Raw genomic sequence first — 57671 nt, forward strand, 5'->3', positions numbered from 1 at the left:
CCTGCCAGGCTGCCAGCAGCTCCGCCAGCCGCAGCGGCTCTTCGGCCGTGTACCACGCGAAGTCCGACCGGCTTCGCTGCTCCCGGTGGAGCGCGATCCGGTCCTTCATTTCCTGGTCAAATGCCTGCGCCGTCGCCACATACACCGCCCTGTCCGCATTTGCCATGATCCATCGTTCCGCGAAGGAGCTCTTTCCGCTCCTTGCGCCGCCCGTTACGAGAATGCTCATGGCTGTTCAGGCGCTCCGCTGCCGGAAATGCCGGCGCTTTCGAACGTGGCCATTTCGCTGACGATCCGGCAGGCCGCATCGATCAACGTCAGGCCAAGCACCCCGCCTGTTCCTTCTCCGATGCGCATATCGAGGTCGAGGCCCGGACGCAGATCCAGCGCCTGCAGCAGCAGCCGGTGACCCTGTTCATGGGAAGCATGGGATGCCACCATGAATGCGGCCGATTCCGGCGAAATTGCCCGGGCGAGCAGAGCCGCCGCGCTGGAAATGAAGCCGTCGATGATGACCGGGCAGCGATTGGCCGCGGCTCCCAGGATCACCCCCGTCAGGCCGCCGATCTCCAGACCCCCGACTTTCGCAAGCACGTCGATGGGATCCGCCGCATCCGGCGCATTTAATTCCAGGGCTTTCTCGATGACGGAAATTTTATGCTTAAGCCGTTCATCATCCAGGCCCGTGCCCCTCCCGGCTGCTTCCCGCGGCTCCGTGCGGGTCATCGCGCACATGACGGCCGCGCTGGCGGTCGTATTGCCGATCCCCATTTCGCCCGTTACAAAAATGCTTACGCCCCGCTTGACCGCCTCCTCCACGACCCGGATTCCGGACTCGATGGAGAGCTCCGCCTCGGCGCGCGTCATCGCCGGTCCCTTGGCCATATTGGCCGTGCCGAACCGGACCTTGCGGAAAGAAGCTGTGGATGCGAAATATCGTTGTTCACGCCGATGTCCACGCACACCACTTCGGCTCCGGCCTGTCTGGCCAGCACGTTAACGGCAGCCCCGCCGGACAGGAAGTTGAAGATCATCTGCGAGGTCACCTCCTGCGGGAAAGCACTGACGCCTTCCTCGCAGACGCCGTGGTCCGCAGCCATCACGATCACTTCCTTTTTCGGAAACGACGGCTTGATCTGTCCGGTGATTCCCGCCAGCTGCACGGCAAGCGATTCAAGCTTCCCCAGAGCGCCGGGTGGAACCGTCAGATTGCCGATATGAGCCGCTTCCGCGCGGGATGCCTCCATATCAAGCCCGGTAATTTGTCCGACATATTGCTCTAAAAATGAGTTCATGACTTTCCCTCCCCAGATATGCACAACTTCTATGTACCACTCTATTGTACAACCTTTTATGCCTTCCTGGATAACAGTACCTGCGGCACGCCGCTATCCGGATGTTTGACCACGACGGGCTCCACCTCATAAACGAACCGGATGCGCTCCGCCGTCAGCATGTCCTCCGGCGTGCCCATGCCAACTGAACTCCCGTCCCGCAGGACGAGCAGCTTGTCGCAGTACTGGGCTGCCAGATTCAAATCGTGAAGGACGGCGATGACCGTGATGCCGGTTTCTTTTCGCCACGCAGCTACCAGCTCCATAAACTGCTGCTGATAGCGTATATCGAGAAAGGTGGTCGGTTCATCCAGAAGCAGAATCTGCGGCTCCTGTGCCATGACCTGTCCCAGCGCCACCCGCTGCCGCTGCCCGCCGCTCAGTTCATCGAGCGGGCGATCGGCCAGTTCATGCAGCTCCAGCTTATCCATAACGTCTTCGATCAGCGCGTCCACATCTTCCTTTACATCGCGTCCCAGCCAGTCCAGGTAAGGGTAACGCCCCATTTCAAGCACTTCCCTGACCGGGTAGTGAATAGGCGCAATCCCTTCCTGCTGAAGAACCGCCATCATCTGCGAGAGAGGCTTGCGGCCGTATTCGGCGACGTCTCGGCCCGCGATGCGGATCGAACCGGTACTCACCGGCTCTACACCGGACAGGAGGCGCATCAAAGTCGACTTGCCGCTTCCGTTCGGACCGATCACGCCCCACCATTCACCCTCCTTGACCTTCCAGTCCAGACGGTTCAAGGCGGTGATCCCGCCAAATTCCTTGCCTGCACTTCTGACCTCAATCAAGAGATTCTCCCCCCTCGCTGCTTCTTGCTGCGGTACAGCAGATAACCAAAGAATGGCGCGCCGACGAATGCCGTCACCACGCCCAGCGGAATTTCCGTCGGAGCAAGGACGGACCGGGCGAGTGTATCCGCCCATACCATGAATATGCCGCCGCCGATCGCGGAGAGCGGAACGATGTACCGGTAATCGGGACCTGCGATCAATCGGATCACGTGCGGGATAACCAGCCCGACGAAGCCGATCACACCGGCCATGGACACGGCCGCGGCCGTCAGCAGGGTGCTCACCAGAAGCACCGTAATCTTGAGCCGCTCCACATGCACGCCCAGATGTGCCGCCTGCCGTTCCCCGAGGGACAGCAGGTTAAGCGAGCGCGCCCGGCTCCAGATCAGCACGAACCCGACCGCAAAATACGGCAAAAGGATGGCCGTATACGACCATCCACGCAGGCTTAAGCTGCCCATTGTCCAGTATAAAATTTCATTCACCGTCTGCTTCGACATCGCCGTCAGAAAGGACACGATCGCCCCCAGGAACGACTGCATCACGACGCCAGAGAGAATCAGGCTGTTCGTCGGGATTTTCCCCCTTTCCCGGGCCAGGGCCATGACACCCCACAGGGTCACCGAACCTGTGACAAAGGCCAGCGCCGGCAGCGTCCATGCGCCGAGCAGCGAATACTGCAATCCGGAATAGATCAGGATCGAGGCTCCGACCGCCGAGCCCGAGGATACCCCGAGCGTAAACGGATCGGCAAGCGGATTGCGCAGCACACCCTGAAATCCGGAGCCTGCCACCGCGAGCGACGAGCCGACCAGCATGCCCAGCAGGACGCGGGGCAGACGTACTTTGATAATGATTTGCTCATAGGACGGATTCCAGTTCGGGGTAATGGCATCCCCGATCCACGGCAGCCTGTGAAGCACGATCAAGGCGATATCCTTGACCGGCAGTGCGACCGAACCGATCCCCAGACAGATCAGCAGGGTCAGCACCAGCAGCACGATACCGATCCCTCCGTAACCTGCCAGCTTTTTGTTCATTATTTAAACAGGTCCGGATAGATGGCTTTCGCCACTTCTTGAAGCCCTTGCGTGACGCGCGGACCCGGCCGGCTCAATAGATTGTCGTCCAGGCCGATGACGGCCCCGTTCTTCACGGCCGTTATCTGGTCCCAGCCGCTGCGGCCTTTGATGATGTCACCCAGGCCTTTTTTGGTTTTGTCGTCAATGACGCTTTTGGCGTACAGAATGACGTCCGGATTGTCCTTGATGATCTTCTCCTCGCTGATTTCGCTCCAGCCCTGCGTATCGCCCGCCACGTTAACCCCACCGGCCAGGGTGATCAGCTCATCCATAAATTCGCCTTTACCTACCGTCCAGCCCGGAGAAAACTCGATGTACACCTTTTTCTTTTGATCTCCGCTCAAGGCTTTGACGGCTTCCACGACCTTGTTCTGTTCCTCTTTCATCTGGTCTACGACCTTTTTGGCTTCCGCCTGATGGTCCGTTATCTGTCCGTACGTTTCGATGTTCTTGATGACGTCGTCCACGGTTTTCGGATCGGTTTTGAAAATCGGAATGCTGAGCTCGCGCAGCTTCTTCACCGCGTCCTCGCTCATCGAAATGCCCGTGAAGACCACGTCCGGCTGCGCCGCGATCATCGCTTCCTCGTTCGGCTTCATGATGCCGCCCATCTTGGGCTTGGTTTTCGCGCTTTCGGGGTAGTCGTCATAATCCGACACGCCTACGATCTCGTCATTCAATCCGATCGCGAACAGCGCTTCGGTCTCCGCAGGAGATACCGACACGATATGCTTCGGCGCCTCGTTGAACGTAAAGGATTGTCCGGTCGCATCCTGGAGCGTTAACGGGTACGCCGTCTTCAAACTGTCCGCAGCAGGCTGCGTGGCTTCCTGTTTGGCAGGCTCGGTCTGCGGCGCCGCCGCATTGTCTTTTGTCTCGTTGTTGTTGCCGCATGCCGCCAGGGACAATGCGAGCAGCAGCGCGGCAATTCCGGTGGACCATCTTTTCATTGGCGATTTCAAATTCATGTTCTCGTTTCTCTCCTCTTTTTGGCTCATTTTCTTTGACGCAAAAGAGGCCTGGCGACTTCGCTATCCATGAATGCTGCTTGACGGAAGACATCACTTGGAAAAGCATGCGGGCTTACGTCCCGTAACTCTGCGGAACTGTCTTGTGCCGATGTTTTTCCAACAAAAAACCCTGATTCTTAAAATAAGAACCAGGGATTACGTCTGTTCGGACTTGTAGCGGCGTAATGCCGCGGTCAGGCCGGCGCCGAAAGCTTATGCGCACCAAATGGCTGCATGCTTAAGACGCTAGATCGTAATCCTTTCCTCGAAGGACCGTCATTATTCTCATGAGGCAGGTCTCCTGACTTACAGGCTTGGCAGTATCACCCCGGCCTTCCCATCCCTCCTCAAGGAGAAACAGTGGCATATCGGGACATACCTGTTTTACAGTGGCGGGACCGTGCCGGATTTGCACCGGCTTCCCTTTTCACCCGGAATCGACATACGGCAGCAGCCGTATCCGGGACCTCATCAGTTATCATTATTCACTTATTGTCCAGGCAATGCATCTCTAGTTTCTGATTATAGGTGAAATGCTTCCGCCTTACAATGACATCTTTCACGAAAAAAAATGACGATTCGCTATAGGCACCTCATGATGAGCAGGTAAGAGCACCTCGTGATGAGCAGGTAAGAGCACTTCGTAACGTCTTACTTGATCCGTAGCTCACAGCCGGTCCATCGCCCGTGACGCCGCTCCAGGGACAGCACCAGCAGACTTCCCGGCTCCGCGCTCACATCCCAAAAGGCCGTTCCAGGCATGAGGCGGGATACAATCTGCCGGATAACGCCGCCATGGGCCACCACGAGCACAGAACTTGAATTAGACGCATCGTCCGCAAGCTCATTGTCTGCCGGCGGCAGCACGGTGTGCAGGACCGCCGTGATTCTTCTTTCAAAGGCCTCCCATGACTCGCCCATGGGCGGTGTCACCTGACGCGGATCATCCAGCCACTGCCGGTACGAAGGAATATCCTTGAGCTCGTCATAGGTGCGGCCTTCCCAAGCGCCAAAATCCATTTCCCGCAGGGCGCTGTCATACACGGCACTTGCCGAAAGATCCGGTCGCACCGCATCCAGGCTTTCGCGGCACCGTGTCAGATCGCTGCAGTACACGCGGCTGATCGGCCAGCCTTGAAGCTTGACCCCTGCGGAATCCAGCTCGCTTACCCCTTTCGGACTCAGGGGGACGTCGGTATGCCCGAGATAACGCCTCTGCTCGTTCCACAGCGTCGATCCGTGCCTCATCAGCACGAGCTCCATTCGTTTTATATCCATAACGTGCCTCCGAAGCCCCATATGGCAAGAAGCGCAAGGATGACGAACATCGCCGAGACCGTGAACAACAGCCGGTTCGTGAGCCGGATATCCCGGGCTTCCATCGGCCTGTTCGCGTCACCCATATAAGCCCTGAACGACGATACGCCATGGTACACGTTCGTGCCGCCGAGCCGGATGCCCAGCGCACCGGCCGTTGCGGACTCCGGAAAACCGCTGTTCGGGCTCGGATGCTTTCTCGCATCGCGCCTCACCATGCGGATGGCGCTGCGGTAATCCAGGCCCAGCATCAGGGCGGACAGCGTCAGCAAGACCGCCGTCAGCCTCGCCGGAATCCAGTTGGCGATGTCATCGAGACGGGCCGACGCCCAGCCCAGATGAATGTATTTATCGTTCTTGTAGCCGACCATGGAGTCGAGCGTATTCACCGCCCGGTACGCCATCGCGAGCGGCGCCCCTCCGATCAGCGCGTACAGCAGCGGGGAAATAACCGCATCCACGATATTCTCGGCGACGGTTTCCACCGTCCCGCGCACGATTTCCGGCTCGTCCAGATGCGAGGTTTCGCGTCCGACAATCATGCCGAGACTGCTGCGGGCCGCGGCCAAATCCCCTTGCTTCAAGTGCCGGTATACTTCCAAGCCTGCATCCTTCAATCCCTTGACGGCGATCGTCGTGGCGATCAGCAGGGCCTCCGCGGCCCAGGCGAGCCAAGGGTGAATCCATCCGAGCAGCATGAGCAATAGCCATGTCAGAACGAATGAGCCGCCTGCGACCAGAACCGGCAGCAGGATGCCCGCCCTTTTCAAGCTTTCCGGCCGGAAGCGGCGGCGTATCCAGGCTTCCAGTCTCTTGATCGCCTTGCCCATCCCGATGACCGGATGCGGAATCCAGCGCGGATCACCGATCAGCAGGTCCAGGATAAACGCTGCCGCCAGGATGAACATTGCCGTCAGCTGCGCTCCGCCCATGCTGCTTGCAGTCCCTCCTTCACCGCTCCATATACGGTTCGTCCGATCATGGCGCCGAGATGGGTTGCCGTTCCTGCGTATTGATGCTCCACCGAATAGGATCCGCTTTGGCTGACGCCCAGCATGATCGCATCCGAGGTCGTACCCGTGGCCAAGAGGCCGTTCTCTGCATCGCGCACGTTCAGATCGGCGAGAGCCGCTGCCTTGGCTTCCACGGCCGTCATCAAGGCATTGATCATCGCGGCCTGCGTCAGCTTCGCATCGATCAACAGCATGATGTTAACCGTGCCCGGTGTGAAGGCCGGATATGTCGTCCGGTCCGATCCGGCTCTGGCGGCATTGGAGGTTCCGGAGGTCACGCAGCAGAAAACCGCCGCCTCCGCGTTCTTCTCCTCCATGACCGAGGCATGCCGCAGCTGCACCGCGGTCAGCAGCCCGGCGGTCGTATCGATCGGGTATCTCCATTCCCGCAGCCATTCGATGACATCACGCTCAGGATCCGAGCAGTCGTACAAGCGGTCCACGTAAATGTTGGCCATTCTCCGCAACCGGGTGATTCCTCCGCCATGAACGGCGCTCCCCATCGCTTCGACCATCGCCGGAAGCTGCAGCAGCAGGTGCCGTTCCCCTTGCTTGAGTACAAGACCGGGCCATACCTCCGATGCATATTCCGCCTGTTGTCCGTTCAAAAATGGTGTTGCCACTTTATTTTCCCCCTTTAATCTTCAGACCTGTAATCCTTCGCTTTAAATCTTTATGTATCTATAAAATGAACGAAAGTTTAACCCTGCTTCTCCTTGATTTCATACGGAATACAGGAGCAGTGCATTCCCTTTCTTTAGTTCAATTTATATGGATTACAGGGTTTATCTTTGTCATGAGCGCTCATGCACCCAGCACGTCCTCCATCACCTGCAGCAGCCGTTCATTGGCCTCCCGCGCTTTGACCGCGACCCGGATATAAGCTTCACCAAGGCCGGGATACATCGCGCAGCTGCGGATCAGCACGCCCCTGCGTCCCATTTCGGTCTGCATCTGCTCAGCCGTCCACGGAGCCGGAAGGCCGGCCAGCACGAAATTCGCTTCTCCGTCGGTTACCTCACAGCCCAGCCTTCGCAGGCCGGAAGCAAGCAGTCCCCTCTGCTCCGCAATCAATTCCATCGTGCCACGCTCATAGCTTTCGCCGCTTGCGAGGCACGCTTCCCCAGCCAGAAGAGCCAGTCCATTCACGCTCCATGTCACCTGCTTGCCGATCATCGCCTGAATCAGATCCGAATGTGCAGCCGCGAATCCAAGCCGCAGGCCCGGGATGGCGTAGAACTTCGTCATGGAACGCACCAGAATCGTACGCGGGTACCTCTCAAGCTCAGGGAGGAGCGTCTGTCTTTGTTCATGAGGGATAAAATCGATGAAAGCTTCATCCACCACCAGAAAAGTTCCGCTCCGCTCCGCTTCTTCCGCGAGCAGACGCAGCAAGCCCAGCTCGTACTGCACGCCGTTCGGGTTGTTCGGCTGCCCGATAAACAGCAGGTCCACCGTCTTCATGAGTCCGATGATTCCCTCCGCTTGCCCTCTCCAGCCGTTCCCCCGCGTCCCGAATACGGACCGTACCTGCGCGCCGAACTGCTCCGACAGCTGCCTGTATTCGGAGAAGCAGGGCTCCACGACCCCGACTGTCCGGGGCGCTAGCGCCAGCAATATTAATGCCATGCATTCCGCCGCTCCGTTGCCGATGCACAGCTGATTGGGCTGCAGGCCCAGTCTTTCGCCGAGCAGCGCCTTAAGCGTGCGGTGTCCCGGATCGGGATATCGAATGATGGAGGGTAACGCCTGCGCGATCTGCTCCATCACGCCCGCAGGCGGCCCCAGCGGATTGATGTTGGCGCTGAAATCCAGAAACCCGCTCCGGCCGTAAGCCTCGGCCGCACTCTCCAAATCCCCGCCATGACCATACCTTTCAAGCATCCGTGCCATTCCTCCTGTCCTTCGTCCTGAATGAATCCATTATGGCGCCAATTTTTCGGCTCCGTCAATGCAAATTCTTTTTTGTTTCTTGCAATCGATTGGTTTACAATATGATAGGATGTAAGAAGGAAACCCAAGCAAATACACTATTAAACAGGCCTTTAAACGGAGGAATCAAGCCATGCTGTTTATCGATAATCAAGGCATTACGGACCCGGCCATCAACCTGGCCATCGAGGAATTCACGCTGAAACACCTGCCGATGGAGGAAGACAGCTACCTGCTGTTTTACATCAACCGCCCGTCGATCATCATCGGCAAGCATCAGAACACCATTGAAGAGATTAACCAGGAATACGTCAAGGATCACAACATACAAATCGTGCGCCGTCTTTCCGGCGGCGGAGCGGTCTACCACGACCTCGGCAACCTCAATTTCAGCTTCATAACGAAGGATGACGGCCAGTCGTTCCATAACTTCCTGAAGTTTACCCAGCCGGTCATCGACGCGCTGCGCAGCATGGGCGTGAATGCCGAGCTGAGCGGACGCAATGACCTGCAGGTCGGCGAGCAAAAAATCTCCGGAAACGCCCAGTTCGCAACCCGGGGCCGGATGTTCAGCCATGGCACGCTCATGTTCAACCTCAATCTGGACGACGTGCAGGCTTCGCTGAATGCCAATCCCGAAAAATTCAAATCCAAGAGCACCAAGTCCGTCCGCAGCCGCGTGGCGAACATCAGCGATCTGATGGATGGCAGCATGACGATCGAGGAGTTCCGCTCCGAGCTGCTTCGCGCCATTTTCAACATGGATCCGAAGGATGTGCCTCAGTATCATCTGACCGAAGCCGATTGGGAGAAGATCCACCAAATCTCCAAGGAGCGCTACCAGAACTGGGAATGGAACTACGGCCAATCGCCGGAATCCAATGTGAAGCATACCAAGCGTTTCGCTGTCGGCATCATCGATATCCGCATGGATATCAAGGATGCGCGCATTCAGGATATCAAAATCTACGGCGACTTCTTCGGCGTGGGCGACGTAACGGACATCGAGGACAAGCTGCGAGGCAAGCGGTATGTGGAGTCCGAGGTTCGCGACGCTTTGGCGGACGTGGACATCAAGCATTACTTCGGCAACATCGAGATGGACGATTTTATCGGGCTGGTATTTTTGGAGGAGTAGAACCTTCGAATATTGCCTGCTTCAAATACCGCTGTACCCGAGAGGCCATGCGAGCATGGACCTCTCTTTTTTGCATCCAGCCATCCATTTTTAACAAAAAATGTTCAATCCGCTGTAACCTATCCCTTCCTCCTGCCGTCTAAACGTTAATGACATTTTGAACAGAGGAGCCCTATCATGAAACGAAACGCATACGTGTCCGTCCTGCTTGTCCTGATGCTGTCGCTTGCCGCATGCGGAAGCGGAAGCGGAGACAAATCTTCAGCAGATCAGCCAGCGAATACCACCAAAACAGATACAACATCAAACGAAAAATCTTCAGATAACAACGATACGAAGCTAGTCGAAGACCCTAAGGAAGCATCCGAAAACAGCGCCAAAGCTGAAGAAAAGGACGGCCCCGCAAACCCGGTCGATCCCATGGATTTGTCCCAGTATTACAGCAGCGATAAGCCTGTTGAAAAGGAAAACGATAAGAGCCACATCTTGTGGAAGCAAGGCAGCGTGACGCTCAAAGCTTCCCTCGGCAAGCCGACCGAACAGGAAAGACCGGAGACGTCCCAAGTGGTCACCTCCTTGACGGTGGATCAGAAGGAACGTCAGATCGAGGTGAAGCTCGATCCGAGACCGTACAACGTCTCCAAGGCTGCGCTTTCCGCTGATGAGTCGTATCTCGCCTTAAGCGCCGAATACCACGAGACCAGCACGCTCGTCATTGTCGATTTACAAGACGGAACGTATTCCACTCTGAATCAGCAGCTCGAAAAAAACGGCAAAGACAGACTCGAAATTCTTCCCACCTTCTCCTGGTCGCCTCAAGGCCACGTGCTGGCGTTCAGTTATGGGCTCATTTCCGAGCTCTCCTGGGGACTTTATGATGCGGATCAGGCGAAGCTCACCTTTCTGCCCCCGGCGGAGGGCGTTTCCAGCTTGATCAGTACCTCCTATGTCATGTGGAGCAAGGATAGCCAATCCGTCAGCTATGTCGGCGAGAATCCTTCGGATCAGATGAAGCTTTATCGATACGGCATCGCGGATGCTTCCACGATAAAAGTCAAGGATCTGACGCGCGAGGAGTTCGACAAGTTCCAGAAGTTCAGCAGCTACATTCTAAACACACCCTGACATTGAACCGCAAGAAACCGCCGGCTGCCTGCTGCAGGCCCATCGGCGGTTTCTTTATATGTATCCTGAGTCATGCATGCCGGACAGCAAAAAAGCCGCCTTGCGGCAGCTTCGGGAATACGGGCTTATTTATATTTTTTCCAGTCCATGCCGCTGTTTTCGAGCAGGTATTCGAAGTCGTTGTCGCGCCGTTTTTGTTCGGCTTTGCGCTCTTCCTCCGCCTTTTTCAGCTGCGCTTCCTTCTTCTGCTGCTCCTCTACCTTCAGCTGCTCCGACTGCTGCTTCAGCTTGTTCAGAACATCGCTGCTCAGGAGATCCTTCAGGGTTGCCGGCTTGTCTGCCGCCTGCGGCTTCACGGCCGTGTCCTGTTTTCTTTTCTTGGCCATATGATCAACTCCGTTTCCCCCACATTATAACAGGTTTGGCGCCGTGCGTCAGGTGTCTTGGCAGCATATTTCCTTGTCCGCTCCCCGGATATGCGATACAATTTGGTCACTTGCTCAGATGAAAGGAATGACCTCTTTGAACCGCTCACGTATCGCCGATCTCAGCCTGCTTATCGTCGCCATGATGTGGGGATGCACCTTCCTGATCGTACAGCACGCCGTGAGAGTCCTGCCTCCGCTCGCCTTTAACGGCATACGCTTCATCGGTGCGGCCCTGTTGCTCGCTTTGATCATCACGATTTTTTACCGCGGACAGTGGCGGACCATCAACCGCCGGATGCTGCTGCACTCCTGCCTGCTGGGCCTTTTTTTGTTTATGGGCTATGCCTTTCAAACGGTGGGCCTGCTGTACACCACAACCTCGAATGCGGGATTTATTACAGGGCTTTCCGTGGTGCTCGTGCCTTTTTTGGCCTTGATTCTGCTGAAGCATCCGATTTCCCGGTTCACCTGGCTCAGCGCCCTGCTGGCGGCATGCGGCCTGTACCTGCTCGCCTTCGCAGGCTCCGCGCTCATGTTGAACAAAGGTGATTTTCTCGTCTTCCTGTGCGCGATCGCTTTTGCCCTGCATATCGCTTATACCGGTATTTTCGCGCCTCAATATGCCGCCCTTCCGCTGGCTGCGCTGCAAATGGCCGTGGTCGGCATCCTCAGCTTCATAGCTTCAATGCTATTTGAGGATATGGGGCCAATGGCGCAAACGCTGGAACGGCTGTCCCAGCCGGAGGTGCTGTGGGCGCTGCTCGTGTCCATCGGTCCGACGAGCGCTTTCGCGTTCTGGATCCAAACCGTCTGCCAAAAATATACGAGCCCGTCGCGGGTAGCGGTCATATTCGCCATGGAGCCGGTTTTTGCCGCGCTGACCGGCATGTGGTTCGGCGGCGAGAAGCTGGGTATGGCGGCTGGCCTCGGCTGCGTGTGCATTTTTGCCGGCATGATCCTGGCTGAATTGAAATCCGCGCCTCGTGAGGTACAATAGAAAAGACCGTATTGAAGATAAATTGAATTAAAGAAGAAAGGCACTTCGCCTGTTTTCCGGATAAAATTAAGGAGAAGCAGGGGCAAGCTTTAGTTCATTTTATATAGACCAGAGACAAGGGAGAGACAACAATGTACAAACTGATTGCCATCGATATTGACGATACGCTGATTAACGACAACAAGGAAGTGACCCCTGCGACGCAGCAGGCTTTGGAACAGGCGGTAGCCAAAGATGTCGTGGTAACGCTGGCCACCGGACGCGCCTATGCATCCGCCCAGGCCATTGCCCGCCAGACCGGTCTGAACGTGCCGATCATTACGTACCAGGGGGCCTTGATCAAGAACCTCATGGACGAAAAAGTGCTGTATGAGCGTTATGTGCCGCAAGATGCCGCACGGAAGCTCTTCGAATACTGCATCCAGCATGATCTGCATCTGCAGGTCTACATCGATGACAAGCTGTATGCACGCGAGGAGAACCAAAAGCTGATCGATTACGCCAATCTGAACCGGACCCCTTATTATATCGAGCCGGATTTCGAGAAGCTGATTGCGCAGAAAACGCCGAAGATGCTCATCATCGACGATCCGGATTATCTGGACACGCTGATTCCGGTTTTCCGCGAGCTGCTCGGCAGCGAGGTGCACATTACCAAGTCCAAGCCCCATTTCCTGGAGATCATGCACCATGAAGGCACCAAGGGCGATGCTTTGACCTTCCTGGCTAACCATTTTGACGTCGCTATGTCTGACACAATGGCGATCGGCGACTCCTGGAACGACCACGAAATGCTGGAGGCCGCGGGACTCGGCGTCGCCATGGGCAATGCCATTCCGGCACTGAAGGATATCGCGGGGTATGTTACGCTGAGCAACAATGAAGACGGCGTCAAGGCAGCCATCGAGAAGTTTGTGCTGAACGCCTGAAGAACGGTTCCTGTAAAAGAATGAGCATGAGCCAAAAAAGCCGTGGAACGCAGGCATATGCCTGTTTCCCGGCTTTTTTCTCATGGAGCTGCCATGCAGCCGCTTTAGCCCAAGTCTACCTTCATCCCGGTACGCGCCAGCGATACATTCGGCGACAGCACGTAATCCGCATCGATGTCGACATTATGGGACATATGCGTATAGATCGCTTTGGCCGGTCTCACCTCGGCAAGGAGCTCCGCCGCTTCCTGCATGTCATACACCGAGCGCGAGGAATACGGGGCTGTTTCATGGTAAAAGCTGGTGCCGAGCACCAGCAGATCCAGACCATGCAGCGGCTTCTTCTCCTCTTCGTTCAGACCGATCGAATCGGAGCAGTATACCCAGCGGAAACCACCCTTCTCGAGGCGGTAAGCGTAGGAGTAGCCGTTGGCGCCATGGCACACTTTCCAGCCGCGGATTGTCCAGCCTTCCAGCTCGATTCCCTCATCCACCGCCACCGTCTTCATATGCCTTGCAAGCCATGGAAATTGCTTCAGGATCGCGTCGATGACCTCCTGCGGAGCATACAACTCGCCCTTTCGCCCGAGCCAGCGGCAGGCATCCGCCCATTCCGGCAGTCCGCCGATATGATCGAAGTGCGCATGCGTGACAAGGATCTTCTCGGCAAAACGCAGCCCCTGCATCTCCATCTGGCTGCGCCAATCCGGCCCGCAATCGATCAGAAACCCGCCGTCCTTCCCTTCCACCATGGCCAAAGAGCGCATACGGCGGTTGCTTCCGGCTGCTCTCGCTTCCATGCAAACATTACACTCGCAATAGACACGGGGAACGCCCATCGCATCGCCGGTTCCCAAAAATGTTAGAATATCTATGATGCTCCCTCCTCAGGATGTGCCCTCAATTTGCTTCGACATAACCATATTCGTTAATGAAATCCCTTTTCGCGTAACTTGCTGCTTTGTCACGACGGAGAATCCCCGCCGCTCGAAGAAAGGCCTAGCCGTCAAGCTCGCCTCGGTTCGAAGCATGCTGATGCCAAGACGGCGGGCATCTTCTTCCAGCTTACGGAGCAGAGCGGAAGCAGCGCCTTGTCCCTGGTACGCATGATGCACAAACAGCCGGTCGATATATCCATCGGGAGTCATATCCGTGAATCCCGTTATAACGCCTTCTTCCTGCGCGACGTATGCATACCGATCCTGGAAGGAGACGCGCCACGCTGCTCTCCGCTCGGCTTGATCCTCGGGGTCCGCCCAAGCGTGCAGCTGCTCCGGGGAGTAATCACGCCGGTTTACGGCATGCACCGTTCCATAGAACAGATCGACGATTTCATCCGTATCCGTCACCTGCCATTTTCGGATCAACACGATCAAATCCCCCTTATTTTCTAATCCTGCTACGATGTATTGTATCATGCAGCGAATTCGCATGCTTGCTTCCTGCAATCCGCCAGCACAAAAACAGGACCTGTCCGTCTAGGACAAATCCTGTTTTCGTAGTAGAGTCAACAGCAGGCTATTATTTAACTGGCACCTTAATTACCTTCCAGCTGCCAAGCACCTGTAGGATGCACCTGCACCTGAATCGGCAGCCTGCTCACAGCCCGGCCAGCACCTGATACCATATCCCTTTCTTGGAATACAGCGTTTGACGAACCTGATCCCAGCCGCCCAAATAGGTAATATCGAATTGTCCCGACGGGACCTTGAAGCGGTCCGCAGTCGCCTGAAGCACCTCTTCATTGACCGGGCGGAATCCATAGTCGGCAAAGATCGTCTGCGCCTCCGTACCCCGGAGGTAATCGACGAAGCCTTGGGCCACCTTGCGCGTCCCATGGGCATCGGCATATTGGTCGACGACCGCAGCCGGATTCTCAATCTTGATGGTGTAATCGGGAATGACCACATCATACTTCTTGCCCTGCTTGATCCGGGCCAGCAGTTCATTTTCGTAGGTTACCACCACGTCCCCCACGCCATATTCAAAAGCCGCCATCGAGGCCCTCCCGCTTTTGTCCAGCGACTCGACGTTCTGATGAACCTTTCCCAGGAATGCTTTGGCGTAAGCCGGATCCTTCGCCCCATGCTCCTCGGACAGCTTCAAGCCCGCGCCGTATATCGCGTTGATGTCCCACTGCGCACCACCGGACGTCTGCGGGTTCGGATACAGCACCTTCACGCCCGGCCGGGTCAAATCGGCAAAATCGCGAATACCCAGCGGATTGCCCTCACGGGTGCCAAGCACGACGATGGAGCGCGTGACCATCCCTTGATCCGGCGTATCCCGCCACTGCTTGCTGACGAGGCCGGCCTTGACCAGCTTGTCGACATCGCCCTCCATCGCAAGCAGCGTCACGTCCGCCTCAAAGCCGCCGATGATCGCCCGGGCCTGGGTGCCGGACGCTTCATAGGACTCCTCGAATTTGACCGTTTGCCCGGTTTTGGCCTTCCATTCCTGCTGAAACTTCGGCAGGAGTTCCGCGAGCGCGTCTTTGGCGATGCTGTAGGCTCCGATGACGAGCGTGATCTCCTTGCCGTTCGCTGCGGCAGCAGCCGCCTCTTCCGCGGGCTCCTGACTGCATCCGGACAAGATGCCTGTAAGCAGCAGAAGGAAGCTGGCCATACTTACTATATTCACCCTCAACCGGCTTAAGGATCGTTTCATATGCGCTTCCTCCTTAATTGGACGAGCAGGAGGCCGTTCCCGTTTTACACAAGCGTTGTGCAAATAGCCCGCTCCGTGTACGGATCGTTCTTCCGATCGCTGTTGTCTCCAAATTTTTTTATTTGTATTATTAATCTGTAAAAATTCGGAGACAAAGGCGAACGCTCACACTTCTTCAGAACGATTCCGTCCCCTCCGCTACAATTGAGCTATGAATGATAACTTCGAGCATAGAGGTTAATCAGCCTTGCTAGCATTAAAGCGAAAGCTCCTAACAACTCATTCCATCTAACGCCATTCAGTAAGCATTGCCTATATAATCACCGGCATCGGATCGACCTTCAGCCGGTTCTCCTCCATCCAGCTTCGCTCGTCGTTGAACAGATACGCACGGTGCACCAATACACGCACCGGCTGCCCCGGCGTCAGCGCCGGCTTCTCCAGCGAGCGGTAGGTCATCAGCTTATGGGTGCCGACCGCAACCTCCACCATCCATTCGCTGCCGCGGAAATGCAGGCGGTGCACGGTCCCCTCCTCCGTGGCGGAGAGCATCCGGAATTCATGCGCATCTCCCACCTCGATATACTCCGGACGGATCAGCGCCCGTGTCTGCTGCCCCGCTCCCTCATCTTCAAAGCCCTTCAGCTCGGACACGTCCTCAATGATCGTGGATTCGCCGATAAACGAGGCCACGAACGGCGTCTTCGGCTCTTTGTAGATATCCCAAGGCGTGCCCTTCTGCTCGAGACGCCCCTGATTCATGATCATGATCTCGTCGGCGACCTCAATCGCCTCGTCCTGGTCGTGCGTCACGAAGATCGACGTGATGCCCACGCGTTCGATCAGCTCGCGCAGCCAGGAACGCAGCTCCTGCCTGATTTTGGCGTCGATGGCCGCGAACGGCTCATCCAGCAGCAGCAGCTGCGGCTCCGGGGCAAGCGCCCGGGCGAAAGCGACGCGCTGCCGCTGGCCGCCGGACAGCTGATGCGGATAACGCTTCTCGAAGCCCGCGAGTCCGGTCAGCTCCACCAGCTCCATGACGCGTTCCTTCATGGCCGGCTTCGCGACCTTCTTCACCTTCAGCCCGAAGGCGATATTATCGTACACGGTCATATGCTTGAACAGCGCATAGTTCTGAAACACGAAGCCGATCCCGCGCTCCTGCGGCAGCAGGTGGTTAACCAGCTCCCCATGGAAGCGGATCTCGCCGGCGTCAGGCTGTTCAAGCCCTGCCAGCATGCGCAGGACAGAGGTTTTGCCTCCGCCGCTCGGGCCCAGCAGCCCGATCAAGTGGCCTTTCGCGATCTCGAAGCCGACATCCTTGACCGCATGGAAATCGCCAAAATGCTTGTTTAACCCGCGAACCTCAATATGCATGATCAGTGCACTCCTCTTCTTTTTTTCGCCCATTCCATCATCAGCATGAGTCCGACCGAGAACGCCGCGAGCACCAGAGCCGCGCCGTTCGCCGAGGTAACGTTGAAGTTCTCGACATCCTGGTAAATCAGCGTCGTCGCCGTCTGGGTGCGGTTAATAATGTTGCCGGATACGACGAGCACCGCTCCGAACTCACCGAGCGCCCGGGCAATCGTCAGCACGACGCCATAAACGACCGCCCAGCGTATCGAAGGCCAGGTCACCTTCCAAAAGGTCGTCCAGCTGTGCGCTCCAAGCGTGGAAGCCGCCTCCTCCTGCTGCGTGCCGATCTCCTGCAGGACAGGCATGACTTCACGCACCATGAGCGGAAAGGTCACGAATAGCGTCGCAATGACCATCCCCGGGAACGCATATACGATTTTGAAGCCGATATGATCGAAAAACGTGCCTGCAGCGCTGCCCGGACCAAGCAGCAGAACAATCATGAGCCCGCCGATCACCGGCGACACTGCATATGGCAGATCGACGATGCTGTTCAGCAAACGCCGAAGTCCACGGCTCATCCACGTGCCCCGCACCAGATACACGGCCGTCATCATCCCGAGCAGCGTGTTCAGCAGCGTCACCGTGACGACGACGAGCGCCGTCATCATAAAGGCATGAACCGCCTCCGGACGGCTTAGTGCCGCCCCTAGCTCGCCAAGACCACCGCTGAATGCGGCCAGCGTCATTTTGCCGAGCGGAATGATCAGGAGCACGGTGAATACGAGATAGGTTAGCGTTATCCAAAGCTTGTTCATTGGCTTTTCCCCCGTGTCTGCACCCAGTTCACGACCCACAGAATCGCAAAGGACAACGTCAGCAGCAGAACCGATACCGCCGCTGCTCCCGCCGTATTATCGCTTTCGACCTCGCCGTAAATATAGACGGAAGCGACCAACGTCCGGCCTGGGATATTACCGGCTACCAGGACGACCGCTCCAAATTCCGCAAGCGCCCTGGAGAAGGCCAGCATCCCGCCGCTTACGATGCCAGGCAGCATGGAAGGAAGCACCACCCGCAAGAAGACCTTGAGGCCCGAAGCACCCAGCGTTCTCGCAGCCTCCTCCTCCGATGGATCGATTTCCTCCAGCAGCGGCTGGACGGCGCGAATGACGAACGGGAAGGTGACGAAGACCATCGCGATGATAATCGCAGGGGAATGGAACACAATCTCAAAGCCCAGTGCCCCGGCCGCTCGGCCGACCCAACTTGCGGGCCCCAGCAGCAGCAGAATCATCAGCCCCCCGACGGCGGTAGGCAGCGCGAACGGCAAATCCACCAAACTGTTCAGCAGCGATCTTCCCGGGAAACGGCAGCGCACAAGCACCCAGCCGATCATCGTTCCGATCAGCATGTTGATGACCGCGGCGGTAAGCGCCAGCCGAAGAGTCAGCAGCACCGCTTTCCATGCGAGCGGATCGGTAATGCTGCCTGCGAACAAGCGCCAGCCTTCCGAAAAGGAATGATAGTAGACCCCCAGCAAGGGGAGAATGACCAGCAGCAGAAAATAGAGAAGCAGGGTGCTGCGGAATCCCCATGTCCAGCCTTTATGTCGAAGAATGGTATTCATACGGTTCTCCCCCGTCCGAGCATTCGGCCGCATGCAAATCCGGCATTGCCAAATGAAAATTTTACTTATAAAATGAAATAAATAAATTCCTATTAGTATACTTGGTTTTCACTTAAGAGTTACTTTACCAAAAACTGTCTGACGCCGTCAATACGGAATTTGGAATGACTATGAACTAAGTTGAGAATTCGAAGGCATGTTTTTTTGCGCGGCAAAACCATTCCATACGGGGTATACATATAACAGCGGGTATTTTTTAAAAATAACGTTATCAGGCTATAAGATAAGCGAGAGGAGATTTCAGCATGCTGCACACATTGGAGCTGGCCACGACCGGCCGGGACGAAATAAGGGATATCACACGGGAGATCATTTCGATTGTCCATAAAAGCGGAGTCAAGGAAGGCACGGTTCTGATTTACTGTCCTCATACGACCGCCGGCATTGCCATTAACGAGAACGCCGATCCGGACGTCAAAAGGGATGTATTGATGCGGCTGGATGAGGTCTATCCATGGAAGCATCCCAAATACCGGCATGCGGAAGGGAATACCGCTTCCCATTTGAAATCCATCACCTGCGGGCCATCCCAAACGGTCATCATCACCGAAGGCGAGCTTCTGCTCGGACGCTGGCAGGGCATTTATTTCTGCGAGTTTGACGGTCCACGCCGCAGGCAGTACCATGTCAAAATCATGAAGGGATAAGCCCGGCTGCACCTCATCCGGGAACAACAAAACAGGCGTTGGGGCTCAGGCATACCTGCCCATCCCCTTCACCTTCCATCTCGGCATGCTGTGACGCAATACCGATGCAGTGCTATAAAGCATCTGTCTAACATGAAAAAGCTACCGCAGACATTCGCAGCATATTTTCACATGCGTCACGGCTGCCGGTTTAATGTCCTCAAACGTGACCCGGTCCTGTATGTAATAGGATATGAAGCCATGCAAAGATAAAAACAGCGTAAGCGGAAGATTCCGGCAGAATTCCTCACCGTGCGTTTCTTCATTCATATAACGGCGCACGATGGATGCAAACAATTCAAGGCAGCGCCCCTGCTCCGTACGGCAGTAAGACAACAGCTCCTCGTCCCGGATCATGAACATGATCTCATACTGGTACGGATGGTCCAAGCCGAATCGAATAAACTCGATCATCAGCTGCTCCACCTTGGTTAGATCCTGCATAGGCGAAGATTTGATGACCTTTTTGAGCTGCAGCGCAAGATTGTTGAAATCCTCCACGACAATGGCATAAAACAGCTCTGCTTTTTCCTTAAAGTGATAATACAAGGAACCGTGACTGTAACCTAAATGCTGACCGATACTGCGCATGGAGATAGCCCTGTAGCCCTTTGTGACGAACAAATGCCTGGCTGCTTCAAGAATCCTCTCCCTGGATAACTCCTGTTCCACTGCTCTTCTTGCCATAGACCTTATTCCCCTTCAATAAAATAAAGCTGCTCACCCTCCGTAATCAGGGACTGTCCCTGAGTCAGATCCACCATCCACGACATGAACTCCTGAGATTCCGAATCGAGCGGCAGGCATTCCAGCGTTACCTTATCGGTAAAGCTCGTTTCCCCCATGCGTACTTCCCGGTTTCGGAGCTCGTTCTCAACCTTGCCTAACCATGTATAATCTAATTCTACAAAAATTTGCCGATGAAGTACACGGGAAATCGCTTCCCCGGCTTCAATTGCCGCCACGGCGCCATCTGTATAGGCACGAATCAGCCCTCCGGCGCCCAGCATGATGCCGCCAAAATACCGCGTGACGACAATGGCCACATTTTTCAGCCCCTGATTCTTCATGACTTCGAGGATCGGTTTACCCGCGGTTCCGCTTGGCTCCCCGTCATCGGACTGCTTCTGGATCTCGTCCCGCTCGCCGATCATGTATGCAAAGCAGTTGTGCGTGGCGTTCCAGTGTTTTTTACGGATTTCCTCGATAAAAGCGTTTGCATCATCCTCCGTTTCCACCGGCATGATGTGGCCGATAAAACGGGATTTTTTGATTACGATTTCCTTCTCCCCGCTCTTTCGAACGGTACGATAACGTTCTATCATCCTTTAACCCTTCCCCTGATTGGAAAGAAAGCAGTCCCCCATATGGTCCGAAGACCGGTGAACTGCTTCCTTCTGTTTGATGTCTATTCTTAAGATGTGGTGAGTTATTCAGAAAGTCTGGCTTCCAGATCAGCCTTTTCTTTTTCATAGCCCGGTTTGCCCAGCAAAGCGAACATATTTTTCTTGTAAGCTTCAACGCCCGGCTGATCGAATGGATTCACGCCCGACAGATAACCGCTGATGCCGCAAGCTTTTTCAAAGAAATAAACCAAGTATCCGAAAGAATATGGCGTCAGATCCGGCACGGTAACGATCAGGTTCGGAACCTGTCCGTCGGTATGCGCCAGCATCGTGCCTTGGAAAGCCTTCTTATTGACGAAATCCATCGTTTTGCCGGCCAGGAAGTTCAGTCCGTCAAGATCGTCCGGATCGCTTTCAATTGTAATCTCCTCGGAAACCTTGTCCACTTGAATGACGGTTTCGAAAATATTCCGGCTGCCTTCCTGGATAAATTGACCCATGGAGTGCAGATCGGTGGAGAAATCAACGGAAGCCGGATAGATGCCTTTGTAATCCTTGCCTTCGCTTTCGCCGAAGAGCTGCTTCCACCATTCCGACACGTAGTGCAGGGAAGGCTCGTAGTTGACCAGAATCTCAATCGCTTTACCTTTGCGGTACAGGGCGTTACGAACGGCCGCATATTGGTAAGCCTGGTTCTCGGCCACGTTCGGGCTGCTGAATTCCTTGGATGCATCGGCTGCGCCCTTCATCATCTCTTCGATGTTGATGCCAGCTGCTGCGATTGGCAGAAGGCCTACGGCTGTCAACACGGAATAGCGTCCGCCAACATCGTCCGGAATGACGAAGGATTCATAGCCTTCCTCGGTTGCAAGCTTCTTGAGGGCGCCTTTTTCTTTGTCCGTTGTTGCGTAGATGCGTTTCTTCGCTTCTTCTTTGCCGTATTTCTTCTCCAGGGCTGCGCGGAAAATGCGGAACGCGATCGCAGGCTCCGTGGTGGTACCGGATTTGGAGATAACGTTCACAGAGAAATCCTTGCCTTCCACGAGATCAAGCAGATGCGTAATGTACGTCGAGCTGATGTTGTTGCCGGCAAAATAAACTTCAGGCGTTTTACGCTTGTCCTTCGGCAGATAGTTATAGAAGGAATGCGACAGGGCTTCAATAGCCGCACGCGCGCCAAGGTAGGAACCGCCGATTCCGATGACGATCAGTACTTCCGAGTCGCTTTGGATTTTGCTTGCCGCTTTTTGAATCCGCGCGAACTCTTCTTTATCGTAAGCCGTTGGCAGGTCGATCCATCCGAGATAGTCGGAGCCTGCGCCGGTCTTGTTATGCAGCTGCTCATGAGCCAGCTTGATCGGCTCGGCAAAATAATCCACTTCATGTTGGTTGATGAATTCAAGGGCTTTACTGTAATCAAATTTTAATGGGTTTGACATCTGTGTTACCTCCTGGTTTCATCTCTACTCTACGGCTTCCATAAAAACAGCTTTAGAATAGGATACTTTAATTTCCTGCGACTAGCAAGCATGCGACATCATTGAAAAAGACGCCAATTCCATGTCTCGTGCTTACCCGCAAGGCGCACCTTCAAGCACATGGCAGAAAATCGTCTACCAGCATGCATTTCCATTTCCCAACCGGTTATACTTTCTGATATCTTAAAATAGACAAAGGTATTTATTTATGTCCCGGATTCGCGCAACCTCTGATTCCGAAGAGCTCCTGCGTGATCCTCAACTATCATAAGAAAAGGTGATCACATGAAAAAGATAGGTTTTATCGGACTGGGAACCATGGGAGCGCCGATGGCTTCCATACTGCTAAGTAAAGGATACGACGTGACCGTCTACAACCGCACGGCTGCCAAATGCGAGCCCCTCGTTGCCGCCGGAGCCGCATCCGCCGCCACGCCGCGCGAAGCCGCTGCCGGCCGCGACGTTGTCATCACGATGGTCAGCAATGACGATTCCATCCGCGAAGTGTACCACGGCGCGGACGGCATCCTGAACTCGCTCGACAAAGGCATGATCGTCATCGACTCCAGCACCATTTCCCCGGGACTCGTCAAAGAGCTTGCGGCTTCCATTCGCGAGAAAGGAGCCGAATTCCTCGACGCGCCGGTAACCGGAAGCAAGCCTGCGGCTGAAGACGGTACGCTCGTATTTATGGTCGGAGGCGAGGCTTCCGTACTGGAAAACGCCGCCGACCTGTTGGACGCGATGGGCAAAAAGGTTATCCATATGGGACCTAGCGGCAGCGGTTCGGTCGCCAAGCTGGCCCATAACACGATGGTCGGCATCAACAATCTCGCCTTGGCCGAAGGCTTTGCCATTGCCACCAAATCCGGCATTCCGGCCGACAGCTTCCTGGAGCTCGTACAACTCGGTTCGGCAGGCAGCAAGGCCGCCGAGCTCAAGGGCCGCAAAATCATTGAAGCGGATTTCAGCAACCAGTTTTCGCTTGCGCTGATGCTCAAGGACCTGAAGCTTGCGGCTTCCATGACGGATAGCGCTGGCATCCCGACGCCAATGCTCGACCTGACCAAGAACCTTTTTCAGGCTGGTCAAACGGAAGGCTATGGCGAAGAGGATCTATCGGCCGTCGTCAAATGCTATGAAGCCTGGATCGGGCAAACGATCGGCGGCAAGCCGCTGCAATAAGGTTTGCGTGCAGCCCATGAACGAATCATGCCTGCACGAATGGAAGAGAAGAAGGGTAAGATTGCCGATCAGGCAGTCTTACCCTTTTTCATGTATCCTTTTGTTCGCAAATCCCGCCAAGCAGACCCAGAACCTCACGGTTCCTCGGCCTCCTCGCGGATGCACGTTATTCCGCCGGATAGGAGCAGCAGTAATCCGTTACGCTGAACACTTCCAGAGCAAATTTGGAACGGGCAGGCACATGGAATGTAGCCGCTCCGTTAATCTCCTGCCAGGAATCTTCTCCCGGCAAAAGCACTTTAAGCTGACCCGAAAGAATCTCCATGATTTCCGGACCGTCCGTACCGAATTCATAAGTGCCTGGAAGCATGATGCCAAGCGTTACCTTGCTTCCGTCTTCCTGGATGACGGTCCGGCTGGTGACCTGACCGTCATAATAAATATTGGCTGCTTTCACAATGGTTGCATTCTTCAGTTGCGACATGAATACTCACTGCTCCTCATCTTATGGAACTTGATCTATGCAGGGGACAACGTTCTTACAGAAGCGCTTTGACGCGGCTGACAACGTTCTCCACCGTAAATCCGTATTCTTTGATCACGGTGTCGCCAGGAGCGGATGCACCGAAAGTCGTGATGCCGAGAATGTCGCCTTGATCGCCGACATAACGTTCCCAGCCAAAGGTTTGAGCCATTTCAATCGCAAGACGGGCTTTCACGTCAGGCAGAATGACGGAATCCTTGTAAGCCTGGTCTTGTTTTTCGAACAGATCCCAGCTTGGCATGCTGACAACCCGTACTTCGATGCCTTGTTTCGCAAGCTCTTCCTGTGCTTTGACAGCCAGTTGAACCTCGGAGCCCGTAGCGATAATTTGCGCAACCGGTTTGCCGTTCTTCGCATCGGCTACCACGTATGCACCACGCTTGATGCCTTCTCTTGCACCGTCAACCGTTCCGGCCAGGATTGGCAGGTTTTGACGCGTAAGGACGAGGGCAACAGGGTTCTCCTTGTTCTCTACCGCATAAGCCCATGCAGCGGAAGTTTCGTTACCGTCCGCCGGACGAATCACCGTCAGGCCCGGAATGATGCGGAGGGAAGCCAGTTGTTCGATCGGCTCATGCGTTGGACCGTCTTCGCCGACAGCAATACTGTCATGCGTAAGCACGTAAGTCACAGGCAGCTTCATGATGGAAGCCAGACGTACAGCCGGACGCAGGTAGTCGGTGAATACGAAGAACGTACCGCCGAATACTTTCACGCCGCCGTGCAGCATCATGCCGTTCATCGCTGCAGCCATGCCGAACTCGCGTACGCCGAAGTAAATGTTGCGGCCTTCGCGGCTTTGCGGGGTGAAGTTGGACAAGCCGTTCAGGTGAGTCATGGTGGAGCTTTCAAGGTCGGCAGATCCGCCCATCAGCTGCGGCACATTGTTCACAAGTCCGTTCAATGCCTTACCGGAAGCCACGCGTGTGGAAACGGCTTTATCTTCAACCGCATATTTCGGCAGATCGGCATCCCAACCCTCTTGAAGGTCGCCAGCAATCGCTCTGTCAAACTGGGCTGCAAGTTCGGGATATGCTTTTTTGTAAGCTTCGTACTGCTCGTTCCATTCCTTGTTCGCTTTCACGCCGTGTTCCTTCACTTTCGCGAAGTGCTCACGAACTTCAGCCGGTACATGGAAGTCTTCTTCGTAAACCCAGTTGTAGAAATCTTTGGTCAGCTTGGCTTCGTCGGAACCGAGCGGGGAACCGTGCGTACCGCCGTGGCCGCCTTTGCCTTGTTTGTTCGGGCTGCCGTAACCGATAATCGTTTTGACTTCGATCAGGGTTGGTTTTTCGGTTTCCTTCTGTGCCTCAGCAATCGCTTTTTCGATGGCAGGAAGATCGTTGCCGTCTTCTACGCGCAGCACTTGCCAACCGTAAGCTTCAAAGCGCTTCTGAACATTCTCGGAGAAGGAAAGGTTCAGTTCGCCGTCCAGGGAAATATCGTTGGAATCATAAAGGGTGATCAGTTTGCCAAGCTTCAAATGGCCTGCGAGGGAAGCCGCTTCGGAAGAGATGCCTTCCATCAGGTCGCCGTCGCCGCAAATCGCGTAGGTATAGTGATCCACCACTTTGAATTGGTCTTTGTTGTAGGTTGCAGCCAGCTGCGTTTCAGCCATAGCCATACCCACAGCCATCGCGATCCCTTGACCCAGAGGTCCGGTCGTTGCGTCAACGCCTGCGGTATGTCCGAATTCAGGGTGACCCGGAGTCAAGCTTCCCCATTGACGGAACTGTTTCAGCTCTTCCATTGGCAGATCATAGCCACTCAGGTGCAGCAAGCTGTACAACAGCATGGAGCCGTGTCCTGCGGACAGCACAAAACGGTCGCGGTTGATCCAAGTCGGATTCTCCGGATTGTGGTTCATCGTTTTGGCGAACAATTGATAGCCCATTGGCGCGGAACCCATCGGCATGCCCGGATGTCCGGAATTTGCCTTTTCGATGGCGTCGATCGCCAAAGTACGGATGGTGGTGATCGAAAGATTCTCGATGGTCGAGTTTTCTTTTTTGTCGATCGCTTGATTCTTGTCAGTCATGTTTATCCTCCTCAGTCACTCTGGGAAATTTAAAAAGCGGCAGCGATGCTGCTTCATAATCCTGGTCAAATCCACTACAATGAAATCAAAAAGAAAGCATCAAAAGCCTTCTCCCGCTTGCGGATTATGAAGAAGCTCCGCTTGAATGTTTCATTTTGACTTATTGTAACACTTGGCAGTCTTCTTTTCCATATCCTTTATCACGATTCCCTGCTGCGGCGGTCATTATGCGGCAGGATTTGACAAAATCCGGAGCGATCAAAAATCGTAATCTGCCGCCATTTAAAGCGGTCACATGCCGGACCGGACAGACATGGCTTGTCTACATAATTTGTCACAACTTTTTGCAGTACGAAAACCATCATCGGGAGGTGACGCTGGGTGGACAACCGTTTCAAAAGACTCGCTTCCTCGCCCGCGTTCTGGATCAGGGGGCTGTTCTGCGGTCTGATCAGCGGCGTAGGACTCGGCCTTTTTCTTAAAATCATCGAGCAAGCTTCCGGCCATCTCGTGTACCGGCTTTTGCTGAATGTCGACTTTGTTAGCTTTTTGCCGCCGAGGCTCCCGGAATGGATCGAATTCGCTCTGCACCTGATGGTCGCTCTCGCCATCGGCCTTGTCTATGCCTTTTGGAACAGCATCCTCGCTTACCCCCGGCCACTGCTCACCGCCACCGCGCTTGGCCTGCTGTCATCGCTCCTGTTCTTCCCGCTGGCCTCCCTATCTGATCGGGTGCCAGTGCCGGGCGACATGCAAGCTTTCGGCTGGTGGTTCGCTGGTCATCTGCTCTTCGGCATCCTGCTGTACGCTTCCAATCGAACAATGCAGCTGGTACCCTTCGCGAACGGTTCCGATAAAGCATAATCCTTTATCATTAACCGTAATGGAAAGAAAACATGCAGCGAAGCTGAAATGAAATCAAATTCTTTGAAATGAAATTCTAGGGATATGAATAAAGCAAGACCCGCGGTCACCTCAGGATCGCGGGTCTTGCTTTATAAAGGTATGAGTGCTCAGGCCTTGAGGCCAAGTGTGAAATTGCTCCTGGTTTAACATATCAAGCGCTTAGCAGAATTATCTCCATGAAGAGGATTTTTGATCTCCATTCCAGAAAACGAGCTGTTGGTAGTTGAGTTAGCTGTACTGCTCTAAGGTTAACCAAGTCTCATGCTGCCTGAGCATGTCGACTAAACCGTGTAAGATATACCCCGTTGATGTGCAGCGCATATGGGGCCAAACGGGCAAGATCAAGCGATGATCTTGCCTCTTGGCGCCGCTAGCGCGTATTGCGCTTGCGGGCGGCCAGCAGGCGGTCCATCGAAGCGGACCGCTGCTCCTCCTGCGGCGGGTTCGCATCCGCCGCCGCTTTCTTGCCCGGCCCGTCCGCAGGGGGCCGGGCCGGCGGTGCCGCGCGCGGCGGCTCGGGGCCCGCCGCGGGGCGGCCCGAAGCCGGACGCTTCGCTCCGGCTTCTTCCGCGGCACCGGCGCGTGCCTGCGGCTGCGCCGGTGCGGGCGGCGGCTGCGTTGCGCTGCCGCCGTAGAAGGCCGCCGCGCGTTCCTTGCGCGCGGCGAGCCTGCCGAGGCCGGCGTCCGGGGCCTGTGCCCCGCCGGCCGGCTGCGGCCGCCTGCGGAGCAGGGCGGCCAGGCGTGCGCCGATGCGGCCCCATGGGAGGGCCAGGCGGCGCACCGCGATGTCCGCGACCCACAGCATCAGGGCCGCGGCAAGCAGCGCGTAGCTGAGATCATGCAGCTCGCGGCTTGGACGAGGAGCAGCCGCAAACAGCTGCTCCGGCTTCTCCCAGGACAGGATACGCCCGCCGGTCATCTCGGCGAGTCTTCCCAGCTCCTGCTTCGCATCCCCGGTTTCGATCCGGTATTCCGGCGAATAAGGGACGATCAAACCGCTTGGCATCGCCACGCTCTTGCCCTCGCTGTCCTGGAGCGACATCAGGAAGGAGCCCGGCTGATCCACCGTGATTTCGCCGCTGTACCTTCCGGGTGATTCCTGAACCAGATCGACGGTGCTCGGCTTGAGTTCATCCCCCGTCACCACCGCCTGCAGCTGCTCCGGACCGCTTCCGGATGCGGCATTCACTTCCAAATGGACTTTATTGCCCTCTACCTGTGTCTTGACGTCGTAAGGCGAAGCGGCAAACTGCGGAAAGGTCCACTTCACCATTTGCGTCAGCACGTTCGAGAACGCCGGCCAGGACACCCAGTCCTTGGACCATTTCCCCATCATATCGCTCGTCCAGGCTACCGTGCGTCCCGAGCCGTACTGCCAGCGGGCCAGCAGCGGATCCGGTTCCGGACTCGTCAAGACCGTTTGAGCCGCCGGCTTGGCGGTCGTCCCCACGTAACCATAAATTTGCGGAACCCCGTTTTCAAACAATTTCCCCCAGTCCCCTGCATCCTGCAGAGCCGGCACGAAAGGCTTGTCCACGATATACGATTTGGATATCATGGCCGCCTCGCGGCTGAAAATCGCGGGAATGGACGATTCATCCTGCGCCATATAGAATCTGCCTTTGGCGCCGTCGGCAAGACTCTGCAGCAGGTTAACGTCGGAGTCCGTGCCCACCGCAACCGTGGACATCGTCATTTTCTCGTCCACCATCTGTGCAAGCAAATCCCCATACCCATCATTCCCCGCAGACTGGCCGTCCGTCATCAGAATGATATGCTTGCGCTGCGCCTGAACCTTCTTCAATTCCTCCACCGCCGAAGCGGCTGCCGGATAAATATCCGTTCCGCCATCGGCTTGGATGGACTGAATCTGCCCGATGACTTCATTCTTTTTGTTGTCCAGCTTCATCGGCGGAACAACCCACCAATTGCTCGAGTCAAAAGCAAGGACCCCTACGGTATCCTTCGGACGCAGCATCTCGACGGTACGGATGGCTGCTTCCTTGGCCATCTCCATCTTGTCGCCGGACATGCTGCCCGAACGGTCGATGACCAGAATCAGGCCAAGGGAAGGAATTTGCCGCTTGCCCTCCAGTTCCATCGATACCGGCAGGGCGCGTTCGATCGGCGTTTTAAAATATCCGCCCATGCCGAAGCTGTCCTCGCCTCCCACCATCATGAAGCCGATGCCATAGCTTTTTACGGCCTGCTCAATCATTTCCATACGCCGCTCGCCAACCTGGTCGCCGGACACGTTGTTGAAAATAATCGAGTCATACGCCGCATACTTCGCCATCTCGCTGGGCAGCAGCGCCGGGCTTGGCATGACATCATACTGAACAAGGCCTGAAGACAGCGCTGCGGTGAGGTTCGAGGACGTGTCTTTTTTGCCTTCCACGATCAAGACCTTCGGCGGGCCGTCGACCCGGGTAAACGCATACCCTGCGTTATTGGCCGACTGCAGGTCGCCGTCCATGAACACTTCCGCCCGATAGCGGTGAAGTCCGGTCATTTTCGCGAGCGCTTTAACGGCATACCTGTTTTCCCCTACCGTAACATCCACCTTTTGCCTGCCGATTTCACGGCTGTCTTCGTAGAGTCTCAGCTCGCCTTGGCCTTTATACGTGCTGCGGATCAGGACTTCGATCGAAAAAGCCTCGGCTTGATATAGCTTCTGAGGCACGCTCACTTCTTCTACCGACACATCCTTCATCTCTCGCGAAGGCGACTCCAGCACATCGACGGGTATGCCCTGATTTTTCAGCATCCGGCCGGCTGCCAGCATGCTGCCGACGTTTTCCTTGCCATCGCTGATCAGCACGATCCGGGAATCCGAGCGTCCATCAAGAAGATTACCCGCCAGCAGGAGCCCCGTCTCCAAATTGCTGAAGTCCGGATTCTGTGCCGCATTCAGGCGCAAATTCTGCGGCAGTTGATTCAGCAGCTTCTGTTCGTAAGCAGCCTGTAGCGAAGTGGATATGACACCCAGGGTATCATTTTCCTTCTTTCCGTCTGCCGAATTCAGCATCCACGCCTCCGCCTGTCCTTCCTGCGGCATGCTCGCAGACCGGTCCACGACATATACGACCTTTTTCTGCTGAAGAACGGTGTACGATTCCAGTCCTGATATGGCCAGGACCAGCAGCAACAGGACAACGGAGCGGAGTATGACGGCTCCCAGCTTGCGCCCGCCGGTCAGGCGGAAATCGGTTTTATAGGCAAAAAACATGATAGCGGCTAAAGGTACGAGCAGGAGCAGCAGCCAGGGGTGATTAAATTGAACGCCCACGCTGATACACCCCCCATTCCGCTAAAATAATAAGCAGGACCAATCCGGCAAGCAGCGTCGTCAGAGGTATCTTAGCCTTGCTGTTGGCCTCTTTCTCCGCTCCCGTCTCCCCGGCCGTTCCTGCTGCCGGTTCCTGGGTGCCGGTATTCTTCCCAATCGCCGCCAGGTTATCGTTGGTTTGTCCCTGCGCTGCTTCGTACGGGTCGGCAGCAGATTCGGCGAGATACTCCAGCTTCTCCCCTTTGCCGTTCACTTGTTCAAACGCATACAAGCCCGGAACAGGTGGAACCTGCTGCAAAGCATAAATTCCTTTGTCCCCGCTTTCGGCATCCATCCCCTGTACAGCGGCTTTCTTGGCCATGCCGTCCTTCGCGATCCAGCGTGCCGATACGGTATCTGCGGCGACGGGAATTTCAATCCGGGTCCCCGCCGTAAATCTGCCGAGGCTTTTCCCTCCGCTCCCCGTCAGCCATGAAACCGCCTCGTGTACGACGATCGGGAATTCCGATGATAACGGAAAATCCGTTTCCTGCAGATCAAACAAGAAGGACAGCCGCGGCTCCCCGTTATCGCTTCCTGCGATCACCGCAGGATGCTGGTCGATACTGACGATCGGCGTGGCCCAATCGGGAAGCTTGCTGTTGATGACGCTGCCGATATAAACCCCATTGTAGCTGGCATACTGGTTAACGGGATGACTGGCGAGCTTGGGCTGGGCGCCGTTCACGGCTACTTTGTTTCCGCTCCCGCCAAGCGTCCAGACCGGCGTGCGTTCAAGCAGCTTCTTCCAATCGCCTTGGGATGCAAAGCTCGGTGCGACTCCGTCGATCACGATCAGATCCGGCTTCGGATCAGGAACGGCTTGTTCGCCTGACGTGCCGGGAGACGTTTGTTCGCCTGATGGAGATTCTTCAGGCAGCGTCATTTTAACGACTTCCGCACCCGTGAGCTGGAGTCCCTTCTCAAGAAACCGGTTGCCTTGGGTCATCAATAAAATCCGCGGAGTATCCGCCTGTGCTGAAAAGGCGTACGCCTCGTTATCCGCCGCATAATCGTCAGCGCCTTCGATTTCCGCTTTGTACACCTCAGCCCCCGGCATAGCTTGAAAAGTGACTGTTGCCGATGCGTTTGGTTTAATCATTGTCGATGCTGTCTTAAGCAGCTTTCCGTCACCGTATACGCTCAGTTCGGCAGATTTCACCGCCGCACCGTGATTTTTCACGACCGCGACAGCCGTGGTTCCACCCGTCTCATCCTTTACGCCAAATTGCTGCAGCGAGAGGTTGGAGCCCCCTTTTGTTTCTATCGCCTTTACGCTCACCGGGGCTTGGAACGGAATGGACGACGGGTCGCCTTTCCACTGGCCATCCGTGAACACAACGACCTCGGCATCCTTTTCATCCCGCGTCAGAGCGGAGGCAAGCGATAGCGTCTCATCGTATGCTGCCTTACCGAAATAGGCCCGCAGCGAATCAATCGCCTGAACGGTGCGGCTGCGGTCTTTTTCCCGGGAAATGATCACATCCGGTTCCGCATTCATGCTGAGCAAGGTAATTTCGCTTCCTTTCGCGCTCCGGTCTATATAATCTTTCATCTCCTGTTTCATCTGCTCGAGCCTATCCCGGTCAAGCTGACCCGATGAGCCGCTTACCGTGGAGCTCATGCTTCCCGATGTATCCGCGACAAGCACGACATGCTCCTTCCCTCCGCTTGATGCAAAGTAGAAGGGTTTCATGAGCGCAAGCACAAGGAGAGCAGCGGCAAGCAGCTGGAGCCAAAGGAGGAGCCTGTTTTGCAGCTTCTGCCACGGACGGTTGGCCTCCAGGTTCTTCAGGACTCTCTGCCACAGCAAATGGCTCGGTACCTTGGTATCGAGAAAGTTGCGTTTGAGCAAATACATCGCAACAATTGCCGGTATGCTAAGTCCGAACCATAGCCCGAGCCATGAACCGATTCCCAATCGACTCCCTCCCTTCCCTAACGAATTCCATCGAATCAGGCACGAACAAGACCCGATGCGGCCAACACGCCGAACACGGCCTCCTGCAGCGTCATGTCGCTGGAAAGCGTAACATATGAAATGCCGCGTTCAGACGCTATTTTCCGAAGCTCATTCTGGTAATGAGACAATTCCTCGCGATACCTTTGCAGCACGCGGCCGGTGATTGCGACTTCCTTGCCGGTATTCCGTTCGCTGTCTACAAGCCGAAGATCGCCGCTCAGCTCCGGATCCACTTCTTCCGGCGACAGCACCTGCACAAGCACGACTTCCTGCCCGGCGCTTGCCAAGCGGGAGAGGACGCTTTCGAACGACGACTCGCTCTCGTCCAGCCACAAATCGGAGAAGATCCAGGTCATGCCGCTCAAACGAGGCACAGCGCCAGGCTCGCCAAGTGCCGATGATAAGCTTCCATCCGCCCCTGCGGGCATTTCCTGCAAAAACCGGAATAACCTCATGGCGGATCCGCGGCCCCGAAGCACTGGCAATCTGCCGTTTATCCGGTTGCTGTAGCAGTAAGCACCGACCCGCTCATAGGAACACAGTGCGATATAACCGATACTCGCAGCCAACCTTTTGGCGAACAGCAGCTTATTTTCCCCCTGGCTGCCATCGGCCGATGATCCGCCAAAGTCCATGGAGGCCGAGCAGTCGATATAAAGGCTGACCATCAGTTCCTGCTCATCCATGAACTGCCGCACAAAGGGTTTCCCTGTCCGCGAGTACACGCCCCAGTCAAAGCGGCGAATATCGTCTCCGGGCGCATATGGACGGTAATCGGCGAACTCGAGCGAAGACCCGAGCCTGCTCGAACGACGCTTGCCCTGCAGGGTTCCCGCGACCCGTTTGCCTGAACCGAGCGACAGCCGCTCAAGTCTCGCCATCCAATCCGGCGGCAGCAGCGGATCTGTAATCATGACCTTGCCCCAAGCGCCTGCAGCATTTCCTTAATGACCTCGTCTGTCGTTACGCCCATGGCCTGCCCTTCGAAATTCAGGAAGATCCGGTGGCGCAGCGCCGGAACGGCCACGGCGTTAATGTCGCTTTGAGCCAAATGCATTCGGCCCTGGCACACCGCCCGTACCTTGCCCGCCGAAATGATGGATTGTATGCCCCGCGGTCCGGAGCCGAAACGCACGTATTTTTTGACGCCTTCCGGTGCGGATGCTTCTTCCGGATGCGACATCATCAGCAGCCTTGCCGCATAATCGAGCACCTCATCCGCGACCAGTACTTCCCTCGCCCCATGCTGAATAGCCAACAGCTCTTCGGCTCCTGCCTGTTTCATGATCGCAGGCACATGGTTGGAGGTCGTTCTCTTCACGATCTCCTTGAGCTCATCCGCACTCGGATATGGAACCAGGATTTTAAGGAGAAACCGGTCGAGCTGCGCCTCCGGCAGCGGATAGGTCCCTTCGTTCTCAAGCGGATTTTGCGTTGCCAATACGAAGAAGGGGCTGGGCAGCCGGTGCGTCTCATTGCCGACCGTCACCGTTTTTTCCTGCATGGCTTCCAGAAGCGCGCTCTGGGTCTTGGGCGTAGCGCGGTTGATCTCATCCGCCAGTACGATGCTGCTGAACAAGGGTCCGCTCTGGAACGTCATTCCCGTCTCGCCCTGTTTACCGAAGGACATGATCTGCGTTCCCGTAATGTCGCTCGGCATCAAGTCCGGCGTAAACTGAATACGCGAAAAGGACAGGTCAAGCGTGTCCGCGATCGTGCGGACAAGCATTGTTTTCCCAAGTCCCGGAATGCCCTCCAGCAGCGCGTGGCCGCCGGCGAAAATGCACCAAAGCATCTGTTCGACGACCTCCTGCTGGCCGACGATGATTTCACCGATCTGGCCGCGCACGCGCGATATCGTTTCTTTCCAGGCTTCAGGTTGGATTAAGGTTTCCTGCATAAGTTGATGGACCTCCTGCTTCCCCAAAATGAAATGATGGTGCATCCGTTTTCCGGCGGCTACTGTACGAAGCGCCTGCCGCCCGAAGACTCCTCACGGATTCGGATTGATTCCCGTAAAATAATTCTCGACAAGGCTCTGCATCTGCTGCGGCAGCTCCTGCCGTCCCAGCGATTTTTTGGCCTCTGCCGCGTATTCTTTGTATACTTCCTCGTATGGACGGCTGGCTCCGTCTACAGCCGGAGAAACCCCGCCCTTCTGGATCGTGCCGCCCTGGCCTTTGAGCGGTCCTTTGTCGTTCTGCTTATCGCCGCTGCCCGCAAATTTACGCGGGGTCGTGACTAGATCGCGGCCTCCGGCTCCCAGACCGGCACCCGAGCCCCCGGCTCCCGAACCGCCTGAACCGCGCCCGCTGCCGGTACCACTGCCGCTGCCATTGCCCGAACCGCTGCCATTACCATTATTATTTCCACTGCCATTACCATTTCCACTGCCATTACTACTGCCCGCGCCGGAACCATTGCCCTCGGTTCCACGGGTTCCGGACGTTGCCGAATCACGATCCTGCGGATCGGCTTCACCTGCATCCTCAGCCATGGCGAGTGCTTCCGCGCTGCCGCCGCTGCTCCATTCATCGGATACCTGCATGCCAGCGGCGGTCATTTGCGAAGCCAGCCCAAGTCCTTGCGAGGCGAGCTTCGAGCTCATCGCGGAGGCCGCCGCCGATTGGCTGGAAGCCGCCGCCTTGGCAGCCAGCGCTTTGGCAAGAGCCTCCTCCAGCTCGCTCAGCGCCTTGTCTTTCTCTTTATCATTTGAATTCTCGGCCAGCGCCTTCTCCGTCTTTTTCAAGGCATCCTTCAGCGCCTGGGTTTCTGGATTCTTAGCCGCCTCTTCTGCCAGCTTACTCAGCGCTTCTCGCAGCTGCTGCTTCTGCTCCGGAGTCAGCTGCTTCACCTGCTGCTTGAACGTTTCCATCGACTTTTTCAGGTCATCTGATTTTCCGCTTTCCAGACTTTTGCCGAGCGATGCCATATTCGGAGCGTTCTGCATCTTTTTGCCGATATCCTTTACATTTTGAACGGCTGCGTCCTGCTTGGCTGCTGTTTTTTCCATTTCCTTCATCGTCTTTTCAAGCTCAGCAAGCGCCTTTTCCGGATCCTTCTGCGCAGCCAGCTTTTTTTGGAGCGCTGATAGCGAGTCCTCCAGCGGCTTCTTCACGGCCGGCTCCAGCTTCTGACTCTGTAACTGCTCTACAAGCTGCTCCGTCTTCTTCTGCTGTTCCTGAACCCACTCCTTCTGGCGTGCGGCTTCGGCGAGTGTGGCGTCCACCTTGTTCGGCAGAAGGGACAGCACGCCAGCGGCTATGAAAAGAATACAGGCAGCAATCGCTATTCCCTTATAGCTCGGGGAAGGAATCCTGCTTTTGAGCTGAGCCGTAAAGCTGTTCCCATAGGCTTCAGCCTGTGTGCGCTGCCACCGGACTGCCGCACCTTCCTGATCGGCGAAGGCGAGGGCCGTTACCATCATGTCGCTTCGCTCGGCTCCCCCCGTAGCCGCATCCATCGCCTGCGCAGCCTCATGCTCCTTGACGCGGTACAGCATCCCCCAGATTGCCCCCGCCAATATTCCCGTTAGCATAGCGGCTATCGCCATGGAGCGATAGGACGGAATAGGCCAGAACCGGGCAGCGAGCAGCAGCAGAACGGCACCGCCGAGTCCTGCGGCGAAGCCGTACAGGGTGTAGCGGATTAACCGGAACCGCTGAAGCCTTAAGCGGGCTTTGCCAATCGCGTGGCGGATAGCGTCCATAAGCTCCCTCCTTTTGATTCACAAACTATTTTTACGTTTCAGCAAAAAATCCTGTCTAAGAGTGATCGCCTGCGCCGGCTTCAACGGTCGATACCGGACGTTCCTGATCTTTCGGTTTGCGTCTTGCGACCGGCCGAATCCGGCGGATGCTGATCCACAGAGCGGCGATGATGACCACGCTGTACACCAGAACGAATTCCAGCCAGAGCTGGATCGGAGCATTCGAATTCAGGTTGCCGTTCCGCAGCAGGAAGGCTTGTTTCGAAAAGCCTGGTTCAAACAAACTAAGCAGCGCGCCCGCCGGGTTCAATCCGAGGATATAACCGACCCACGAATAGGTCGCCGCGGTGGACGTCGGAGGTGAATAGTAGCTGCGCTGAACGATGCTCATGGCGAATAAATACAGCAATCCGGTTAACAGGAAAATGCATAATCCAACCCCGTATGTCACGATGACCGACACCATCGTCCGCTTGAAGAGCGTCGAGAACATCACGCCGAGCGCCCCGAGCAGCAGCATCACAAACAGGTAGAATACAAAGATAAAGATCATCTGCTTGAGCGATATGCCCCCATACAGAAACACGATGCTGTAAATCGGCATGGTCGCCACAATGATCAGCGTCATAAAGCTTAGTGAAGAGAACAGCTTGCTCAAAATAATGGTCGAGGAACTTTGCTGCGTCGTGAGCAGCATACTGAGCGTCTGCTTTTCCCTCTCGCCGCTGATCACGCCCGCCGTCAATGCCGGCGCCATGAATGCAATCAGAATGAGCTGCGCGAAGCTGAGCACATAGAACATCAAGCGTCCCGCACTGGAATTGAAGGGCTGATTCCCGTCATTGCCCAGATACAACGTAATATAAATGAATCCGAGCGCGACCAGTCCGAGCACCAGAATGTAGGCAAGAAGGGATATCGCCGAGCGCGGGGTGCGCATTCGCAGGCGGAATTCCTTGTCCAGCACCGGGTTTATCCATTTGCGGCTCCAGTTCATACGGCAGGCCCTCCTTTGGTGATTTCGAGGAATACATCCTCCAGATTGGTTTGCGCTTCGTGGAAGGAAATGACGGCATAACCCCACGAAATGATGTTTTGAAGAAGCTGTACCTGCTCCGGATCCCCGCCGCCAAAATGCACATGGATGCCCGTATTGTCGGAAAGCACGGCCGAGACCATCGCCTCATCCTGCAGGCGGGCAGCCAGCTCCTCATCGCGATCCATCACTCGGATATGGAGCACCTTTTTGACGCGGAGCTTGGCCTGGATGTCCGAGACCCTGCCCTGAGCCACCATCTCTCCATGCTCGATGACGCCGATTTCATCCACCATCTCTGCCAGCTCCGGCAAAATATGCGAGGAAATGATGATCGTCTTGCCCATCTGCTTCAGCTCTTTTAAAATTTCACGCATCTCGATGCGAGCCCTCGGGTCGAGGCCCGATGCAGGCTCGTCCAGAATAAGCACTTTCGGATCATGGATGAGGCATCTGGCCAGACAGAGGCGCTGCTTCATGCCCCGCGACAGTCCGTCAACATACACGTCGCTTTTATCGCTGAGATTCACGAGTTCGAGCAGCTGCGGAATCAGCTTTTCGCGTTCGCTCCGCGGAATGTTGTAGCTCGCCCCGTAAAAATGCAAATACTCCGTCGTTTTCAGCTGGTCGTACACCCCGAAGAAGTCCGGCATATACCCGATTCTTTTGCGCACCTCTTTCGGATGCTGCGTCACGTCAAAGCCGTCGACCTTGGCAACGCCGGAAGTCGGCAGCATCAAGGTAGCCAGAATGGACATGGTTGTCGACTTGCCGGCGCCGTTCGGTCCGACGAATCCGAATACCGTTCCTTCCGGGATATACAAATTTATATTTTTCAGAGCGTCAAAATTACCGTAACGTTTGCTCAATTGCTGGATGTCGATCATGGCTTCAGTGCCCCCTCTACCGCAAGCTCGGGTAGCATCAGCTCCGTCGCTTCCTTGGCTGTCAGCTTGACGCGGATACGCCCCTGAGAAGCATACTGTTCATTCGGGCTTGCCGCGATCCACTGTTTCGATGCATCCCATTTCATAGGCTCCCAGTCCTGCTTTTTGTAATTGAAAATTTCATATTCCGTTTTATTGCCGGGATTCTTGCTTTGAAGCTTCAGCTTGCCGCCGCTCATGCTCTTCATATCCGGCACGTCGTAATCGAACGTGATATAACCCTGCTCGATATGGCTGGTGCCGTTCGGCTGCTCGTACCAGTTCGGCGAAGAAACCTGGTTGACGATCGGGGACACGAATCCGAAAGGAATGTTCAGCTTGCCGTTTTGTACCCAGCTGATGCTCACCGGCTGCAGCCACAGGTTCAGCTGGTCGCTGTCGATGCTCCGCCCGTCATTCGTATAGTTGAACAGCTTGTCTTTGTTGAATGCAACAACATATGACGATTGGGATATCCATCCCGAATTCTGAAGATAGTTGTCCAGCATGCCCCTTTCGCGGTTATAAGGATCCTTTCCGCCCGTATAATTCGAGAACATGGACATCGCCAAGGATCCGTTCCGGACATTCTTCGTGGTTGTCACCGAAGCCAGCGATACGGATTGGCCTTTCCCTATATCCCCCAGCAAATAAAGCTTACCGCCGACCACGAGACCGGCATTTACGAGCTCCTTCGAGGTTGTATTGACGACTTTCCCGTCGATGTCGCCCTTATCGTTGATGAACAGATTGACGTCCAATTGGCCCAAGTCTTCATTTTTGGAACGCTGCTCCACCCACAGCTTGGCCAGTGACCACTGCGGCATATCCAGCAGCTCGACTCCCGTTTCTTTGGAACCTACTTCCACCAAACTGCGGCTGTCGCCGGAACCCGAGAATGAGCTTCCGTCTCGCTGAATCGTTACGTATGAATTGGCTGGGAGCTCCAAATGGTAATTTCCGCTTCCAGGCGAAAAGAAGGCCGTCGCGCTCTTAACCTTTGCTTGTCCGCGCCCGTCGAGCTCTACGACGTTCAGTGTATGGGCCAGTTCCTTCGTCTTGTCCGAAGCCCCAATCATGTATACCGTTCCGCTCGCGATCACCGCGATCAGTGGGATCATCCACCATGCCCACTCGCGCTTGTCCACCTTTTTCAGGAGAAGATACAGCAGCGGGGCGACCACCAGGGCATAAATCACGATTAACCAGGCAAGAACCTGAAATGATGGCATGTTTAACGATGGAAAATAGTTCAATACATAGCTCAGGTTCAGCAGCGGATTCATGTTTCCGCGCATAGCGTTAAAATTGTTCGATTGAAGCTCGCTGCCGAGCAGCGCAGACCATACGGAGGGATGACCCGACCATGAAGCGATCGGCTCCTGCGTGACATCATAAGCGGCGTAGAGAACCTTGCCGTTCTCGAGCTGCCGGCTTGCGAACAGCGGCTTGCCACCCGTCGTGTACAGCAGGCTTGCCTCCTTTTTCAGCTCTGCGTCGGATAGCGTGATTTCTCCGTCCAATTGAAGCTTGGCAGCCCCTCCTTTGGTGCTTCCCTGCTTGACGGCTCCCAGCTTTTCCAGCTCGGGCAGCGACGTCGTTGTAAACGTGCCTTTGACGTCTACCGGAGAAATCGAGGCAAAAGGCGCCGCCGTTTTCGAATATGCCGCTCCGCCCGCAAGAATCAGATGGCCACCGGTTTTGACCCACTGTTCGATCGACGTCACCTGGGAAGGTGCCAGGGTGTCGGATGCGAAACGGTCAAAGACCAGCACGTCGATGCCGTCCATCAGCATCGGGTCTTGCGGAATGTCCTTTTGCTTCATGTGCAAAACGCTTATTTTCGAGTTCGCGCTCTGAAGGGTCGCGAGAAAGTTCATCGCATCCGGATCATCCGACAAAACGCCTATATTCATCGAGTTATACGTGCCGCCATTAAGATAGCCGGTGCCCGCTGAAAAGTTGACGAGCTTCCCTTTCTCCACGGAGCCTTCATAGAACCGGATCGCGTTGTTATCCTTGTTATACGGCTGCCCCGGAATGGCGAGGACAACCTCTTTGGGCGTATCCTTCGGCAGCTCTACGTGCTGCACATAAGAAGAAGGGCTGTTGCCCCATTGATTCTGCAGCACCTGGAATACGATATCCCCCGACAGGTCCTGACTGCTTGTCAGGGTTAATTTCAGCGGATTCCATGTCCCGTTCTTCATCATTCCGTTATAGCCTGCTTCGCTTTTCAATGCGATGGAAGGCTTGTCATCGGCATGAGCCATGCCCGTTCCTAGCGCAAGCTGAATCAGCAGCAGGAATGCCAGTGCCAATACAGCTGGCTTCGTCCACCTGATATTCTTATTCATCCAAGACAACCTTTCTACCCCTCTCTAATCGTTGCTTGATTTGATCTTACGATATTAAAGACGTTTCATTTCTAAAGTTCACTTCAAATTTCATAAAATTTTCTAAAGAAAATTTCGTCATAAGCCCTTTACAAAACCTGAATCATGCTAAATTACGCGGTTTTATAACCGTATGAACAAGGCTTGATTCCCGTTAAACAGCGGATCCGGCTCACGAGAAAAATGTCTAGCGGCTTATCTTCAAAGTAGACAGGACGCATGATGATGTTGTTTTTACTTACAAAGATAGAATTGCTCCGCTTCACTGAAAATTTATAGATTCTATAATAAAAGCCCGCTTCCTTCGAAGCAGGCTTGTGTAAGTTTCCTAATTGTATGACGCATTTCCACAATGCTTAGCCGTTGAACACGACCGTTTTATTGTCATGAACCAGAATCCGGTCCTCGATATGCCATTTTACGGCCCTTGCCAATACGACCCGTTCAATCGTGCGGCCGATTCGTTTCAATTCGCTCACGTCGTCGCGGTGACTCACGCGCTGCACGTCCTGCTCGATGATCGGACCGCCGTCCAGCACCTCAGTTACATAGTGGGCAGTCGCCCCGATGATTTTCACGCCGCGATCATAGGCTTGGGCGTAAGGCTTGCCGCCGACGAAGGCCGGGAGAAACGAGTGATGAATGTTAATGATCCGGTTCCGGTAATGCTCGATGAAGGTCGGAGAAATGATCTGCATGTAACGCGCCAAAATAATGACATCGATATCGCTGCCGACGACTTCCAGCTGCCGCTGTTCGGCCTCCTTCTTCGTATCGGCTGTCACCGGAACATGATGATACGGAATACCGAAGGACTCGACATACTCCTTCATGTCCGGATGATTGCTGACCACCATCGCGATTTCAGCATCGAGATCGCCTGCCTGCCATTGCCACAACAGCTCCACCAGACAGTGATCCTCCTTGGATACGAAAATGGCCAGTCTTTTCTTGCGGCTGACATTATGAATCTTCCACTCCATGCTGAATTTGTTCCCGACTTCCGCAAACTTCTCTTCCAGTTCCGGCAGCCGTTGTTCCAGGTCGGCAAGGTCAAACTCGACCCGCATAAAAAACATGCCGCCCTTGGGATCCATCGTATACTGATCGGATTGAACGATGTTGGCTCCATGCTGATGAAGAAAATGCGAAACGGCTGCGACGATTCCAGGTCCATCCGGACAGGAAATGAGCATGCGCGCACGGTTTTGATGTACTTGCGATGATGTATTCTTTTTGACGTGTAGTTCCATGAGACTCCTGTTCCTCCCTCGTACGATCTCTCTACATATATTGTATTTATTTAAGAGCTTCTTTGCCTGCCAGACAGGCAATCAGACGCTCGTTAATCTGCTTCTCCGTCAGATCCGGGAAAACACCCGCTTCTGTCACCATATCGTACAGACGCTCCAGCGGCTCGCGGGAATCGGCCTTTTTCGCTTTGGCGTCATTCTTGAGCAGCGTCCACGTGTCCAGCACGAACTGGCGCGGATCCATTTCCTGCTTGGCAAAAAAGTCATGCAGGTCTTCGACCTCCTGAATGAAGTCGGGACCGAAGCGTTCTGATACATTGCCGCGCAGAAGCGCGATTTCAATTTCGTACATCGGACACTGCGTTTTGGCATCCTTGCCGATCCACGGCGTCTCCAGAATGAAAGGTCTGCCTGCCAGCTTCTCGTGGTGCACGACGCTGTTGATCGTATCGAAGCCGATCCAGCCGGTTCCGATAGGAGTATGGCGGTCTTTGCCCGCCCCGCGCGGATTTTTACTGTCGTTGATATGAACGACGCCAATCCGGTCCAGGCCGATAATCCGGTCGAATTCCTCGAGCACGCCATCCAGATCATTTACGATATCGTAGCCAGCGTCATGAATGTGGCAGGTATCCAAGCAAATCGTCAGGCGTTCGTTATGCTTCACCTTTTCGATCATGCTCGCAATCTCCTCAAAGGTACGACCCATCTCCGTGCCTTTGCCGGCCATTGTTTCCAGCGCGATATGGACCTCCGTTTCATTCGTTCCGTCGAGCACCTCATTCAAACCGTCGGCAATCCGCTGAATGCCGTATTCCGGATCTTTATCGGTGAATGCACCCGGATGCAGCACGATATTCTTCACGCCAATGGCATGTGTGCGGCGAATCTCTTCTTGCAGGAAGCTGACCGCGAGCTCGAACGTGTTCGGCTTGTACGAACCGAGGTTAATAATGTAAGGCGCATGAACGACGATTTCCTCGAACCCGCTTTCCTTCATTAACTGCTTGCCTTCCTCCAGAAACATCGATTCAATCGGTTTGCGGCGCGTATTCTGCGGCGCGCCGGTATATATCATAAACGAGCTCGATCCATAAGTGTTGGCTTCGTTGGTTGCGCTGAGTAGTCCCTTGTCCGAAAAGGACACATGAGAACCGATTTTAAGCATAATCCATCCCCCTCTTTAGAATTATCCCTTATTTTAGCGTGAAAGCTGAAATAAATCTAGAAATGCGTTATAATTCAGAAAAAGGTTTAATGATTTGAAGATAATCCTAGAGGTGAACCACATGCATAGCTCCTGGGGCGCGAGGCTTCTGTCCTCATCCATGCCCTCCGATATGTTTATGGATTCCGTCGTCATATGGGCGGTTCTCCTACTGATCTCGATGTGCATCGGCGGATACTTTATGATCCGCAAATTTCTGAAGGTACTTCCCAAGAATGACGGCAAGTCCAAGCTGGACTGGCAGAATCACTGGGTTGAAACCAGCCGCCACCTGTGGACGGATGATTCCAAGGAATTTCTGGACAGACTGGTCAAGCCCGTACCCGGACCGTTCCGTGATATCGCCAAACACTCCATCGCGGCTGAGATCGGCAGAATCGCATTGGAAGAACAGGCCAAGGAGGTAACCCGAGATCACTGCATCAAAGGTTATATATCCGCCACGCCGAAACGGGACAACAAGTTCCTGGTCGCATTCCTTAACAAAAACCAGATCGATTACAAACCATATGAACATCTGATGCAAAAGTAGGTTCATGACCTGCAAACGACAAGCCCCTTGGCAGGAGCATCAAATTGAAGAAATGTACCATTTCATCAGTCTGATGCCGCGCCAGGGGGCTTTTGCATCCAAAACTTAAGGCAGAGGAGCGTACCGGCTTATGAAAATTACGATTTGCGGCGGGACCGGCTTTATCGGAAAGGCGCTCACCGAGCATTTGCAGCGACAAGGGCATGAAGTCGTTGTTATTACACGAAGAGTACCGGACTCCGGGCAGGCTGGTGTCAAGTACCTGACATGGGACCAAGTTGAAGCCAGCCCCGTGCTCCTGGAAGGAACGAAGGCAATCGTCAATCTGGCAGGTGCTTCCCTCAATCAGCGCTGGACGCCAAGGGCCAAGCACAGCATTATCGAGTCCCGAATGAAAACCGTTCAGGCCGTCGCCAGGCTGGTCCAGGCCCTCCATGAAAAACCCGAGGTCGTCGTCCAAGCTTCAGCTATTGCCATTTACGGGACTTCTCTGAACGATACCTTCAGTGAAGAAAGCCCGCATCATGTCGTCGATTTCCCCTCATCCGTCGTTCAGGAATGGGAGGATGCCTCTGACCAGATTCAGAACGTTCGCCTGATCAAGCTCCGAACCGGGGTTGTTCTGGGAAATAACGGAGGAGCGTTCCCGCTCATGAAGCTTCCGTATAAGCTTGGCTTTGGAGGAAGACTCGGCAGCGGCAAACAGTGGGTCTCCTGGATTCATCTGCAAGACATGGTCCGGCTGATCGAATTCTGCATTACCCATCCCGAAGTAGACGGACCGGTCAACGCCACTGCGCCGGAGCCTGTTACCAATAATCGTTTCGGAGAGACCGTGGGCAGGACATATCATCGTCCCCACTGGTTCCCCGTACCAGCCTTCCTGATGAGAACGGTTCTGGGAGAGCTGTCGTTGATTATTCTGGAAGGACAGCGCGTCATTCCTGACAAAATCGTAAAGCATGGCTTTCATTTTAAATTCCCTACGCTGGATAAGGCTCTTGAGCATTTAAGTGATAATCAGGCGGAGCGGAACGTATAAGCTCCTTTCACGATGGTAAACTGATCCCCGTCCTGAAGCGGATATTCCTTATAAGGCACCATAGCCTCTCCTTTCAGACGCGTGCCGTTTTTCGAGCCGAGGTCTTTGATGAGATACCCTCCATCTTCAGACCGGCTCAGCTCCACATGCGCACGGGACGCTCCCACCGAGCTTTCCACGTACTGCGATACTTCTTCGGAGCGCCCAATGACAAAATGCTGCTGCCTCAGATCAATACGCTCGGCCCCCAATCCTTCTTCCCCTTCGCGCAGCAAGTAATAGAAAGGCGCTGCCGGTGATGATGCCATGCCGTTTCCTGTATCCGAACGACTCAGCAGTACGGTCGCCCCTGCCTTCCCCGCATCAAGCCATTCCGTCTTTTGTCCGAATCCTTCCTTTCGTTCTCCTGGGTCCGATTCCTTTGCTTCCGCTCCGACGCCGGCATAATTCCAAAGGCGCTCGTTTCGGGACGAAATCGTCATTTCATGGTCAGCGTTGCCATGCTGGCTGCCCCTTAAGCCGCCATCCATTACGCTTCTCACACGGTTTAGCCCTTCTCCGATCCCGGTTTCGCTGCGCTCTGCACCCGCTTGAACCGGAGCAGGAGGAAGCTTCCATTTCCAATCCGGTTCCTTGTCCGAAGCATCGATCTCAGAATGACTTTGGGGACCCTTCTTCGGTGTCCCTCTAAAAAATCCGGTCAGCGGCTCAACCTCAAAACGAAGGCGCCCTTTGCTTCGTTTGGCACCGGATGATAGGTCGCTTGAGCCGAAATCGGGCAGTGCATCAAAAGACGTTTCAGCTGCTGCCTGGCTGCTGGATTCCAGGATCCTGCCGGTCCAGGACAAGAACGCAATGACAGCTAAAATCAGGGTAAGCAATACGCAAAGGATCAGCTTTCCGCTGCTCGGGGAGGACATGTACAGCATTCTCCACACCAGTGCAGCAACAAGCAGGCAGCCCAAGGCAATATAGGTTCTGCGGGAGGAGGCTGATTTAGGTTCCCTGTCAGCTGCATCGGTCTCCCCCTCTGGCCCGGGCACTCCTGCGTCCCACCTCTTCAGGAAATCGGGGACGACAATGTCATCTTCCTGATTCACCTGGCTTCGACTCTTACGGTCTACCGGAAAAAAATGCTCCTCGGCTGCATCCGGCCTTCTCCCCCGATTCAGCAGCTGCTCATGAGCCCCTGAACTCACCCGTTCCGCCTCAGCCCCGTGAAGGCCAGGCCCGGACTCGGCCTGCAGCGAATGCGGCGGCTGGTTCCACCTTGTATTTCCCGCTCCCCGTAATGCGTTCGCCGAAGTGTGCTCTGGACGAGGATGTACACTCGCAGAATCCGATGGGGACAAGGATGTATGGTAGTCACTCTCGGTGGATAATAGCCGGTGCAGCAGCCTCTTGAATCCGTTCAAGGTAAACTGTTCAGAGGTTGTGTACTGTAGAAGCTGCTGAACGCCTCCGCCGCTTAGTTCGGTGACTGATGCCATACACTTCGTCACCAGCTCCTTCAAACCAACGCCGAGCGTAGTTAATCCCTCTGTTTGTTCAAGCGGAATATAGGTAAGATAGAGCGTCCCTTCCTGAAGAGATCCATCCACAAAAATATAATCCTCGTTCAGCGCATATTTTGCGGGCTGAAGCATGTACAGAATGCTTTGCTCCAGTGTTTCCGCCACCTGCAGCAGCAAACCGTAGTACTCGGTCATGTTGATTCTCTCGCTTTTCAGCATATGCGACAGCATCTTTTTTTCGGTAATGTCGTAGCGAAGCGTTACTTGCAGATCCACCTCCTTTGCATGCATCGGCAAGAAATGCGGCACCTTGGCAGCCGATATCATGGAAAGCTCAACTGTGCTAAGCTCTTCCGAACGGATCCCTTCGGCTCGCGACAATACCATGAATGTCCGATCCTGCTGTATAAAGTCTCTCGTTAAACCTAACAATTGGATTCACCCCGGTGTATAGAATGAACTTATGGGCATGCTTGTGAACGGCTGCTCGGTTAACAAAGATGCGGCTAATCTTTAACGCAAAGTTGCAGTTCATAGAAAAGCATACATACAAGCGATTACGAAGCCCGGAAATACGGCTAACATAAACGGAAAACGCAGCTGCTGCTCCTTCCCCGCCTTCAAGACTCTCGGGCTTTTCAAGATCAATGCACCGGATATGCTGAGCACGATTTGCCGCAGTCTCTGCAGCATTTCCCTTCTCCACAGCAGGATCAAGATCCCGATCATACCTGCGCAGAGCACCGAATATACCAGACACTGCAGGGTAAGAAGCGCTCCGAGCCAAGCGCCGATGCCGGCAAACAGCTTGACGTCGCCAGCGCCAACGGCACCCATCACATGCATGAGCAGCAACACGGCGAAGCCTATACCGAGTCCTTTAGCGGAGAAGGCTAATCCTTGAAGTCCTTCTGCTGCCGTATGAAATAAGATACCGCTTACCACCGCGGTCAGCGTAAGCCAGTTCGGGATCTTCATGGTCCGGATATCCGTAACAAAGGCGGCCGTGACGATCAGCGCACAGCCCCATATTGAAAATTCCATTCTCCGCTATCCCCCTTTTCAACTCCAACCTTTGCTTGCCATCTCATCCAGGCTCACCCTTTTACCACGGTAAACATAACCTCGGTCTTCTGCCCGTCTGAGGTCGTGATGACAAAGGGCCAGGTGCCTGGTGTCGTGTTGGTGCCTACAAACCATTCCCACTCCACGTATCCTTCCGCATCCGCCTGTTTTTCGCCCAAGTACTTAGCTGTGCTTTGTCCGCTTTTATAAAATACGGATAGGTTCGCAGAGGTGCCTGGCGTCATCTTGATGCGAACTTTTGCCCGTTTTCCCACATATGCCGGGTCCGGCTTCTCGAGAATTTCTATTGCCTTTTCGTCCGAATCGGATTCCCCGCTGCCCTCTGTCGGCATCGTGTCCGTTTCACCGATCCACAGCCGTTCCTGGGCTTTGGCTTGAAGCACGATGGTTTTATTCAGGAACGGCACCTTCATCGGCAGCTCATAGCTGACTTCAATGCCGAAGTACGGATCCGTGCGGGTTTTTAGGTTCGGAATTTGAATATTGGATACATGCACCCTATCGTAGTCCAGCAGCCTGCTCTCCATGTATGGCTTCAAAATAGGCTTGATCACGGGATCCAGGACGGCTTCGGCCGCCTGGTTCTTCAGATCCTGCAGCGGTTCATCTGCCCTGGCCACTGCGCCGTCCATCCATTCCTTCAAGGGAGTCGGCAGCGCGCTCGTATATTGGGCGGCCCAGTCGCCAAGCGACAGCTTTGGAATACTCCAGCTGCCTGCAGGCTCTTTTTCGTTCTCTTCCTTCTCGGGTGACTTCTGCTCAACGGCCAGCGCGACGGGATACATATGGGACGACACCATTTTGACCGTATCGGATACGGTGCTCTGCAGCGCCGTCGAAATCAAGGTCATCTGTACCATATAAATCAGAAAGATTACAAAGAATACGAACATCGGCATGACGATCGAGGCTTCGACCACGATACTTCCTTGCTGACCGTCTCGGTTCCGCTTACGCCCTCTTATCAAGGCTTTGATGCGTCCCACCCGCATGATGAGATTGCTGCTAGTATGAATAATCCGCTTGTTTGACCGCATAATATCGGTTTCCTTCCACTTCGTCCGGGCTTCCTCCGGCATATCCGATCATTTTCATGACGCCAGGAAGAAACCACAGTCTCATGCCGACCTTCACTTCTCCCGAAGCGTACGTGGCCCGTTCCGCGGGGTTAATCCCCGTATTGAAGCGGATCAAAGCCAGCATGCGTGACATTTTCTTCTGGTTGTTACTGTGTATAAGCAGGAAGAGCCTGAGGTAATCACGGTACGTTATCTTCACCTTCATATAGCTGGAAAGCTCGACCGAGCCTGTCTCGCAAAGCGTAATCATATCGGCAATAGCCATCTCAATTCCGTACAGCAGCGCTGCGGCGAGTATGAGCAGAGGGTTGCCGAGACTGCTGTTTTTGACCAATCCCTCCATCGTCCGGATCGCAAGCCGGGATGCGAAAATTTCCGCATATGCTGCCGAGACGTTTCCTACCGGATTGTGAAAGCCGTACAATATGTATTCCAGCTCCTGATTCTTGACGCTTAATTGATCCACAACGGCATCTCCCAGTTCCGTCTGCGGCTGTTTCACCGCATCCTTCAGGCTGCCGATGTCAAAATGTTTGAAATAAAGGGCTGCATATTCATTTTGAAACATCTCATCTTTAAGACCCGACAGTATTCCTGCCATGGCTCCGTACAGTCCATCCATATCATTCATTGCAGACTTGCCGGCATCGTAAGGATCGTTGTCCAGGTCAGCCCCCTGATAATCCCCATCGCCAATCTGCTTGTTGAAGGCCATGCTGTCATCATAATAGGTTTGGAGCGTTTTGAACTCTTCCATATAACCCTTGGCCTTTTTGTCGAGCTCGTTGATCCGCTCCATGATGTTAGCCGCATCCTTCAATTTCGCCTTTCCCTGCTTCTCCTTCTCCTTCCTTTCCTTATCCGAAGCGCGATGCTGGTTAAGCATGGCTTTCTCTTGGAGCAGTTTATTGTCCGAGCCGGACCCGGCATACGAGAGCATGTAGGCATCGATGGCCCTGCGTGCCGAAATGACGTCGCTTTTCATGCGGCCTGAATCTCCGCTAAGACCGGAAGAAGCTCCAAGCGCCGATAGCGCCTCAGCAAGTTCCCGGTCTGCCATCTGATACTCCCCCATTTGGTTGTCGATTTCATCCCGAAGATCGTTCAGCAGACTTTCGGAAAGCAGCAATTTCTCAGTTTGCCCCCGTAATCCGCGAATCGTATCCGCATCGCCGCCGCTGCTTTCCGGGGCTTCCCCGGGAATGCTGCCCTTGGATACTTCACCATACCCCGCGCTTTCCGTACGGCTTTCGGAAGCCGCAATAACCTCTTTCATTTTTTCGTTTTGATCATAGGCTTCCTGCCATGCCTGAAGTGCTTCCCGCAAAAGCTTGTCATGGCTGTCCAAAGCTAAGCGGTGACTAGTGTCCAACCGGGAGCGTACCTCCGCCGAATCGTTCTGATAGTCATCGATTTCGTCGGCATACTGTGGCTCTTCATCCTCATCCCGGTTGGCATCCTCATTTGATTTGGTGACGTAATCGTCATATTGAGCCGCAATGCCGGCAGCTGCTGAGACGCGTGAAGCGCCAAGGGTCTCATTCGCGATGGACGCGGAGTACAGCCCCATTAGAATGCCCGGTATGCCGTCCGTGCTCTTCGCCGCCTTTTCCTGCTTGGCCAGCATCTGATCAAGCGCCGCCTCCCTTTTGTCATACAGCTTTTGCAGCTTGCGGAGCACATCCACCGTGTCGGAAGCCTCCTTCATGGAGGTGGACAACGGTTTAAATTTGCCCAGTATTTCCAAGGTGAAGTCGATCGGTGCCTTATACTTCATTTCCTCCCCGATTTCGCGATTGAAAATATCGTATTCGCCCAGCATTCTGTCCATTTGAAGGCCCGAGCTGTCCAGCTCCATCGGAAGCACATCAAATCCATCACTTCGCTGCCCCTTCTCCATGCTGCTGTTCAGGACGCCTGCCATAATTTGGTCGCCGCTTTGCTCCCCGTAAGCGAACAACCCATACTTCTCCTGCAGCTCCGGATCATAGGAGGACATGACCGACCGTACCGCGGCATGGGCAAGCCGCTCGCTTTGGGCCTTCATGGCAGCGATGCGGGCATAGTCGATGAAAAGAGCCACAAAAGCGAAAATAAAAGCCAAAATCATAATTAAGAATACCGAGACGGAGCCGCTTTCCGACCTTCTTTTCGCAAACATCACGGTCCTCCTTTTCGCAATTCCTTACTTGCCTGCAGACTTGAATTTGTCCAATACCTGCTTGGCCTGGCCCTGATCGATATGTCCATTCGCATCCGAAGAACCTTTGAATTTCGACCCGTAATATCTCATTAGATCGACCGTGCGTATAAACTCAACGGGCTCCACCACAACGGAATTGGCATAGGTCTCCGCATTCGAGCCTCCTTCCAGCATGGCATCCAGCGGAGGCAGCGAGAGCATTCGGGATAAGCCTACCGTGACCTTCCGCTGCAGAATCGTATTTTGCACGCTGATCTCACCCTTCATCTCCGAAGGTACCATGCTTCCCGATTTGTTCATTTTAATAATAGGCAGCGCACCGCCTTCATCTTCACCAGGCGGAAGGGCTGTCGCCTGCTTCCGCGACGATCCACCCGAGCCAATAAGCGCGCCGAGCATCCCGTCATCGGCCAGCCTCCAGTACAGCGAATCGTATTGCCCCTCTTCTGCTGCGCCGGTGGACGCATCCTTGTGGCTGTTGTCCCAGCTGTAAGCAGCGCGCTCGGCCACTGCGGAAGCCGTTTGATGAAGAAAGCTCATCTGGTACACATATAAGCAAAAGAACATCAGAATAATCGTAATCAACAGGACGATAGGGAGCACAAGAGAAGCTTCAACCGTGAAGCTTCCCTCGCTATGTTTCATGAAGAGCCTACTTCTCGAAAACTTCATTGCTCTTTTGATCCACTTTTCCGATCAATCTTTTAACGAGATCATACAGCTGATCCCTGAACAGCACGGCAATGATAATGATAACCGCAATGATCAGGATCATTTCCAGCATGCCGAGCCCGTCCTCCTGCTTCCAAAACCCCTTTGCTTTTTCCCATGCCATCGTTAACATAAGTTCATCCTCCTACATATTCATCATCATAAATGCGGGCGTTCCTACCAAAACAATCACAATTACAAAAATGACGACCATGGGGAAGATCAGCTTGGAAGATGCTTGCTCTCCCCTTGTGCGCGTTATGGCTTTCCGCTTCTCCCAAAGAACCCGGGACAAATCCGACAATGCCATGACGAAGTCGCTCCCGCCCCGTCTGAAATTAAGCAGCACCGTGGTCGTGAATATCGAAACCTCCTGCACTGCACAGCGCTTGCTGAAATTTTCGAAGGATTGCTGAAAGGAGTATCCACCCTCCAGATCATCGGTCATGCGGATCAGCTCACGGTACAGCGGATGGTTCTTCTCCTGCCTCTTTCTCATCACGCAGTGGCTGATCGCTTTCTGTACCGTCTCGCCCGCCCCTACCAAAAGAACGATCTTGCTCAGCAGCTCGGGCAGTTCCATCAAAATATCATGGTCACGTTTTTGCACCTTGCTGTGCATATCCTTGATCATCGCTGCAGGCAGCAGCAAGCCAAGAACTCCGCCAATGACCAGCCCCGTTGCTTCCCCCATGAGCAGCGTCAACAAACAGCCCATGATCATCAGCAGCCAGCCGTAGCACATCATCTCGCCTACATATAATAGAGTCTTTTCCCCACTGTGACGCTGTCCGTACAGTTTCTGCACCGAACGTTGAATCTTGAAGAAGAACAACGGGAACTTTGTCGTGACCTTGAATCTTTCCAATATGTACAGCATTGGAGGAACCAGCATCTTCAGCCTGAGTCCCTCCATGGGGAGCTTGGCAATGGTTCTGTATTTGTCGCCGCTGATTCGGTTCAGCACCAGATAACCACCTGCTAGCAGAACCATGACTAGGACAGAAAGCAGCTTCACGACCTCACCCCGTTTTAGATTTTGATATTCATGATCTTGATGATCCATAACAGGCAGCCTGCAAGCCCGAGCAGAGCGAACGTGGAAATGATCATTCCCATGCCGCTGAACATCGGCTTCATATAATCCCCCGACGTCAGATTCATGAACACCAGCATGAGGATCGGGGCAGCGAGCAGTGCCTTGGATTCGAATTTCTTCTGGGCGACAAGTACAGCAATTTCCTGCTGGATGTCCAGCTTCTCGCCAATAATGGAAGAAGTCCGACGGATGACCTCAACCAGATCCCCTCCGGTTCTTTTGCATGTCGTGAACACATCCGCAAAATTCGTAATGTCCTCCATGCATGCCCGGCGGCTGAAATCATGCAGCGCCTCCTCGATGGGCTCCCCGTATTCCATTCTCGCACTGATAATGGAAAGCTCTGTTATCAGGTCATTCTCCGCGTCTGGATCCAGCATGCGCAAATCCTGAATCGCCTCGCGAAATCCATTTTCAACGGAGCGCCCGGCCGAAAGAGAAGAGGATATCGAATACAGCGCCTGCTTAAAATGCAGGTTCAGTGCCGTACGCCTGCGCTGCAGCATATGACTTCTCCAGAAGCGCGGCACAAGCAGGCCACCAAAGGAAAGCACCAGTGCAATGATCCATTGATGATAAAAAAGATAGCCGATCCCCATAAACATCGCCGCTCCGGCTGCAACGCACAGCATCCTCTGCAAACCGCTCAGATCGTACGTGCTGTAATCGGGGAGCGGTCTTTTTCCGGTTGACTTAACCCTTCCGGCTGGACGCTTCACCGGTGTATCGTTCCTGACCTGCGCCTTTCCGCCTTGAACATCGGACTCTCTCCGTCCCATCGTCGCTGGTCCTGACTTCATACCGCCGTCTCCTTCACGGTCATCGGGGGCTCATATGCAATACCAGCCATCCGCAGCTTGTCCCGATTCTGCAAAAGCTCGCGCGGTTCCAGCTTCCCGACCACCCTGCCGTCCAGCTCCCCCGTTTCCCGAAATTGATACAAAGGGTGTAAAACCACTTCCCCCTTCTCCATGCCTATCACCTCGCTAATCTCCACCACCCTTCGCGATTTGTCCCGCAATCTCGTTAAATGAACAAAAATATCGATTGCGGAGCTGATCTGCTGGCGAACGACGGCGATCGGCAGCTCCGCTCCGCTCAATACCATCGTCTCCAATCGGCTGATCATGTCGCGCGTGCTGTTCGCATGCCCCGTGGACAAGCTTCCGTCATGGCCGGTATTCATCGCCTGCAGCATATCCAGCGCCTCGCTTCCGCGCACTTCGCCGACAACGATCCGGTTGGGACGCATCCGCAGGGAAGAGCGGATCAGATCCCGGATCGCAATTTCGCCCCTGCCCTCGGTGTTGGCATTCCTCGTTTCCATCGCGACCAGGTTCGGTACCGTCACGATCTGCAGCTCCGCCGAATCCTCGATGGTAATGACCCGCTCGTCCGATGGAATGAACTGCGATAGAGCGTTCAAGAAGGTCGTTTTGCCAGACCCCGTTCCACCGCTGATAAAAATGTTGTATTTCCCTGCCACCAGCTTTTGCAGGAATACAGAGGCATCCTCGCCCAGCGCCCCCCTCTGCACCAGATCCTCCATGGTCATCGGCTTCTCCGGAAACTTGCGGATCGTCATCGTCGGTCCCTTCAGCGCAATGGGAGGCAGAACGATATTAACGCGGGACCCGTCCTTTAACCGGGCATCCACGATTGGAGAGGACTCATTGACGACCCGGTTCACGCCGGATACGATCGTCTGAATAATATCCTCCAGCCGGGTCTGGGATTCGAATTCCAGCGGCAGCTTCGTAACCGCTCCATGCTGCTCGATAAAAATATCGCGGTGGCTGTTGACCATAATCTCCGTGATGGCCGGATCGTCCACAAGCGGCTGCAAAATATCAAGTCCCCGGAACGAGTCATAAATGCGCCGGACCAGCTTCCTCTTAGCGGTCGCGGTCAGCTCGAGCACTTCTCTGCGGCCGAGAACGGAGCGTTCGATATATTTCATCAGCTCGCTGTTATCCAGCGCGGAGGTAATATCCAATCCCGCCCTGACTTCTCCTCGAAACCGCCTGAACAGCTCATCATCCATAAGCCTTCACTCCTGCCTCCAGGTTATCGCCGAGCAATTCCCGGCAAAGCTTCAGTATATCGCGCTGGTAAATAGGCGAGCTGAGCAGCAGATCCGCGTGAGAGTTCTGCTTCCATGAAGGGATATAAGGCAGCACTCCGTCGATTCCGCGAACCGAATCGGGCAGCGGATTCGCCAGCTCACCCGTATAACGATTGACGATATAGCGGCTTTTCGACGCCCAAGATGCGTATTCGTGATCTCCGCTTCGCTGCAGGTACGACAACTGCTGCCCGCTCTTGAACATATGGACCAAGTCGTCCAGCATCATCCAGATCAGATGCCTGCACCCTTCCATCACTGCCTCCGTCCGTTCGTTCATTCCGGAATCGGTGTCTACAATCACCACATCGTATCCCCCACTGCCTGCGATCAGATGAAGCAGCTTGATCACGTCCGGCTTGCGAAGCTGGACAATTTCATTCCGGTTCTCCACCGGCTCAAACCAGTCGCATTTCAGCGCCGGATGGGCAGACACGTAAAGCTCCACAGCTAACGTCTCCGTGCTTTTCGTATCCGCGGCGGCCTTCATGTCGTAGAGAAGCCTCGGCAAGCCTTGAGCATCCTCGGCCTTTCGGTTCGGTCTCGCAAAGACGGCGCTGCTGTTCAGCAACTCCAGATTGAGATAAAACACGGAAAGCCCCATTCCCCCGAGCTGCTTGGCCATATTGACCGCTGCAATCGTTTTTCCGCTTCCTCCAACCCCGGAAACAAAGCCTATGGTGACGGCTCCCGTCCCTTCGTATGCGTGCGCAGGCGTACGTATAACGCCATTATGGCAGGCTTGCAGCATGGCATCGATCAGGGAAGGCAGCGGCTGGTATTTCGCGATTTCATCCTTTCCAACATCCCTGGTCCCAAGCCGCCTCCAAGCGCATGCTCCTTCCTTCGCTCCCCCAAGCCAGGGCTCCAGCAGCTCGGCATCCCCCACGACCAGATCCAGCCGTTCTTCTCCGTTCATATATTCCAGAAAAGAATCCGTCCTTGTAAAACCGATGATCCGCAGCGAGCTGCCGCGATCACTCACATGCACATAATGATGAAGCGCCTCCAGATACTGCGGTTCTTTCACAGCAAGAACTACCTTATATGCTACCGTCAGGCCCACTCCCTCCTTTTCACAGCATAAAAAAACACCGTCTCGCAGCCGCGCTTAGCGGCTGAAGAAACGGTGCTTCCGTTATCAGCTTGATAAATGGAACTAAACATACCTTAGTTCCTTTTTATGGGATTGATCTCAATTAGGAATTTATCATATCCTCGGATGAAAAACAATACAAAAAGTGTAAAATATCTACATTTTAAATCCAAGGTCTCAAGACGGCCATCGGAAGCCCTTTACAAAAACCGCTTTCGCAGTTCCGGCGTCGGAAGCAAGCACTGTTCGTCTTTACCGAACCAACGGTATCGGTTACGGGCGACATATCTATACATCGTGTCCCGCAGCGGCCGCGGTAAGATAACAAAGATATACAGGAGCGGCCAGGGCATTCTCATTTGGCGGAAAATTCGCAGTACCGCGGCCGAACGAACATAGTATTGTCCATCCTCGATAAGGACCACCGTGTCCACCTCATCCGGGGGCAGGCCGCCCTTTTTCAGCAGCTCGGCGCCAATATCGGATTGCAGCGAAGCGAACCGGAATTTGGCATGCGGGTCCCGTTCGATAATAAAGCGCGTAAGTCCCTGGCATAAATGGCATACTCCGTCTATAAGTACGATCCTCTCGATGCTCCCCGTCTCCGGCCCGTGTTGATCCTTCATCCTTAGGCACCTCCTGGACTTAAGTATCGTACGCAACCCTTAATATATCAAGCTATATAGGGATTAACCCGCATCCCTGCCAAAAAATCAAGACAAAAAGAAAAAAGCCCGGGTAGCTTCCCGCGCCTGTATCTTTGGTTCGGCAGATTACTTGGCAGCAGCCAGCGCCTTGTCGATCCATTGGTTTTCTTCGATTTGCTGAGTCAGCTCGCCTTTGTAACTCTCGATGCATTTGCAGATGAAATCTTTGCGGCACACAGGACAAGGCGTTTTTTGCAATCGGCTGATGTTTGTCATTTTCCATTCCGGAAAACGGCTATAGAACACGCGGCACACGGTTCCGTCAGCCAGATTGAGAATAAATTCATACAATCCGCTTTGCTCGTTGCTGCTGGCTTCCTTCATGTTCGCAATCACTGGTCTGTAAGACATATCATCACCCGTTTATATAAATTTCTTGCCTTGAACACTAATCAAGTATCAAGTACCTAGACATATTAAAGAATTTTAAACTTCATGTCAATAAAAGGTTACGTCAAATCGCCTGCCGCTATGCAGTTTATGTCCAATTATGGCCAAAAAACCGGCCGGAGGCTACGCCAACCGGTACCGGTTTTTCAAACATAACTTTCGGCCGCTTACGCACCCGTTATACAACATTCAGCTCCACGTCGATATTGCCGCGCGTCGCTTTGGAATAGGGGCAGAATTCATGCGCCTTCTTGGCAAGATCCTCCGCTTGGGAGCGCTCGATTCCCGGCATTTTGATGTCCATGCGGACAGCCAGGCGGAATCCTCCATCGCTCTCGTCCTTGCCAATCATTACATTCGAATGAATCTCCACGTCCTGGAGCTTCACGCCTTCTTTACGGGCCACATTGGCAAGCGCGCTTTCATAGCAGGCACCGTAGCCTGCCGCGAAAAGCTGCTCGGGGTTGGTGCCGCTGCCGCCGGAGCCTCCCAGCTCTTTGGGCATGCTGAGATCATGCTTCAGGACTCCGTCGGATGATGCGATCGAACCTTCACGTCCGCCACGAACTGTCGCTGTAGCTGTGTATAGTGCTTCCATCTTCACCGTCTCCTTTTTCCTGAAAATAACCTACTCCTTTCATTAAAGCAGTACGCCCCATTTGAAACCTGAGCGGCTTTTCATTCATATAAATTGTATAACCGCATAAAAGTTTCCCTAGACAAACATATTTGAGTGAGTACAATGAATAGTAACCTGTTTAATATATAAGAATAATCGCAATCAAGGGTGTGATATAGATGAAAGATACCGGAATGGTCGACTCCAAGAAATCGAAAACGTGGACCAAGCCAGAGGAACGGTCCTCGCTGTCAGAACTTAACCACTCCATGAGGGTTCCCCTTAAGGGGTCTACCTTTCGCAAATTTCTAGCTTTTGTGGGCCCCGGCTACCTTGTCGCTGTCGGCTACATGGACCCGGGCAACTGGGCGACGGATATTGCGGGCGGCTCCCAATTTGGATATTCGCTGCTGGCCGTCATCCTGCTGTCCAACCTGATGGCCGTGCTGCTTCAGTCGCTGGCCAGCAAGCTCGGCATCGTCACAGGCCATGATCTCGCCCAAGCCTGCCGCAGCCAATACAGCAGACCGGTTACCATCGGCCTCTGGCTCCTATGCGAGCTCGCAATAGCCGCCTGCGACCTGGCGGAGGTGATCGGATCGGCCATCGCGCTCAAGCTCCTTTT

The 57671-nt window shown here is 54.6% G+C and carries 53 protein-coding genes, 1 pseudogene and 1 riboswitch (2 of these 55 running past the window's edge); of the genes and pseudogenes, 10 read left to right on the plus strand and 44 right to left on the minus strand.

All coding sequences use genetic code 11. The features are described 5' to 3' along the window. From cobU to ACTHPM_RS14375, 9 genes and pseudogenes are all read right to left on the minus strand, one after another. A protein-coding gene (cobU, locus tag ACTHPM_RS14335) for a bifunctional adenosylcobinamide kinase/adenosylcobinamide-phosphate guanylyltransferase (RefSeq protein WP_440395686.1) crosses the window boundary here: on the minus strand, positions 1-229 show its 5' end (the start). The gene continues 329 nt to the left of window position 1, outside the view; only the first 229 of its 558 coding nucleotides appear in the window; its start codon is at positions 227-229; its stop codon lies off the left edge, out of view. Further along, positions 226-1295, minus strand: a pseudogene (gene cobT, locus ACTHPM_RS14340) (nicotinate-nucleotide--dimethylbenzimidazole phosphoribosyltransferase). Before cobT ends, cobU begins: the two are co-directional and overlap by 4 nt. 56 nt (positions 1296-1351) lie before the next feature. Continuing rightward, positions 1352-2131, minus strand: a complete 780-nt coding sequence (locus tag ACTHPM_RS14345; RefSeq protein WP_440395684.1) for an ABC transporter ATP-binding protein — start codon at positions 2129-2131, stop codon at positions 1352-1354. Further along, positions 2128-3174 (minus strand): FecCD family ABC transporter permease, encoded by a 1047-nt coding sequence (locus ACTHPM_RS14350; protein WP_440395683.1) that lies wholly within the window; start codon positions 3172-3174, stop codon positions 2128-2130. Before ACTHPM_RS14350 ends, ACTHPM_RS14345 begins: the two co-directional genes overlap by 4 nt. Continuing rightward, entirely contained in the window at positions 3174-4166 is a 993-nt protein-coding gene (locus ACTHPM_RS14355) for an ABC transporter substrate-binding protein (protein ID WP_440421583.1), read from the minus strand. The genes ACTHPM_RS14350 and ACTHPM_RS14355 overlap by 1 nt, the downstream gene beginning before the upstream one ends. Before the next feature lie 334 nt (positions 4167-4500). Further along, positions 4501-4712, minus strand: a riboswitch (cobalamin riboswitch). 165 nt (positions 4713-4877) lie between these two features. Next, positions 4878-5504, minus strand: coding sequence for a histidine phosphatase family protein (locus ACTHPM_RS14360; RefSeq protein ID WP_440395681.1), 627 nt, complete (start codon positions 5502-5504; stop codon positions 4878-4880). Next, positions 5495-6460 (minus strand): adenosylcobinamide-phosphate synthase CbiB, encoded by a 966-nt coding sequence (cbiB, locus tag ACTHPM_RS14365; RefSeq protein WP_440396239.1) that lies wholly within the window; start codon positions 6458-6460, stop codon positions 5495-5497. The genes ACTHPM_RS14360 and cbiB overlap by 10 nt, the downstream gene beginning before the upstream one ends. Further along, entirely contained in the window at positions 6457-7179 is a 723-nt protein-coding gene (locus ACTHPM_RS14370) for an adenosylcobinamide amidohydrolase (protein ID WP_440395680.1), read from the minus strand. The genes cbiB and ACTHPM_RS14370 overlap by 4 nt, the downstream gene beginning before the upstream one ends. A 181-nt stretch (positions 7180-7360) precedes the next feature. Then, complete coding sequence (locus ACTHPM_RS14375; protein WP_440395679.1) at positions 7361-8440, minus strand: pyridoxal phosphate-dependent aminotransferase; 1080 nt, start codon at positions 8438-8440, stop codon at positions 7361-7363. A 181-nt stretch (positions 8441-8621) separates the two neighbouring features. Here ACTHPM_RS14375 and ACTHPM_RS14380 point away from each other — a divergent pair, with 181 nt between their 5' ends. Both ACTHPM_RS14380 and ACTHPM_RS14385 read left to right on the plus strand, forming a co-directional pair. Then, entirely contained in the window at positions 8622-9626 is a 1005-nt protein-coding gene (locus ACTHPM_RS14380) for a lipoate--protein ligase (RefSeq protein WP_440395678.1), read from the plus strand. 177 nt (positions 9627-9803) lie between these two features. Continuing rightward, positions 9804-10751: a hypothetical protein gene (locus ACTHPM_RS14385; RefSeq protein ID WP_440395677.1), complete on the plus strand. Its 948-nt coding sequence runs from the start codon at positions 9804-9806 to the stop codon at positions 10749-10751. Positions 10752-10876: 125 nt separating this feature from the next. On the opposite strand, the gene ACTHPM_RS14390 is transcribed toward ACTHPM_RS14385, so the two are convergent. Then, complete coding sequence (locus ACTHPM_RS14390) at positions 10877-11137, minus strand: YqkE family protein (protein ID WP_440395676.1); 261 nt, start codon at positions 11135-11137, stop codon at positions 10877-10879. A 136-nt stretch (positions 11138-11273) separates the two neighbouring features. Between ACTHPM_RS14390 and ACTHPM_RS14395 the strand changes: the two genes are divergently transcribed. Together ACTHPM_RS14395 and ACTHPM_RS14400 are read left to right on the plus strand one after the other, a co-directional pair. After that, complete coding sequence (locus ACTHPM_RS14395; RefSeq protein ID WP_440395675.1) at positions 11274-12176, plus strand: DMT family transporter; 903 nt, start codon at positions 11274-11276, stop codon at positions 12174-12176. 131 nt (positions 12177-12307) lie between these two features. Further along, positions 12308-13105, plus strand: coding sequence for a Cof-type HAD-IIB family hydrolase (locus tag ACTHPM_RS14400; RefSeq protein ID WP_440395674.1), 798 nt, complete (start codon positions 12308-12310; stop codon positions 13103-13105). Between the two features lie 104 nt (positions 13106-13209). Here ACTHPM_RS14400 and ACTHPM_RS14405 read toward each other — a convergent pair whose 3' ends face one another. From ACTHPM_RS14405 to cysT, 6 genes are all read right to left on the minus strand, one after another. Then, a complete protein-coding gene (locus ACTHPM_RS14405; RefSeq protein WP_440396237.1) occupies positions 13210-13980 on the minus strand; it encodes an MBL fold metallo-hydrolase in 771 nt (256 codons plus the stop codon). Between the two features lie 12 nt (positions 13981-13992). Then, positions 13993-14475 carry a GNAT family N-acetyltransferase gene (locus ACTHPM_RS14410; RefSeq protein ID WP_440395673.1) on the minus strand — a complete coding sequence of 161 codons (483 nt, stop codon included), beginning with the start codon at positions 14473-14475 and terminating at the stop codon, positions 13993-13995. Positions 14476-14704: 229 nt separating this feature from the next. Beyond that, positions 14705-15772, minus strand: a complete 1068-nt coding sequence (locus ACTHPM_RS14415; protein WP_440421585.1) for a sulfate ABC transporter substrate-binding protein — start codon at positions 15770-15772, stop codon at positions 14705-14707. 312 nt (positions 15773-16084) lie between these two features. Then, positions 16085-17149 carry a sulfate/molybdate ABC transporter ATP-binding protein gene (locus ACTHPM_RS14420; RefSeq protein WP_440395672.1) on the minus strand — a complete coding sequence of 355 codons (1065 nt, stop codon included), beginning with the start codon at positions 17147-17149 and terminating at the stop codon, positions 16085-16087. A gap of 2 nt (positions 17150-17151) precedes the next feature. Beyond that, positions 17152-17949, minus strand: coding sequence for a sulfate ABC transporter permease subunit (locus ACTHPM_RS14425; protein ID WP_440395671.1), 798 nt, complete (start codon positions 17947-17949; stop codon positions 17152-17154). Next, positions 17946-18761, minus strand: a complete 816-nt coding sequence (cysT, locus tag ACTHPM_RS14430) for a sulfate ABC transporter permease subunit CysT (RefSeq protein WP_440395670.1) — start codon at positions 18759-18761, stop codon at positions 17946-17948. Before cysT ends, ACTHPM_RS14425 begins: the two co-directional genes overlap by 4 nt. Positions 18762-19066: 305 nt before the next feature. Here cysT and ACTHPM_RS14435 point away from each other — a divergent pair, with 305 nt between their 5' ends. Beyond that, complete coding sequence (locus ACTHPM_RS14435; RefSeq protein WP_440395669.1) at positions 19067-19468, plus strand: secondary thiamine-phosphate synthase enzyme YjbQ; 402 nt, start codon at positions 19067-19069, stop codon at positions 19466-19468. 141 nt (positions 19469-19609) lie between these two features. Here the strand turns inward: ACTHPM_RS14435 and ACTHPM_RS14440 are convergent, their stop codons facing one another. The 3 genes from ACTHPM_RS14440 to ACTHPM_RS14450 all read right to left on the minus strand — a co-directional run bounded on the left by ACTHPM_RS14440 (position 19610) and on the right by ACTHPM_RS14450 (position 22292). Then, entirely contained in the window at positions 19610-20194 is a 585-nt protein-coding gene (locus ACTHPM_RS14440; protein WP_440395668.1) for a TetR/AcrR family transcriptional regulator, read from the minus strand. 5 nt (positions 20195-20199) lie between these two features. Then, complete coding sequence (locus ACTHPM_RS14445) at positions 20200-20832, minus strand: YigZ family protein (RefSeq protein ID WP_440395667.1); 633 nt, start codon at positions 20830-20832, stop codon at positions 20200-20202. Positions 20833-20936: 104 nt separating this feature from the next. Further along, positions 20937-22292: a glucose-6-phosphate isomerase gene (locus ACTHPM_RS14450; protein WP_440395666.1), complete on the minus strand. Its 1356-nt coding sequence runs from the start codon at positions 22290-22292 to the stop codon at positions 20937-20939. 324 nt (positions 22293-22616) lie between these two features. Between ACTHPM_RS14450 and ACTHPM_RS14455 the strand changes: the two genes are divergently transcribed. Continuing rightward, positions 22617-23516: an NAD(P)-dependent oxidoreductase gene (locus ACTHPM_RS14455; protein ID WP_440395665.1), complete on the plus strand. Its 900-nt coding sequence runs from the start codon at positions 22617-22619 to the stop codon at positions 23514-23516. 166 nt (positions 23517-23682) lie between these two features. Here ACTHPM_RS14455 and ACTHPM_RS14460 read toward each other — a convergent pair whose 3' ends face one another. Both ACTHPM_RS14460 and tkt read right to left on the minus strand, forming a co-directional pair. Then, positions 23683-24000, minus strand: a complete 318-nt coding sequence (locus ACTHPM_RS14460; RefSeq protein WP_440395664.1) for a pyrimidine/purine nucleoside phosphorylase — start codon at positions 23998-24000, stop codon at positions 23683-23685. Between the two features lie 55 nt (positions 24001-24055). Then, entirely contained in the window at positions 24056-26098 is a 2043-nt protein-coding gene (tkt, locus tag ACTHPM_RS14465; protein WP_440395663.1) for a transketolase, read from the minus strand. Positions 26099-26479: 381 nt separating this feature from the next. Between tkt and ACTHPM_RS14470 the strand changes: the two genes are divergently transcribed. Further along, positions 26480-26962 carry a hypothetical protein gene (locus ACTHPM_RS14470; protein ID WP_440395662.1) on the plus strand — a complete coding sequence of 161 codons (483 nt, stop codon included), beginning with the start codon at positions 26480-26482 and terminating at the stop codon, positions 26960-26962. Between the two features lie 412 nt (positions 26963-27374). Here the strand turns inward: ACTHPM_RS14470 and ACTHPM_RS14475 are convergent, their stop codons facing one another. The 10 genes from ACTHPM_RS14475 to ACTHPM_RS14520 all read right to left on the minus strand — a co-directional run bounded on the left by ACTHPM_RS14475 (position 27375) and on the right by ACTHPM_RS14520 (position 42783). After that, positions 27375-30293, minus strand: a complete 2919-nt coding sequence (locus ACTHPM_RS14475; RefSeq protein ID WP_440395661.1) for a VWA domain-containing protein — start codon at positions 30291-30293, stop codon at positions 27375-27377. Beyond that, the gene (locus ACTHPM_RS14480; RefSeq protein WP_440395660.1) at positions 30277-32253 is read right to left on the minus strand and encodes a vWA domain-containing protein; all 1977 of its coding nucleotides are present in this window, start codon (positions 32251-32253) and stop codon (positions 30277-30279) included. The genes ACTHPM_RS14475 and ACTHPM_RS14480 overlap by 17 nt, the downstream gene beginning before the upstream one ends. A gap of 35 nt (positions 32254-32288) precedes the next feature. Beyond that, on the minus strand, positions 32289-33209 hold the full coding sequence (locus ACTHPM_RS14485) for a DUF58 domain-containing protein (protein WP_440395659.1): 921 nt from the start codon (positions 33207-33209) through the stop codon (positions 32289-32291). Then, positions 33206-34195, minus strand: coding sequence for an AAA family ATPase (locus ACTHPM_RS14490; protein ID WP_440395658.1), 990 nt, complete (start codon positions 34193-34195; stop codon positions 33206-33208). Before ACTHPM_RS14490 ends, ACTHPM_RS14485 begins: the two co-directional genes overlap by 4 nt. Before the next feature lie 93 nt (positions 34196-34288). Further along, positions 34289-36004 (minus strand): phage tail tape measure protein, encoded by a 1716-nt coding sequence (locus ACTHPM_RS14495; protein ID WP_440395657.1) that lies wholly within the window; start codon positions 36002-36004, stop codon positions 34289-34291. A gap of 55 nt (positions 36005-36059) precedes the next feature. Further along, complete coding sequence (locus tag ACTHPM_RS14500; protein ID WP_440395656.1) at positions 36060-37001, minus strand: ABC transporter permease; 942 nt, start codon at positions 36999-37001, stop codon at positions 36060-36062. Then, complete coding sequence (locus tag ACTHPM_RS14505; protein WP_440395655.1) at positions 36998-37927, minus strand: ABC transporter ATP-binding protein; 930 nt, start codon at positions 37925-37927, stop codon at positions 36998-37000. Before ACTHPM_RS14505 ends, ACTHPM_RS14500 begins: the two co-directional genes overlap by 4 nt. Beyond that, complete coding sequence (locus ACTHPM_RS14510) at positions 37924-40323, minus strand: DUF7408 domain-containing protein (RefSeq protein ID WP_440395654.1); 2400 nt, start codon at positions 40321-40323, stop codon at positions 37924-37926. Before ACTHPM_RS14510 ends, ACTHPM_RS14505 begins: the two co-directional genes overlap by 4 nt. A gap of 395 nt (positions 40324-40718) precedes the next feature. Next, a complete protein-coding gene (gene purU / locus ACTHPM_RS14515) occupies positions 40719-41615 on the minus strand; it encodes a formyltetrahydrofolate deformylase (protein WP_440395653.1) in 897 nt (298 codons plus the stop codon). A 46-nt stretch (positions 41616-41661) separates the two neighbouring features. Continuing rightward, positions 41662-42783: a deoxyribonuclease IV gene (locus ACTHPM_RS14520; protein WP_440395652.1), complete on the minus strand. Its 1122-nt coding sequence runs from the start codon at positions 42781-42783 to the stop codon at positions 41662-41664. 121 nt (positions 42784-42904) lie between these two features. Between ACTHPM_RS14520 and ACTHPM_RS14525 the strand changes: the two genes are divergently transcribed. Continuing rightward, entirely contained in the window at positions 42905-43375 is a 471-nt protein-coding gene (locus ACTHPM_RS14525; RefSeq protein ID WP_440395651.1) for a DUF2621 family protein, read from the plus strand. A 130-nt stretch (positions 43376-43505) separates the two neighbouring features. Then, complete coding sequence (locus ACTHPM_RS14530) at positions 43506-44417, plus strand: TIGR01777 family oxidoreductase (RefSeq protein WP_440395650.1); 912 nt, start codon at positions 43506-43508, stop codon at positions 44415-44417. On the opposite strand, the gene ACTHPM_RS14535 is transcribed toward ACTHPM_RS14530, so the two are convergent. The 13 genes from ACTHPM_RS14535 to ACTHPM_RS14595 form a co-directional block, all read right to left on the minus strand. Continuing rightward, the gene (locus ACTHPM_RS14535; RefSeq protein ID WP_440395649.1) at positions 44396-46318 is read right to left on the minus strand and encodes a DUF6382 domain-containing protein; all 1923 of its coding nucleotides are present in this window, start codon (positions 46316-46318) and stop codon (positions 44396-44398) included. The genes ACTHPM_RS14530 and ACTHPM_RS14535 overlap by 22 nt on opposite strands. A gap of 144 nt (positions 46319-46462) precedes the next feature. Then, entirely contained in the window at positions 46463-46975 is a 513-nt protein-coding gene (locus tag ACTHPM_RS14540) for an A24 family peptidase (RefSeq protein WP_440395648.1), read from the minus strand. Positions 46976-47028: 53 nt separating this feature from the next. Next, positions 47029-48009: a TadE/TadG family type IV pilus assembly protein gene (locus ACTHPM_RS14545; RefSeq protein WP_440421587.1), complete on the minus strand. Its 981-nt coding sequence runs from the start codon at positions 48007-48009 to the stop codon at positions 47029-47031. Positions 48010-48022: 13 nt separating this feature from the next. Continuing rightward, positions 48023-50257 (minus strand): TadE/TadG family type IV pilus assembly protein, encoded by a 2235-nt coding sequence (locus ACTHPM_RS14550; RefSeq protein ID WP_440395646.1) that lies wholly within the window; start codon positions 50255-50257, stop codon positions 48023-48025. A 24-nt stretch (positions 50258-50281) separates the two neighbouring features. Continuing rightward, positions 50282-50944, minus strand: coding sequence for a TadE family protein (locus tag ACTHPM_RS14555; protein WP_440395645.1), 663 nt, complete (start codon positions 50942-50944; stop codon positions 50282-50284). A 7-nt stretch (positions 50945-50951) separates the two neighbouring features. Continuing rightward, entirely contained in the window at positions 50952-51143 is a 192-nt protein-coding gene (locus tag ACTHPM_RS14560; protein ID WP_440395644.1) for a Flp1 family type IVb pilin, read from the minus strand. Between the two features lie 12 nt (positions 51144-51155). Continuing rightward, complete coding sequence (locus ACTHPM_RS14565) at positions 51156-52004, minus strand: type II secretion system F family protein (RefSeq protein ID WP_440395643.1); 849 nt, start codon at positions 52002-52004, stop codon at positions 51156-51158. A 38-nt stretch (positions 52005-52042) separates the two neighbouring features. Beyond that, positions 52043-52909 carry a type II secretion system F family protein gene (locus ACTHPM_RS14570; RefSeq protein ID WP_440395642.1) on the minus strand — a complete coding sequence of 289 codons (867 nt, stop codon included), beginning with the start codon at positions 52907-52909 and terminating at the stop codon, positions 52043-52045. Beyond that, a complete protein-coding gene (locus tag ACTHPM_RS14575; protein WP_440395641.1) occupies positions 52906-54153 on the minus strand; it encodes a CpaF family protein in 1248 nt (415 codons plus the stop codon). Before ACTHPM_RS14575 ends, ACTHPM_RS14570 begins: the two co-directional genes overlap by 4 nt. Continuing rightward, complete coding sequence (locus ACTHPM_RS14580; protein WP_440395640.1) at positions 54146-55264, minus strand: hypothetical protein; 1119 nt, start codon at positions 55262-55264, stop codon at positions 54146-54148. Before ACTHPM_RS14580 ends, ACTHPM_RS14575 begins: the two co-directional genes overlap by 8 nt. 266 nt (positions 55265-55530) lie before the next feature. Then, a complete protein-coding gene (locus ACTHPM_RS14585) occupies positions 55531-55956 on the minus strand; it encodes a thiol-disulfide oxidoreductase DCC family protein (RefSeq protein WP_440395639.1) in 426 nt (141 codons plus the stop codon). A gap of 147 nt (positions 55957-56103) precedes the next feature. Continuing rightward, the gene (locus ACTHPM_RS14590; protein ID WP_440395638.1) at positions 56104-56388 is read right to left on the minus strand and encodes a hypothetical protein; all 285 of its coding nucleotides are present in this window, start codon (positions 56386-56388) and stop codon (positions 56104-56106) included. Positions 56389-56605: 217 nt separating this feature from the next. Beyond that, positions 56606-57025 carry an organic hydroperoxide resistance protein gene (locus tag ACTHPM_RS14595; RefSeq protein WP_440395637.1) on the minus strand — a complete coding sequence of 140 codons (420 nt, stop codon included), beginning with the start codon at positions 57023-57025 and terminating at the stop codon, positions 56606-56608. 200 nt (positions 57026-57225) lie between these two features. Here ACTHPM_RS14595 and ACTHPM_RS14600 point away from each other — a divergent pair, with 200 nt between their 5' ends. Further along, a protein-coding gene (locus ACTHPM_RS14600; RefSeq protein WP_440395636.1) for an Nramp family divalent metal transporter crosses the window boundary here: on the plus strand, positions 57226-57671 show its 5' end (the start). It continues 904 nt past the right edge of the window; the window shows 446 of its 1350 coding nt (coding positions 1-446); it begins with the start codon at positions 57226-57228; its stop codon lies beyond the right edge, outside the window.

This window comes from Paenibacillus sp. SAFN-054, from assembly GCF_051966755.1.
Taxonomy (GTDB): domain Bacteria; phylum Bacillota; class Bacilli; order Paenibacillales; family Paenibacillaceae; genus Paenibacillus_AQ.

What these genes read in the sequence shown, in the direction of transcription:
- ACTHPM_RS14390 (WP_440395676.1), bottom strand. Translation starts at nt 11,137, where the DNA reads ATGGCCAAGAAAAGAAAACAGGACACGGCCGTGAAGCCGCAGGCGGCA.
- ACTHPM_RS14525 (WP_440395651.1), top strand. Translation starts at nt 42,905, where the DNA reads ATGCATAGCTCCTGGGGCGCGAGGCTTCTGTCCTCATCCATGCCCTCC.
- ACTHPM_RS14565 (WP_440395643.1), bottom strand. Translation starts at nt 52,004, where the DNA reads ATGGTTCTGCTAGCAGGTGGTTATCTGGTGCTGAACCGAATCAGCGGC.
- ACTHPM_RS14505 (WP_440395655.1), bottom strand. Translation starts at nt 37,927, where the DNA reads ATGATCGACATCCAGCAATTGAGCAAACGTTACGGTAATTTTGACGCT.
- ACTHPM_RS14350 (WP_440395683.1), bottom strand. Translation starts at nt 3,174, where the DNA reads ATGAACAAAAAGCTGGCAGGTTACGGAGGGATCGGTATCGTGCTGCTG.
- ACTHPM_RS14520 (WP_440395652.1), bottom strand. Translation starts at nt 42,783, where the DNA reads ATGCTTAAAATCGGTTCTCATGTGTCCTTTTCGGACAAGGGACTACTC.
- ACTHPM_RS14595 (WP_440395637.1), bottom strand. Translation starts at nt 57,025, where the DNA reads ATGGAAGCACTATACACAGCTACAGCGACAGTTCGTGGCGGACGTGAA.
- ACTHPM_RS14360 (WP_440395681.1), bottom strand. Translation starts at nt 5,504, where the DNA reads ATGGATATAAAACGAATGGAGCTCGTGCTGATGAGGCACGGATCGACG.
- ACTHPM_RS14530 (WP_440395650.1), top strand. Translation starts at nt 43,506, where the DNA reads ATGAAAATTACGATTTGCGGCGGGACCGGCTTTATCGGAAAGGCGCTC.
- ACTHPM_RS14590 (WP_440395638.1), bottom strand. Translation starts at nt 56,388, where the DNA reads ATGTCTTACAGACCAGTGATTGCGAACATGAAGGAAGCCAGCAGCAAC.
- ACTHPM_RS14585 (WP_440395639.1), bottom strand. Translation starts at nt 55,956, where the DNA reads ATGAAGGATCAACACGGGCCGGAGACGGGGAGCATCGAGAGGATCGTA.
- ACTHPM_RS14495 (WP_440395657.1), bottom strand. Translation starts at nt 36,004, where the DNA reads ATGGACGCTATCCGCCACGCGATTGGCAAAGCCCGCTTAAGGCTTCAG.
- ACTHPM_RS14535 (WP_440395649.1), bottom strand. Translation starts at nt 46,318, where the DNA reads ATGGTATTGTCGCGAGCCGAAGGGATCCGTTCGGAAGAGCTTAGCACA.
- ACTHPM_RS14375 (WP_440395679.1), bottom strand. Translation starts at nt 8,440, where the DNA reads ATGCTTGAAAGGTATGGTCATGGCGGGGATTTGGAGAGTGCGGCCGAG.
- ACTHPM_RS14420 (WP_440395672.1), bottom strand. Translation starts at nt 17,149, where the DNA reads ATGCATATTGAGGTTCGCGGGTTAAACAAGCATTTTGGCGATTTCCAT.
- ACTHPM_RS14415 (WP_440421585.1), bottom strand. Translation starts at nt 15,772, where the DNA reads ATGAAACGATCCTTAAGCCGGTTGAGGGTGAATATAGTAAGTATGGCC.
- ACTHPM_RS14555 (WP_440395645.1), bottom strand. Translation starts at nt 50,944, where the DNA reads ATGAAACATAGCGAGGGAAGCTTCACGGTTGAAGCTTCTCTTGTGCTC.
- ACTHPM_RS14550 (WP_440395646.1), bottom strand. Translation starts at nt 50,257, where the DNA reads ATGTTTGCGAAAAGAAGGTCGGAAAGCGGCTCCGTCTCGGTATTCTTA.
- ACTHPM_RS14450 (WP_440395666.1), bottom strand. Translation starts at nt 22,292, where the DNA reads ATGTCAAACCCATTAAAATTTGATTACAGTAAAGCCCTTGAATTCATC.
- ACTHPM_RS14355 (WP_440421583.1), bottom strand. Translation starts at nt 4,166, where the DNA reads ATGAAAAGATGGTCCACCGGAATTGCCGCGCTGCTGCTCGCATTGTCC.
- ACTHPM_RS14545 (WP_440421587.1), bottom strand. Translation starts at nt 48,009, where the DNA reads ATGCGGGTGGGACGCATCAAAGCCTTGATAAGAGGGCGTAAGCGGAAC.
- ACTHPM_RS14490 (WP_440395658.1), bottom strand. Translation starts at nt 34,195, where the DNA reads ATGCAGGAAACCTTAATCCAACCTGAAGCCTGGAAAGAAACGATATCG.
- ACTHPM_RS14400 (WP_440395674.1), top strand. Translation starts at nt 12,308, where the DNA reads ATGTACAAACTGATTGCCATCGATATTGACGATACGCTGATTAACGAC.
- tkt (WP_440395663.1), bottom strand. Translation starts at nt 26,098, where the DNA reads ATGACTGACAAGAATCAAGCGATCGACAAAAAAGAAAACTCGACCATC.
- ACTHPM_RS14440 (WP_440395668.1), bottom strand. Translation starts at nt 20,194, where the DNA reads ATGGCAAGAAGAGCAGTGGAACAGGAGTTATCCAGGGAGAGGATTCTT.
- ACTHPM_RS14455 (WP_440395665.1), top strand. Translation starts at nt 22,617, where the DNA reads ATGAAAAAGATAGGTTTTATCGGACTGGGAACCATGGGAGCGCCGATG.
- ACTHPM_RS14575 (WP_440395641.1), bottom strand. Translation starts at nt 54,153, where the DNA reads ATGGATGATGAGCTGTTCAGGCGGTTTCGAGGAGAAGTCAGGGCGGGA.
- ACTHPM_RS14460 (WP_440395664.1), bottom strand. Translation starts at nt 24,000, where the DNA reads ATGTCGCAACTGAAGAATGCAACCATTGTGAAAGCAGCCAATATTTAT.
- ACTHPM_RS14560 (WP_440395644.1), bottom strand. Translation starts at nt 51,143, where the DNA reads ATGTTAACGATGGCATGGGAAAAAGCAAAGGGGTTTTGGAAGCAGGAG.
- ACTHPM_RS14425 (WP_440395671.1), bottom strand. Translation starts at nt 17,949, where the DNA reads ATGAACAAGCTTTGGATAACGCTAACCTATCTCGTATTCACCGTGCTC.
- cysT (WP_440395670.1), bottom strand. Translation starts at nt 18,761, where the DNA reads ATGAATACCATTCTTCGACATAAAGGCTGGACATGGGGATTCCGCAGC.
- ACTHPM_RS14485 (WP_440395659.1), bottom strand. Translation starts at nt 33,209, where the DNA reads ATGATTACAGATCCGCTGCTGCCGCCGGATTGGATGGCGAGACTTGAG.
- ACTHPM_RS14570 (WP_440395642.1), bottom strand. Translation starts at nt 52,909, where the DNA reads ATGAAGTCAGGACCAGCGACGATGGGACGGAGAGAGTCCGATGTTCAA.
- ACTHPM_RS14435 (WP_440395669.1), top strand. Translation starts at nt 19,067, where the DNA reads ATGCTGCACACATTGGAGCTGGCCACGACCGGCCGGGACGAAATAAGG.
- ACTHPM_RS14500 (WP_440395656.1), bottom strand. Translation starts at nt 37,001, where the DNA reads ATGAACTGGAGCCGCAAATGGATAAACCCGGTGCTGGACAAGGAATTC.
- ACTHPM_RS14385 (WP_440395677.1), top strand. Translation starts at nt 9,804, where the DNA reads ATGAAACGAAACGCATACGTGTCCGTCCTGCTTGTCCTGATGCTGTCG.
- purU (WP_440395653.1), bottom strand. Translation starts at nt 41,615, where the DNA reads ATGGAACTACACGTCAAAAAGAATACATCATCGCAAGTACATCAAAAC.
- ACTHPM_RS14380 (WP_440395678.1), top strand. Translation starts at nt 8,622, where the DNA reads ATGCTGTTTATCGATAATCAAGGCATTACGGACCCGGCCATCAACCTG.
- ACTHPM_RS14510 (WP_440395654.1), bottom strand. Translation starts at nt 40,323, where the DNA reads ATGAATAAGAATATCAGGTGGACGAAGCCAGCTGTATTGGCACTGGCA.
- ACTHPM_RS14540 (WP_440395648.1), bottom strand. Translation starts at nt 46,975, where the DNA reads ATGGAATTTTCAATATGGGGCTGTGCGCTGATCGTCACGGCCGCCTTT.
- ACTHPM_RS14445 (WP_440395667.1), bottom strand. Translation starts at nt 20,832, where the DNA reads ATGATAGAACGTTATCGTACCGTTCGAAAGAGCGGGGAGAAGGAAATC.